60 protein-coding genes, 1 tRNA gene and 1 other annotated feature are annotated in these 57,230 nt (G+C 28.0%); of the genes, 25 read left to right on the top strand and 36 right to left on the bottom strand.

Features of this window, described 5'->3' with window-relative positions; translation table 11 throughout:
• Nucleotides 1–110 precede the first annotated feature (110 nt).
• Nucleotides 111–1,655, bottom strand: a complete 1,545-nt coding sequence (locus J2Z71_RS06710) for an AbgT family transporter (protein ID WP_210061330.1) — start codon at nt 1,653–1,655, stop codon at nt 111–113.
• 329 nt (nt 1,656–1,984) lie between these two features.
• Here J2Z71_RS06710 and sdaAB point away from each other — a divergent pair, with 329 nt between their 5' ends.
• Genes sdaAB through J2Z71_RS06690 form a run of 4 tightly spaced genes read left to right on the top strand, consistent with a single transcriptional unit; the run spans nt 1,985 to nt 5,199 of the window.
• Nucleotides 1,985–2,653, top strand: a complete 669-nt coding sequence (gene sdaAB, locus J2Z71_RS06705) for an L-serine ammonia-lyase, iron-sulfur-dependent subunit beta (RefSeq protein ID WP_210061327.1) — start codon at nt 1,985–1,987, stop codon at nt 2,651–2,653.
• Between the two features lie 2 nt (nt 2,654–2,655).
• Entirely contained in the window at nt 2,656–3,534 is an 879-nt protein-coding gene (gene sdaAA, locus J2Z71_RS06700; protein WP_210061319.1) for an L-serine ammonia-lyase, iron-sulfur-dependent, subunit alpha, read from the top strand.
• Between the two features lie 27 nt (nt 3,535–3,561).
• The gene (locus J2Z71_RS06695; RefSeq protein ID WP_210061317.1) at nt 3,562–4,779 is read left to right on the top strand and encodes a dicarboxylate/amino acid:cation symporter; all 1,218 of its coding nucleotides are present in this window, start codon (nt 3,562–3,564) and stop codon (nt 4,777–4,779) included.
• Nucleotides 4,780–4,788: 9 nt separating this feature from the next.
• Entirely contained in the window at nt 4,789–5,199 is a 411-nt protein-coding gene (locus J2Z71_RS06690; RefSeq protein WP_210061316.1) for a hypothetical protein, read from the top strand.
• 60 nt (nt 5,200–5,259) lie between these two features.
• Here J2Z71_RS06690 and J2Z71_RS06685 read toward each other — a convergent pair whose 3' ends face one another.
• The 3 genes from J2Z71_RS06685 to glsA form a co-directional block, all read right to left on the bottom strand.
• Nucleotides 5,260–6,771 carry an aldehyde dehydrogenase family protein gene (locus tag J2Z71_RS06685; protein ID WP_210061314.1) on the bottom strand — a complete coding sequence of 504 codons (1,512 nt, stop codon included), beginning with the start codon at nt 6,769–6,771 and terminating at the stop codon, nt 5,260–5,262.
• A gap of 301 nt (nt 6,772–7,072) precedes the next feature.
• Nucleotides 7,073–7,771 carry a hypothetical protein gene (locus J2Z71_RS06680; RefSeq protein WP_210061305.1) on the bottom strand — a complete coding sequence of 233 codons (699 nt, stop codon included), beginning with the start codon at nt 7,769–7,771 and terminating at the stop codon, nt 7,073–7,075.
• 50 nt (nt 7,772–7,821) lie between these two features.
• Nucleotides 7,822–8,745, bottom strand: a complete 924-nt coding sequence (gene glsA / locus J2Z71_RS06675; RefSeq protein ID WP_210061302.1) for a glutaminase A — start codon at nt 8,743–8,745, stop codon at nt 7,822–7,824.
• A gap of 163 nt (nt 8,746–8,908) precedes the next feature.
• Between glsA and J2Z71_RS06670 the strand changes: the two genes are divergently transcribed.
• From J2Z71_RS06670 to J2Z71_RS06660, 3 genes are all read left to right on the top strand, one after another.
• Entirely contained in the window at nt 8,909–9,115 is a 207-nt protein-coding gene (locus tag J2Z71_RS06670; RefSeq protein ID WP_210061291.1) for a heavy-metal-associated domain-containing protein, read from the top strand.
• Nucleotides 9,116–9,162: 47 nt separating this feature from the next.
• Nucleotides 9,163–10,692 carry a hypothetical protein gene (locus tag J2Z71_RS06665; protein ID WP_210061289.1) on the top strand — a complete coding sequence of 510 codons (1,530 nt, stop codon included), beginning with the start codon at nt 9,163–9,165 and terminating at the stop codon, nt 10,690–10,692.
• A 173-nt stretch (nt 10,693–10,865) separates the two neighbouring features.
• Nucleotides 10,866–11,789: a D-alanyl-D-alanine carboxypeptidase family protein gene (locus J2Z71_RS06660; RefSeq protein ID WP_210061287.1), complete on the top strand. Its 924-nt coding sequence runs from the start codon at nt 10,866–10,868 to the stop codon at nt 11,787–11,789.
• Nucleotides 11,790–11,810: 21 nt separating this feature from the next.
• Here J2Z71_RS06660 and J2Z71_RS06655 read toward each other — a convergent pair whose 3' ends face one another.
• On the bottom strand, nt 11,811–12,329 hold the full coding sequence (locus tag J2Z71_RS06655) for a hypothetical protein (RefSeq protein ID WP_210061285.1): 519 nt from the start codon (nt 12,327–12,329) through the stop codon (nt 11,811–11,813).
• A gap of 237 nt (nt 12,330–12,566) precedes the next feature.
• Here J2Z71_RS06655 and J2Z71_RS06650 point away from each other — a divergent pair, with 237 nt between their 5' ends.
• The 7 genes from J2Z71_RS06650 (at nt 12,567) to J2Z71_RS06620 (ending at nt 18,529) form a co-directional block, all read left to right on the top strand.
• Complete coding sequence (locus J2Z71_RS06650; RefSeq protein ID WP_210061283.1) at nt 12,567–13,769, top strand: ABC transporter ATP-binding protein; 1,203 nt, start codon at nt 12,567–12,569, stop codon at nt 13,767–13,769.
• A complete protein-coding gene (locus J2Z71_RS06645) occupies nt 13,762–14,406 on the top strand; it encodes an ABC transporter permease (protein ID WP_210061281.1) in 645 nt (214 codons plus the stop codon). The genes J2Z71_RS06650 and J2Z71_RS06645 overlap by 8 nt, the downstream gene beginning before the upstream one ends.
• Nucleotides 14,396–15,319, top strand: coding sequence for an osmoprotectant ABC transporter substrate-binding protein (locus J2Z71_RS06640; protein ID WP_210061279.1), 924 nt, complete (start codon nt 14,396–14,398; stop codon nt 15,317–15,319). The genes J2Z71_RS06645 and J2Z71_RS06640 overlap by 11 nt, the downstream gene beginning before the upstream one ends.
• Nucleotides 15,316–15,966 (top strand): ABC transporter permease, encoded by a 651-nt coding sequence (locus J2Z71_RS06635; protein WP_210061277.1) that lies wholly within the window; start codon nt 15,316–15,318, stop codon nt 15,964–15,966. The genes J2Z71_RS06640 and J2Z71_RS06635 overlap by 4 nt, the downstream gene beginning before the upstream one ends.
• A gap of 278 nt (nt 15,967–16,244) precedes the next feature.
• Nucleotides 16,245–17,060 carry a transporter substrate-binding domain-containing protein gene (locus J2Z71_RS06630; RefSeq protein WP_210061275.1) on the top strand — a complete coding sequence of 272 codons (816 nt, stop codon included), beginning with the start codon at nt 16,245–16,247 and terminating at the stop codon, nt 17,058–17,060.
• Nucleotides 17,061–17,132: 72 nt separating this feature from the next.
• A complete protein-coding gene (locus J2Z71_RS06625; RefSeq protein WP_210061273.1) occupies nt 17,133–17,810 on the top strand; it encodes an amino acid ABC transporter permease in 678 nt (225 codons plus the stop codon).
• A complete protein-coding gene (locus tag J2Z71_RS06620) occupies nt 17,807–18,529 on the top strand; it encodes an amino acid ABC transporter ATP-binding protein (RefSeq protein WP_210061271.1) in 723 nt (240 codons plus the stop codon). Before J2Z71_RS06625 ends, J2Z71_RS06620 begins: the two co-directional genes overlap by 4 nt.
• A gap of 85 nt (nt 18,530–18,614) precedes the next feature.
• Here J2Z71_RS06620 and J2Z71_RS06615 read toward each other — a convergent pair whose 3' ends face one another.
• The 7 genes from J2Z71_RS06615 to J2Z71_RS06585 all read right to left on the bottom strand — a co-directional run bounded on the left by J2Z71_RS06615 (nt 18,615) and on the right by J2Z71_RS06585 (nt 25,482).
• On the bottom strand, nt 18,615–19,265 hold the full coding sequence (locus J2Z71_RS06615) for a trimeric intracellular cation channel family protein (RefSeq protein ID WP_210061269.1): 651 nt from the start codon (nt 19,263–19,265) through the stop codon (nt 18,615–18,617).
• A gap of 89 nt (nt 19,266–19,354) precedes the next feature.
• Nucleotides 19,355–21,202 carry an AbiA family abortive infection protein gene (locus tag J2Z71_RS06610; protein WP_210061268.1) on the bottom strand — a complete coding sequence of 616 codons (1,848 nt, stop codon included), beginning with the start codon at nt 21,200–21,202 and terminating at the stop codon, nt 19,355–19,357.
• Nucleotides 21,203–21,233: 31 nt separating this feature from the next.
• Complete coding sequence (locus J2Z71_RS06605) at nt 21,234–21,884, bottom strand: HAD-IA family hydrolase (protein WP_210061266.1); 651 nt, start codon at nt 21,882–21,884, stop codon at nt 21,234–21,236.
• A gap of 7 nt (nt 21,885–21,891) precedes the next feature.
• Nucleotides 21,892–22,692: a hypothetical protein gene (locus J2Z71_RS06600; RefSeq protein ID WP_210061265.1), complete on the bottom strand. Its 801-nt coding sequence runs from the start codon at nt 22,690–22,692 to the stop codon at nt 21,892–21,894.
• A gap of 14 nt (nt 22,693–22,706) precedes the next feature.
• The gene (locus J2Z71_RS06595; protein ID WP_210061263.1) at nt 22,707–23,573 is read right to left on the bottom strand and encodes a radical SAM protein; all 867 of its coding nucleotides are present in this window, start codon (nt 23,571–23,573) and stop codon (nt 22,707–22,709) included.
• 8 nt (nt 23,574–23,581) lie between these two features.
• Complete coding sequence (locus tag J2Z71_RS06590; RefSeq protein ID WP_210061261.1) at nt 23,582–25,054, bottom strand: nicotinate phosphoribosyltransferase; 1,473 nt, start codon at nt 25,052–25,054, stop codon at nt 23,582–23,584.
• 113 nt (nt 25,055–25,167) lie between these two features.
• The gene (locus J2Z71_RS06585; RefSeq protein WP_210061258.1) at nt 25,168–25,482 is read right to left on the bottom strand and encodes a YbbN family protein; all 315 of its coding nucleotides are present in this window, start codon (nt 25,480–25,482) and stop codon (nt 25,168–25,170) included.
• A 192-nt stretch (nt 25,483–25,674) separates the two neighbouring features.
• On the opposite strand from J2Z71_RS06585, the gene J2Z71_RS06580 reads away from it, so the two are divergent.
• Entirely contained in the window at nt 25,675–27,003 is a 1,329-nt protein-coding gene (locus tag J2Z71_RS06580; RefSeq protein ID WP_210061256.1) for a sodium-dependent transporter, read from the top strand.
• Between the two features lie 74 nt (nt 27,004–27,077).
• On the opposite strand, the gene J2Z71_RS06575 is transcribed toward J2Z71_RS06580, so the two are convergent.
• From J2Z71_RS06575 to J2Z71_RS06535, 9 genes are all read right to left on the bottom strand, one after another.
• A complete protein-coding gene (locus tag J2Z71_RS06575) occupies nt 27,078–27,746 on the bottom strand; it encodes a helix-turn-helix transcriptional regulator (RefSeq protein WP_210061254.1) in 669 nt (222 codons plus the stop codon).
• Nucleotides 27,747–27,932: 186 nt separating this feature from the next.
• Nucleotides 27,933–28,445, bottom strand: a complete 513-nt coding sequence (locus J2Z71_RS06570; protein ID WP_210061252.1) for an S-layer homology domain-containing protein — start codon at nt 28,443–28,445, stop codon at nt 27,933–27,935.
• A gap of 39 nt (nt 28,446–28,484) precedes the next feature.
• The gene (locus J2Z71_RS06565) at nt 28,485–31,916 is read right to left on the bottom strand and encodes an InlB B-repeat-containing protein (RefSeq protein ID WP_210061251.1); all 3,432 of its coding nucleotides are present in this window, start codon (nt 31,914–31,916) and stop codon (nt 28,485–28,487) included.
• Nucleotides 31,917–31,972: 56 nt separating this feature from the next.
• Nucleotides 31,973–32,167: a hypothetical protein gene (locus tag J2Z71_RS06560; RefSeq protein ID WP_210061248.1), complete on the bottom strand. Its 195-nt coding sequence runs from the start codon at nt 32,165–32,167 to the stop codon at nt 31,973–31,975.
• 279 nt (nt 32,168–32,446) lie between these two features.
• Nucleotides 32,447–33,184: an amino acid ABC transporter ATP-binding protein gene (locus tag J2Z71_RS06555; RefSeq protein WP_245311199.1), complete on the bottom strand. Its 738-nt coding sequence runs from the start codon at nt 33,182–33,184 to the stop codon at nt 32,447–32,449.
• Nucleotides 33,185–33,195: 11 nt separating this feature from the next.
• Nucleotides 33,196–33,909 (bottom strand): amino acid ABC transporter permease, encoded by a 714-nt coding sequence (locus J2Z71_RS06550; RefSeq protein ID WP_210061246.1) that lies wholly within the window; start codon nt 33,907–33,909, stop codon nt 33,196–33,198.
• Between the two features lie 27 nt (nt 33,910–33,936).
• Nucleotides 33,937–34,764: a transporter substrate-binding domain-containing protein gene (locus tag J2Z71_RS06545; RefSeq protein WP_210061244.1), complete on the bottom strand. Its 828-nt coding sequence runs from the start codon at nt 34,762–34,764 to the stop codon at nt 33,937–33,939.
• A gap of 95 nt (nt 34,765–34,859) precedes the next feature.
• Nucleotides 34,860–35,103: a binding site (T-box leader), on the bottom strand.
• Nucleotides 35,104–35,268: 165 nt separating this feature from the next.
• Nucleotides 35,269–35,871, bottom strand: a complete 603-nt coding sequence (locus tag J2Z71_RS06540; RefSeq protein ID WP_210061242.1) for a nitroreductase family protein — start codon at nt 35,869–35,871, stop codon at nt 35,269–35,271.
• 24 nt (nt 35,872–35,895) lie between these two features.
• Entirely contained in the window at nt 35,896–36,501 is a 606-nt protein-coding gene (locus J2Z71_RS06535; protein ID WP_210061240.1) for a nitroreductase family protein, read from the bottom strand.
• 100 nt (nt 36,502–36,601) lie between these two features.
• On the opposite strand from J2Z71_RS06535, the gene ymfI reads away from it, so the two are divergent.
• Complete coding sequence (gene ymfI, locus J2Z71_RS06530) at nt 36,602–37,336, top strand: elongation factor P 5-aminopentanone reductase (protein ID WP_210061238.1); 735 nt, start codon at nt 36,602–36,604, stop codon at nt 37,334–37,336.
• Nucleotides 37,337–37,416: 80 nt separating this feature from the next.
• Here the strand turns inward: ymfI and J2Z71_RS06525 are convergent.
• Nucleotides 37,417–37,491, bottom strand: a tRNA-Glu gene (locus tag J2Z71_RS06525).
• Between the two features lie 76 nt (nt 37,492–37,567).
• On the opposite strand from J2Z71_RS06525, the gene J2Z71_RS06520 reads away from it, so the two are divergent.
• From J2Z71_RS06520 to J2Z71_RS06510, 3 genes are read left to right on the top strand one after another with little or no spacing between them, the layout of a single operon-like run.
• The gene (locus J2Z71_RS06520) at nt 37,568–38,722 is read left to right on the top strand and encodes an AI-2E family transporter (RefSeq protein WP_210061236.1); all 1,155 of its coding nucleotides are present in this window, start codon (nt 37,568–37,570) and stop codon (nt 38,720–38,722) included.
• Between the two features lie 51 nt (nt 38,723–38,773).
• A complete protein-coding gene (locus J2Z71_RS06515) occupies nt 38,774–39,589 on the top strand; it encodes an EFR1 family ferrodoxin (protein WP_210061234.1) in 816 nt (271 codons plus the stop codon).
• Nucleotides 39,590–39,621: 32 nt separating this feature from the next.
• Nucleotides 39,622–41,013, top strand: coding sequence for an MATE family efflux transporter (locus J2Z71_RS06510; protein WP_245311198.1), 1,392 nt, complete (start codon nt 39,622–39,624; stop codon nt 41,011–41,013).
• A gap of 13 nt (nt 41,014–41,026) precedes the next feature.
• On the opposite strand, the gene J2Z71_RS06505 is transcribed toward J2Z71_RS06510, so the two are convergent.
• From J2Z71_RS06505 to J2Z71_RS06455, 11 genes are all read right to left on the bottom strand, one after another.
• The gene (locus tag J2Z71_RS06505) at nt 41,027–41,722 is read right to left on the bottom strand and encodes a radical SAM protein (RefSeq protein WP_210061232.1); all 696 of its coding nucleotides are present in this window, start codon (nt 41,720–41,722) and stop codon (nt 41,027–41,029) included.
• Nucleotides 41,723–41,808: 86 nt separating this feature from the next.
• Nucleotides 41,809–42,342, bottom strand: coding sequence for a hypothetical protein (locus J2Z71_RS06500; protein WP_210061221.1), 534 nt, complete (start codon nt 42,340–42,342; stop codon nt 41,809–41,811).
• A 145-nt stretch (nt 42,343–42,487) separates the two neighbouring features.
• Nucleotides 42,488–42,673: a hotdog family protein gene (locus J2Z71_RS06495; protein ID WP_210061219.1), complete on the bottom strand. Its 186-nt coding sequence runs from the start codon at nt 42,671–42,673 to the stop codon at nt 42,488–42,490.
• A gap of 56 nt (nt 42,674–42,729) precedes the next feature.
• Nucleotides 42,730–42,867, bottom strand: a complete 138-nt coding sequence (locus tag J2Z71_RS06490; RefSeq protein WP_210061218.1) for a hypothetical protein — start codon at nt 42,865–42,867, stop codon at nt 42,730–42,732.
• Between the two features lie 68 nt (nt 42,868–42,935).
• Nucleotides 42,936–43,817, bottom strand: coding sequence for a histidine racemase CntK family protein (locus tag J2Z71_RS06485; RefSeq protein ID WP_210061216.1), 882 nt, complete (start codon nt 43,815–43,817; stop codon nt 42,936–42,938).
• Nucleotides 43,817–45,202, bottom strand: a complete 1,386-nt coding sequence (gene glmL / locus J2Z71_RS06480; RefSeq protein WP_210061213.1) for a methylaspartate mutase accessory protein GlmL — start codon at nt 45,200–45,202, stop codon at nt 43,817–43,819. Before glmL ends, J2Z71_RS06485 begins: the two co-directional genes overlap by 1 nt.
• Before the next feature lie 58 nt (nt 45,203–45,260).
• Nucleotides 45,261–45,887: a cyclodeaminase/cyclohydrolase family protein gene (locus tag J2Z71_RS06475; RefSeq protein WP_210061211.1), complete on the bottom strand. Its 627-nt coding sequence runs from the start codon at nt 45,885–45,887 to the stop codon at nt 45,261–45,263.
• 8 nt (nt 45,888–45,895) lie between these two features.
• The gene (locus J2Z71_RS06470; protein WP_210061209.1) at nt 45,896–47,575 is read right to left on the bottom strand and encodes a formate--tetrahydrofolate ligase; all 1,680 of its coding nucleotides are present in this window, start codon (nt 47,573–47,575) and stop codon (nt 45,896–45,898) included.
• 10 nt (nt 47,576–47,585) lie between these two features.
• A complete protein-coding gene (gene ftcD / locus J2Z71_RS06465; protein ID WP_210061207.1) occupies nt 47,586–48,479 on the bottom strand; it encodes a glutamate formimidoyltransferase in 894 nt (297 codons plus the stop codon).
• Between the two features lie 91 nt (nt 48,480–48,570).
• Nucleotides 48,571–49,401 (bottom strand): bifunctional 5,10-methylenetetrahydrofolate dehydrogenase/5,10-methenyltetrahydrofolate cyclohydrolase, encoded by an 831-nt coding sequence (locus tag J2Z71_RS06460; protein ID WP_210061198.1) that lies wholly within the window; start codon nt 49,399–49,401, stop codon nt 48,571–48,573.
• A gap of 148 nt (nt 49,402–49,549) precedes the next feature.
• Nucleotides 49,550–50,986, bottom strand: a complete 1,437-nt coding sequence (locus J2Z71_RS06455; RefSeq protein ID WP_210061196.1) for an alanine/glycine:cation symporter family protein — start codon at nt 50,984–50,986, stop codon at nt 49,550–49,552.
• Between the two features lie 225 nt (nt 50,987–51,211).
• On the opposite strand from J2Z71_RS06455, the gene J2Z71_RS06450 reads away from it, so the two are divergent.
• The 5 genes from J2Z71_RS06450 to J2Z71_RS06430 all read left to right on the top strand — a co-directional run bounded on the left by J2Z71_RS06450 (nt 51,212) and on the right by J2Z71_RS06430 (nt 54,630).
• Nucleotides 51,212–51,502 (top strand): hypothetical protein, encoded by a 291-nt coding sequence (locus J2Z71_RS06450; protein ID WP_210061194.1) that lies wholly within the window; start codon nt 51,212–51,214, stop codon nt 51,500–51,502.
• Between the two features lie 180 nt (nt 51,503–51,682).
• Complete coding sequence (locus J2Z71_RS06445) at nt 51,683–51,985, top strand: hypothetical protein (protein ID WP_210061192.1); 303 nt, start codon at nt 51,683–51,685, stop codon at nt 51,983–51,985.
• Between the two features lie 54 nt (nt 51,986–52,039).
• A complete protein-coding gene (locus J2Z71_RS06440; RefSeq protein WP_210061190.1) occupies nt 52,040–52,330 on the top strand; it encodes a hypothetical protein in 291 nt (96 codons plus the stop codon).
• A gap of 725 nt (nt 52,331–53,055) precedes the next feature.
• Nucleotides 53,056–53,604 (top strand): sigma-70 family RNA polymerase sigma factor, encoded by a 549-nt coding sequence (locus tag J2Z71_RS06435; protein WP_210061188.1) that lies wholly within the window; start codon nt 53,056–53,058, stop codon nt 53,602–53,604.
• Complete coding sequence (locus J2Z71_RS06430; RefSeq protein WP_210061186.1) at nt 53,605–54,630, top strand: DUF4179 domain-containing protein; 1,026 nt, start codon at nt 53,605–53,607, stop codon at nt 54,628–54,630.
• Nucleotides 54,631–54,670: 40 nt separating this feature from the next.
• Here the strand turns inward: J2Z71_RS06430 and J2Z71_RS06425 are convergent, their stop codons facing one another.
• Nucleotides 54,671–55,465 carry a hypothetical protein gene (locus J2Z71_RS06425; RefSeq protein ID WP_210061184.1) on the bottom strand — a complete coding sequence of 265 codons (795 nt, stop codon included), beginning with the start codon at nt 55,463–55,465 and terminating at the stop codon, nt 54,671–54,673.
• Nucleotides 55,466–55,608: 143 nt separating this feature from the next.
• On the opposite strand from J2Z71_RS06425, the gene J2Z71_RS06420 reads away from it, so the two are divergent.
• Nucleotides 55,609–55,833, top strand: a complete 225-nt coding sequence (locus tag J2Z71_RS06420) for a hypothetical protein (protein WP_210061182.1) — start codon at nt 55,609–55,611, stop codon at nt 55,831–55,833.
• A gap of 4 nt (nt 55,834–55,837) precedes the next feature.
• Here the strand turns inward: J2Z71_RS06420 and J2Z71_RS06415 are convergent, their stop codons facing one another.
• Both J2Z71_RS06415 and J2Z71_RS06410 read right to left on the bottom strand, forming a co-directional pair.
• Nucleotides 55,838–56,569 (bottom strand): zf-HC2 domain-containing protein, encoded by a 732-nt coding sequence (locus J2Z71_RS06415; protein WP_210061180.1) that lies wholly within the window; start codon nt 56,567–56,569, stop codon nt 55,838–55,840.
• Nucleotides 56,566–57,048 carry an RNA polymerase sigma factor gene (locus J2Z71_RS06410; RefSeq protein ID WP_210061178.1) on the bottom strand — a complete coding sequence of 161 codons (483 nt, stop codon included), beginning with the start codon at nt 57,046–57,048 and terminating at the stop codon, nt 56,566–56,568. Before J2Z71_RS06410 ends, J2Z71_RS06415 begins: the two co-directional genes overlap by 4 nt.
• Nucleotides 57,049–57,230 lie beyond the last annotated feature (182 nt).

Genomic DNA, 57,230 nt, shown 5'->3' with positions numbered 1-57,230 from the left:
ATGTTTTCCCATAAAAAAATAACACCTCCAAAGTTTTCTAAATTAAGTATATTATACTTTTTATTTAGTGTGTACTCTAGAGGTATTATAATCATAAGGGTGATCTTTTTTTACATAAATATTGGAACTCCAGGTCCTAATGGAAGTTTAAAGAACATCCAAAAGGCCATTAGAATAGTCCAAAATATTAAAAAGAATATAGAATATGGAAGCATCATTGAAATTAATGTTCCAAGACCTGATTCTTCATCATATTTTTTTAGAAAAACAACAATCATTGGAAAATAACTCATAAGTGGAGTTATTATATTTGTTGCTGAGTCTCCTATTCTATATGCAACTTGAGTAAGTGCAGGTGATAGTCCTAGATTTGACATCATCGGCACAAAAATCGGTGCCATTATAGCCCATTTTGCTGAAGCTGATCCCATAAATAAATTTAAAAATGCTGATAATAATATAAATAATATTATTAAAGGAAGACCTTTAAGTCCTATTGCATCTAAAAATTTCGCTCCATTATAAGAAACTAAAACACCTAGATTTGTCTTTCCAAAATAAGCTATAAATTGAGAAGCAAAGAATGAAAGAATCATATATCCTCCCATTGATTTCATAGCCTCAGTCATAGCTTCTACTAAGTCATGAGAAGACTTTATCTTTCCAGTTGTCTTTCCATAAATAAGTCCTGGTATTAAAAATAATAATAATATTGCTGGTATAAGTCCATTATCTAAAAATTCCTTTAAAGTATTTTTTCCAATATCTTCTTGGAATGATCTAAAGGCTGCATTTTTAGGAAACATTAAAAAGCTCATTATAATTACATAAACTATAAGTCCAATAAGAGCTTTTTTTAATCCTTTATTTTCAAGCTCTGATAATTCACTATCATCTGATTTATAATGTCCTGTATATTTTCCTAAATTAGGCTCTACAATTTTATCTGTAACTAAAGTTCCAACTATTGTTAGAAATATTGTTGATACAGCTAAAAAATACCAGTTACATGTTGGCGCAAGTTGCATATCAATACCTGATGCTAATAGCGCTTGATTCGTAATTCCTGTAAGAAGAGGATCAGTAGTTCCTATTACAAGATTTGCTGAAAATCCTCCAGATACACCAGCAAAGGCTGCTGCAATACCAGCTAATGGATGTCTTCCTGCCATAGCAAATATAATAGCTCCAATTGGAACTACTACAACATATCCAGCATCTGATGCAATATTTGAAATAATACCTGCAAATACTACAATAGGTGTTAAATATCTTGGATTGGCATTTATTAGTAGTTTCTTAAGACTTGCATTAAATAATCCAGTCCATTCTGCTACACCAACTCCAATCATAGCTACAAGCACAGTACCAAGTGGTGCAAAACCAGTGAAGTTTGTAGTTGCTGAGTTAAAAATGTAAAAAAGCCCATCTTTATTTAATAAAGATACTGCTGATTTTGTAACTTCTTCCTTTGCCTTTGCATCAAAATAGGTAACACTTGCTCCATTTTTAGCTACAAAATGTGATATTACAATAACTATTACTGATAATAACACGAATAACATTGCAGGATGGGGTAGTTTATTACCTATTTTCTCAATACTCTTTAAAAATCCGCCAATTTCTTGGTCTTTTTCTCTTTTCTTCCTTACCATATTGCCTCCTTTGTTTTTTATATTAAATTTATTATATTATATATTATACAATTTTGGCAATTATTATAATTTGAAATTTTAAAAAAACATTAATTTTTAGATTTATATTAATACATCAAGCGCTAAATAAACTTCAAGTCTAAATCTGTATTTTATCAGCTTTTACAGCTTTTATTTTTTATTTTTTTTGGCATAACTGATATAATATATATTGATTACGTTTTCCTTTTTGGAGTTCTGCACTTTTATTACTTTTAACTGTAATTTTATATAAATAGGTGATAGAATGTATTTATAAGGTATATTAGAGAAATTAAGGAGGTATATTTATGGCTGAATATAGTGCATTTGATGTTTTAGGACCTATTATGATAGGACCTTCAAGTTCACACACTGCAGGTGCTTGTAGAATTGCAAGAACTGCTTTAAAAATTTGCGGAAATGATTTCAAATCAGTAGACTTTTTACTACATGGTTCCTTTGCTTTAACTTACAAAGGACATGGAACTGATAAGGCTTTAATTGGAGGTATCTTAAACTTTGATACAGATGATGAAAGAATAAGAGACTCTTTTAATATTGCTAAAGAAAAAGGTATAGAATATTCTTTTAAAACAACTGATTTAGGTGAAAAATATCATCCTAATACTGTAAAGATAGTTTTTCACTATGAAAACAAACCTGATGAATATGTTATTGGCACATCTATTGGCGGAGGCGCTATAACAATTGTAAATATTGATGGAATGGAGATAGATTTTAGAGGAGAATTCCCTACTATACTTCTTCAATATGACGAACAAAAAGGTGCAGTAGCTTATGTTTCATCTTTATTAGCAGGTAATAATTACAATATTGAATCTATAAATACAAAAAAAGATAAACTTAAAAATATTGTTACACTAACTGTAGAAATCGACAGAGAGCTTTCAGATAATTTAAAAGATGCTATTTTAAAAGCTGACAGATTTAATATTACAAAATACATGGGGGTTTAATTATGTATAATACTGCAAATGAAATTATAGAAGTATGTAAAGAGAAAAATTGTCACATTTATGACTTGGTTTTAGTAGAAGAGATGAAAAATTCTAAAAAATCTGATGCTGAAATCTATGCTCAATTAATTGAAATAATAAATGTTATGGAAGCTTCTGCAATTGAAAATCTAGAAAAATCAAATACTACTAATTTTGGTATGACTGATGGTTTTTCAAAAATGTTTTTTGATTATCAAAAGGAAAAAGAACCTCTTGTTGGCAAGTTTTTAGTTAGAACTATGGCAAGAGCTTTTTCAACAGCAGAAGTAAATGATCAAATGGGTAAAATTGTAGCTGCTCCAACAGCAGGATCAGCTGGTATTATGCCAGCAACAATTGTCTCAGCTAAAGAAAAATACGGATTTGACGATGAAACTGTAGCAAAAGGACTTTTAACTTCTATTGCCATTGGTCAAATTATTGCAAAATATGCAACTTTTGCAGGAGCTGAGGGTGGATGTCAAGCCGAATGTGGTTCTGCATCTGCAATGGCAGCAAGTGCCCTAGTAACTATGGCAGGTGGTACACCTGAACAAGCTCTTCACGCAGCAAGTATAACATTAGTAAATGTTTTAGGTCTTGTATGCGATCCTATAGCAGGTTTAGTAAAATATCCATGCACTTTTAGAAATGCCTCTGGAGTTATGAATGCATTTATTTCAGCAGATATGGCGCTTGCTGGAATAACATCTATTGTTCCTTTTGATGAAGTTGCTCAAGCAATGGGAGAGGTTGGGCGTTCACTTCATGAATCATTAAGAGAAACAGGAATAGGTGGTCTTGCAGGAACTAAAACTGGTCAAAGGATTAGAGAAGAGTTTTTAGGAAAAAATAAATAATTTAAAAAATCAAAAGGAGAGTTAGACATGGCTAATGAAAAGAAAAAGATGGGCCTAATCCCTAAGCTCATTATTGCTATTATTCTTGGTATTATAGTTGGAACTCAATTACCAGCAATAGTTACTCAAATTGCAGTTACTATTTCCTCAAACTTTGGTAAATTCTTAAACTTCATAATTCCATTAATGATAATGGCATTTGTTACAAAGGGTATATCAGATTTATCTGAAGGTGCAGGAAAATTACTTCTAGCAACAGCTGGACTTTCATACCTATCTACATTAGTAGCAGGTTCTGCTTCATACTTTATGGCTAAATCAATCTTCCCAAGTTTTATCTCTAAAGAAATGGCAGCTGATATTACAGAAGCAACAGGAAGAAGTTTAGAAGCAGTATTTGAAATTCCACTAAACCCTATTATGGATGTTACATCAGCACTTGTACTTGCATTTATGATGGGACTTTGTATTTCAATACTTAGACAAAATGGTTCAGGACAAGGATTTTACAAATTAGTTAATGAATTTAGCGATATTATTAATATGGTTTTAGAAAAGGCAATTATTCCATTACTACCACTATTTATCTTTGGTAACTTCGCTAATATGGCTTACTCAGGATCAGTATTTGCAATACTACAAATATTCGTAAAAATATTCGTTTGTATAATTGCACTACACTTAATCTATTTAGTAGTTCTATTTCTTATTGCAGGAACTTACTCAAAGAAAAATCCATTTGCTTCATTTAAAAAAGCAATACCAGGATATTTAACAGCAGTTGGTACACAATCTTCTGCAGCTTCTATCCCAGTAAACGTTGAGTGTAATAAAAAAATTGGGGTAAGTAAACAAATAAGAGAATTCGTAATTCCTCTATGTGCTACATGCCATATGCCAGGATCTATAATTACTCTTACAGCATGTGTATTTACATTACTTCACATGTATCAAATGCCACATAGCTACGCTCTTATGATTAAATTCATAGGAATACTTGGTATTGCTATGGTTGCAGCACCAGGTGCTCCAGGAGGAGCTGTTATGAGTGCTTTACCATTTTTACCAGTTGTAGGTATTCCATCTGATGGACCACTTGCTTCAATCTTGATTTCCCTATATTTAACTCAAGATAGTTTTGGTACAGCAGCTAACGTAGCTGGAGATAATGCTATTTCAATGATAGTTGAACAAGTTTATTACAAACACATAGTTAAAAAGCCAATTCCTGTAGAGGAAGACTAGGAGGTTTTTATGAAAGATCTTGTAAACAAATTAGGTGAAAATATAACAACAAAAATTAAAGAAGAGAATTTAAGTCTTGATGAAAGTATTTCTCTTCTAGAAAAAGTTGAGACCTATGTACTTGACAAATTAGTTTGTGAACATGAATCTTGTAAACCTGGTGAGAGATATGTTTTAAAATTCGAAGGATATCTAGAAAATTATTCAAGTAAAAAAATTGCCTATTCTCTTGAAAGAGCAGCTTCTGCTCTTGGAGATAACTCCTATATAAACCAATCTGATATTTCACTAATCGTAAGAGATGTTGAAAGAAACTTTGGTGATAGAGTAGTTATAAAATCTTCAGAACTTAGAAAATGGGTTAAAAATTCACTTGATACTAATGGATATGGATTTTTAAAAGAAAAATATTCAGGCTAATAAAAAAGACTTAAGATTTTATCTTAAGTCTTTTTTATTTATACAATTAATCTTTAAATCTTAAATATTATAAAAGCCACTTGGCTTTTCAGAAGTATTAATTATAATATTTTTAACTTGTGAATAAGCATCAAGGATCATCTTGTGAGTTTCACGGCCAATTCCTGATTTTTTGTATCCTCCAAAAGGAGCTCCTGCTGGAATTGAGTTATAAGTATTTACCCAAACTCTTCCAGTTTCCATAGCTTTAGACACTCTTATTGCCTTATTAATATCTCTTGTCCAAACTGCTCCACCTAGACCATATTCTGAATCATTAGCCATCTTTATTACATCTTCTTCATATTTAAATTTAATAACAGATGCAACTGGTCCAAAAATTTCCTCTCTTGCAACAGTCATATCATTAGTTACATTAGTAATTAGTGTTGGCATCATAAAGAATCCATCACTTAATTTATCTTCTAATATTTGACATCCTCCAGCAGAGATTTCTGCACCCTCATCTTTTGCAATATCTATATATTTTAAAATCTTACTTACTTGTCCTTTGTTGATTTGTGCACCCATTTGTGTCTTTGGATCCCAAGGAAGTCCTACTTTTACTTTTTTAAATTCTTCTACTGCCCTTTTTACAAATTCATCATAAATATCTTCTTGAACAAAGATTCTTGAACCTGCACAACAAACTTGACCTTGATTAAATAATATTCCAAGTAATAGTCCATCTATTGCAAGATCCATATCACAGTCCTTAAAGAATATATTTGCACTTTTACCACCAAGTTCAAGAGTTGCTGGAATTAATTTATCAGCTGCAGCACGTGCTACATTATATCCAACTTCTGTTGATCCAGTAAAGGCAAACTTACTAAAGCCTTCATGATCTAGCATATATTGTCCCGATTTTGAACCTGAACCTGTAATTATATTTATAACTCCAGCAGGAACAATATCTTCAATTAATTTAATAAGTTCTAAGACTGATAATGAAGTTGTACTAGATGGTTTTAAAACAGTACAATCTCCTGCAGCTAAAACTGGAGCAAGTTTCCATGCTCCCATTAAAAACGGAAAATTCCAAGGAACAATTTGTCCTACCACACCCAGTGGTTCCCTTAATACAAGAGAAAGATTATCTTTATCAAGTACATTTAAGCTTCCTTCGTCTGCTTCTATGACTCCTGCAAAATATCTAAAGTGATTTGCAGCTTCTGGTATGTCTACACCTAATGTTTCACGAATAGGTTTACCATTATCAAGAGTTTCAACCATTGCAAGGTGTTCTGCATTTTCATCAATTACATCTGCAATTTTATTAAGTATTTTTGCTCTTTCTTGTTTTGTAGTTTTGCTCCATTTAGGAAATGCTTCCCATGCAGCTTTTACAGCTTTATCTACATCTTCTGCAGTAGCCTGAGCTATATCTGCAAGATGAGATCCATCTGCTGGACAATATGCTTTCATTGTTGCTCCATCAGAAGCTTTTACCCATTGTCCTCCAATAAATAAGGAATACTCTTTTTCAAATTTTACATCTGGTCTTTTCAAAATTAATGCACCTCTTTCCATATCTATAATTAAGTAGATGAATTATAGATATAATCTATTAAATATATTTACAACGTCCTATATTGTTCTACTTAATTTTAATTTACCCGATTAAATTAATGAATATGCAATGTTTTTAAAAGTTAAATTTTTAACACAATAATTTAGTCTATCTTATCTAAAAATTTATTGGAGATTTTCCATTGATACTCAGGCTTATGGGATTTTATTATTTTTTTAATTATTTTATTATTTTTTTAATTATTTTATTATTTTTTAATTTTATTTAAAAAAACCATAGAGATATCCCTATGGTTTAAACTTAATTAAATTCAATTGTATTTAAAAAATCTTTAAATTCATTATAATCTATTGCAAATCTTTCATCTAAAGTAGTAAATATTAACATATATAACTTATCTTTATATATAAAAGAGACCCTGCTTGATTTTAATAAAAGAGGATATTCTTTTTTATACTCAGATCTACAAGATATTAAAGGTGCATCATATTCTCTTAATCTGTACTTTCTAACTTCTACCTCTTTAGTTCTTTCATCAAAAGTTTTTTCAAGTTCTGATTCAATAAAATCTTGAACTTCATTTTCATTATTTTTTAAATTTTTGTATTTTGGATTTTGACTTACATATACTCTAATATTCATAGGATAGTATTCACCCTTTATCTTTACTAAAAGAGCCTCTGAGTTTTCTTCATAATCCCTTGGAAATACATCATTACAATCAAGGCCTAGATTATTTAAATCTTCCTTAATTATATCTTCACTATCTTCTTTATTTTCAGAAAAAAGTATAGTTAAATCTTTTGGGTATGTAAAAGAAACATCAGCAATATTAAATTTGTTTTCCTCTTCATCTATTGAAAATTCACTTACAACTTCTGATTTATATGCTTCTTCTTTTATTTGTTTACTATCCACCTCTTTGCTATTACAAGATGTTAGCGTAGATATAACAATAAGTAATAATGATAAAATTATGCCTTTTTTTAAATTTTTCATAAAATCCTTCCTTATTAATTATACCTTAAACTTTATTAAAGTAAAAAATTCTATATAAATATGTTTAAATCTAGAGATTTTGACATTTCAGAAAGAATTTTCTTTCCTCTTACACTATTTCCAGAACTATCAAGCCTTGGTGAATATGTGCATATCCCACACTTTCCAGGGATTATTCCTATAATAGCTCCACCTACACCGCTTTTTGATGGAAAACCAACATCTATAAGATACTTTCCACTTTCTTCATACATTCCACAAGCTGCCATTAAAGCAAGAGTTGTCTTTACTACTTCTTTATCTATTAAAACGTCTTTACCATCTAGAGATTTACCTCCATTTGCAAGAACAGCAGCAATATGAGCAAGCTCTTTAATATTTAAACCTATTGCACAATTTCTAATATAAAGATCTAAAATTCCCTCAGCATCATCTTCAATTATTCCAATACTTTTTAAATAATAAGCAATTGATCTATTTATATCAGTAGTTTTCATTTCTGAGTGATATATTTCTTCTAAGAAAACTACATCATCACTATCTGATAATTTCTTTAACTTATCTATAACCCTATTAAATTTTTCATCTACATTACTTCCCTTTATTAAAGAACAAGTTGTAATAGCACCTGCATTTATTAATGGATTTGCCGCTTTTTCCTTAATCGGTCTAATAGAATTAAACTTGTATTCCGTAGGCTCAGTTCCAACCTTAGAAAATACCTTCTCCTCTCCAACATCTTCAAGAGCCATTATTAAATCTATTACCTTTGAAATACTTTGTATTGAAAATTTAATCTCACTATCTCCACTTGTTACAATATCTCCATTAGTCTTTACAAGACATACTCCATAATTATCCGCCCTTACCTTTGCAAGTTCTGGAATATATGTTGCAAGACTACCTTCATTCTTTAAATATTCACTATTTGAAACTGCCTCTTCCATTAAAACTTTAATCTTTTTTAAATCCATTATTGCACCTCCAAAGTCAAAAATATCTGCTAATTATATTATAGTAGATAATCAATATCTTTTTAAACTTTTTTTATTTATTATGTATAATAGTCAATTATTATAGATATATATTGAAAAATGTAATTTATTTGGGTATATAATTAATACTAGGAGGGATATTTTGAAAAAATCAATTTATATAGATAATATGACATGCGAACACTGTTCAGCTAAAGTTCAAAAAGCTTTAGAAGAAATTAATAGTGTAGATGAAGTTAAAGTTTCTTTGTTCAGAAAGAAGGCAACCGTATCTGGTGAAGACTTAAATGATGAAATATTAAAAAAGGCAGTTACAGATGCAGGTTACAAGGTAACATCTATCGAATAATAAGGAGCTAAGCTCCTTATTTTTTTATATAAAAAGGAGGATTTGAAATGCTACTTAAATTTATAAAAAAATACTTAATACTCATTATTACAATTTCAACATTAATTGTCATTTCAGCAGGATATGCCTTTAGTAAATCTCTTAAAAAAGAACCTAAAATTGTCCTAAAAAAAGCAATTGAAAATATTGAAAAAGAATTTATAAATACAAACGATGACTTCATACCTATAATAGACAACGAAAAATTTTATAAAGCACTTTTAAAAGATGGAAATTTCACAAATGAATTTTCTATGATTTCAAAATGCAATAAATCAAATAATATATATAAAATAAATAGTTTATTCAAAAGAGAATTAACTGCCAAAAAAGCTCTTTCAGACATATATGTATCAAAAAATGATGCACCTCCAATAATTATAAATAATAGATTCCTAGATAATAAAGCCTATCTTCATAGCGAAAACATAGACTCTAACACCTATGAAATCAACCTTTCAAATTATGGAGAAGAACTTTTAAACTCAGACCTATTATCTAAAGAATATAAAGATAATATGGACAAAAAAGACATTGAAAATATAAAAAATATTAAACTTGACCTTTTTGTATATCCAAATACATTAGGAGCTTTAAAAGATTATTATTTATCTTTTGTTGATTTCAACTTACAAGAAATGTTAAACGAAAACAGATTTAAAATAAATGATGCACCTGAAGAAATTAAAGAAAAATACAATAGTTCTTCCCTAGAAGAATATAATCTTGAAATTTCTTACTTTGATTTTAAATACCTATTACTTAGCACCTTAAACTTTTACGAAAATCTAATTTCTACATATAGTATAAGTTATAATATAGATCTTGATGAAAATACACTTCATGCTTCTCTAAGAGAAAAATCCGAAGAAATACTAGACAAATATCAAGACAAGGGAATTATTAATGCAAAATTTTATATAAATGAATCTGAAGAACTACTACTTGTAGATATTACTAAAACAGTAGTTTTAAATGCTCATCACGATAAATACGAAACAAATAATGTCTTAAAACTTTCATTTAATGGAGAAAAAAACTTAACAGATAATATTGAACTTGAAATATTTGATTTAAGTGGAGAAGATTTTAAATATAATAGAACTTTAGAAAATAATAAAAACTCAAATAAATTATTAAGTAATATACTAATAGACAACGAAGAAATACTAAATTCTAAAAGTACTTTTAATGAAAAATCAAAGGAATTCAACTACAATCTAAATCTAAAAGAAATAGACTATAGATTTAATAAAAATATCGCAATAGATATTAATGGAGTATTTAGCGATATTACAGACAATGCCTTCGCTTTTAATATTAATTCTCTAAATTATATTAATCCAAAAAGCGATAAACACTTTACTATGAATGGAAAGACTTATCTTCTAGCAGAAAAACCTACTATAGTCCCTTCAGAAAAAAGTGTAGATATCTTTTCTCTAAATAATGATGAATTTAATTCTCTACGAGAAAAAACATTAGAAAAACTTAAACAATATATTTATATAAATCCTTTAAAGATTTTTAAAATTTAAAACTAGAATTTAAGCCTATGGACATAATAGTTCATAGGCTTATTTTATTATTAAGATATTCTTAATAGAATTGTAATTTCTTTAATTTATAATAATCAATGAAAAGTATATATTAAGTATGTTTTTATTAAAAATAAAACTACTTATTAATAATATATAGAAAGGATGATTTTTTGAAAAAATTTTTAAGGGCATTTATATTTATATTTGTATTGATGTTTTTTATAAAGTTTGCCTTTTTTGATAATAATGTAAGGCTTAAAAGATTTATAAGTGCTCATAAAGAAAATACTTTTACTACTAATTTTAATTATAGTGATGAGCAAAAACAAATATTTGATAATAATATCTCTAGTAAAAGTGCAATTGTAATTAATCTAAATACTAAGGAGATTATTTATTCTAAAAACCCAGATGAAAAAATATACCCTGCTTCTCTAACTAAAATAATGACTACTATTATAGGTATTGAAGAATATGATAATATCAATGAATTAGTAACTATTCCAAATAATATTTTTGATAATCTAGCATATACTCATGCCTCTATTGCAGGATTTAAAGCCTTAGATAATGTATTATATAAAGACTTATTATATGGAGCGATGCTTCCTTCTGGAGCTGATGCAACTTCTAGTATAGAATATTTTATTTCAAAAGATGAGGCAAATTTTGTTAAGCTAATGAATAAAAAAGCTAAAAAATTAAAAATGAAAAACTCTCATTTTAGTAATTCTTCTGGACTTCATAATAATAAAAACTACTCTACTGTAGAAGATTTAGCTAAACTTCTTTCCTATTCTCTTAATGATGGAGATTTTAAGGCAATATTTACTAAAAATAAACACACTACTTATAATGGTCTAGTTTTAAAAAGTAGTTTTTTTAATTCTGTTGAAAATAATTCCATAAGTAATAATTATATTTTAGGTGCAAAAACAGGTTTTACTCCTGAGGCTGGTCTTTGCCTTGCAACCTATGGAATAAAAAACAATAATGAATATATTACTATTACAGCTAATGCTTTAGGAAATAACCATTTAGAAAACACTCATATTTTAGACAATATCTATCTATATAATGAGGTAATAAAATAAGCCACCAAAGGTGGCTTTATTTTAGTTATTTAATTCTAATAATCCCTTTTCAAAAATACCTTTCCAATATGTATTATAATAATTTGTTTCAAATTCTATAATGTTTTTATTTTCTGTATTTTCTTTTAAATAATTATTATATGTTTTTCTAAGTTCATCTCTTTTTTCGTCAAATTCACCATCTTCAAACATATTTTCTTCTGATCCTGAATATTTGTTAAAGGGTGCTATTAAGTCAAATTTTGCAATTATTCTAATTTTTCTATATAAAAAATCTTCTATATTAATCTTCTTTTTTATATCATCATCAAAAATTTCTAAATATTTAATCATAAAATTATCATATTCTTCTTTGCTTAAATTTTTTTCTGCATCTTTTCTACTTACTGTTCCCATTAAAATATCTTTATTGCTAATTTCTGCAGATTTAACTTTTCCATTTATTAAATCCATTTGATTATTTGTAAATTTTTTAAGCATTAAATATTTTCCAATCTTTCTTCCTATAAAGATAGTAAGTATTGCTATAACTAATCTCATAAATGCCTCCTATTTTAAATAAATTTTTTCATTATTTTTGTAAACTAATTTTTATGTGCCATTTTTAGCCATTCTGGGTATTAAATTAATATCTATTCTAGAGATTTTAACATTTTTTCACCTATTTTGCAAACCTTTACAAGGATTCTAAATTTGCGAAGTAGGACACTTTACTATAAACTATATAGTAGGTGAGCTCAAAAGTTAGACTATTTATACAGAAAGGAATTATGAAATATGATTGAATTTAGAAATGTTTCAAAAATTTATCCTGGCAATCAAGTAGCTGCAGAAAATATAAATATCAAAATTGAAGATGGACAATTTGTCTGCTTCATAGGTACTTCAGGCTCAGGTAAAACTACATGTATGAGAATGATAAACAGAATGAATGAACCCACTTCTGGAGAAATTCTAATTGATGGAAAAAATATAATGGAATATGATCCAGTAGCATTAAGGCGTGAAATTGGTTATGTTATTCAGCAAATTGGTCTTATGCCACATATGACTATTTATGAAAATATAGTTATGGTTCCAAGACTTTTAAAATGGAACGAGGACAAACTTCGTCCACTTGCTGAAAATTTAATTGAAAAAGTTGATTTACCTATTAGTTATCTAGATAAGTATCCTTCAGAATTATCAGGAGGACAACAGCAAAGAATTGGAGTAATTAGAGCTCTTGCTGCTGATCAAAATATTATACTTATGGATGAACCCTTTGGAGCACTTGATCCAATAACAAGAGATTCACTTCAACAACTTGTTAAAAAACTTCAAAGAGAACTAGGTAAAACTTTTATATTTGTTACTCATGATATGAATGAGGCTCTAACTCTTGCAGATAAGATAGTTATTATGGATAAGGGAAATATTATTCAACAAGATACTCCTGAAAATATACTAAAATATCCTGCAACAGATTATGTTAAGGAACTTCTTGGTGAAGAAAAACTAAATGAAGCTAAAACTTCTTATAATACTGTAGAGACAATTATGATAAAAAATCCTATCTCTATATCAGAAGATAAGACAGCTTATGAGGCTATTTCTCTAATGAGAGAAAAACGTGTTGATACACTTTTTATTACAGATGATGACAATTATCTAAAAGGTGTAGTTGGAATATTTGATCTTGGAAAAGTCGGTAGAAGAAATCCTACTATGAAAGAAATTATGACTAAGTCCTTTGCTATTTCAAATGACACTAAAATTATTGAGGCAATACATCAATTTTATGTATTGAAATTTAAAAACCTTCCAGTTGTAAATGAAAAAAATCAACTTGTTGGCCTTGTAACTCGTGCTTCAATAGTTGATACAATTTATACTAACTTATGGAGTGAGGACGACGAAAGCGATGATGAACCTTTAGTTGATGAAGATGATAATTTCCAAGAATTAATTCATGAGGCTCAAGGTGATAATAATGATTGATTTTCTTACAAATAATTATATAGAAATCTTATTTAAAGCTGTAGAACATTTATATATTTCTGCATTTTCACTTTTTTTAGGTGTAATTGTTGCAGTTCCCATTGGAATATTAATTACAAAATCACAACTAGGAGCAAAAATTGTAATGGCTGTAGCATCAGTACTACAAACTATTCCATCCTTTGCCCTTCTTGCAATAATGACTATTATAGGTGTTGGTAAAAAACCTGCTATAATAGCACTTTTTATATATTCCCTACTTCCAATTTTAAGAAATACTTATCTTGGAATAGTAAATGTAGATCCAAATCTAATAGATGCTGCTAAGGGAATGGGAATGACTGAAAAACAAATTTTATTTAAAATAAAAATCCCAATGGCAATGCCTGTTATTATGAGTGGAATTAGACTTTCTGCTGTATATGTACTTGCTTGGGCAACTCTTGCTTCCTATATAGGTGCTGGAGGACTTGGTAATTATATATTTACAGGGCTTCAAAACTATATTCCTGCAATGATTATTTGGGGAACAATTCCTGTAACTATTATGGCATTACTTGCAGATTTTTTACTTGGAAAAATAGAAGAGAAACTTTCTCCTATTAAAAGTTCAGGAGGTGCAGTAAGTGAAGCTTAAAAAAATATTTTCAATATTTCTATGTGCTTTAATCTTAACATCTTGTTCCCTTCCAGGTCTTGGTGAAAATGCAAAAAAAGATATAGTAATAGCATCTGGAAATAATACTGAAAAACAAGTTTTAGCAGAAATCCTAAAACAAATGATTGAACATTATTCTGATGATTTAAAAGTAGATATAATAAATAATCTCGGTTCTACTACTTTAATTCACACAACTATGTTAAATGGAGATGTGAATATTTCTAGTGGAATGTATACTGGTACTTCCCTAACAGGAGAACTTGCAATGGATCCTATTACAGATCCAGAACTTGCAATGGACACTGTGCAAAAGGGATATAAAGAAAGATTTAACAGAGTTTGGTTTCCATCTTATGGTTTTGCAAATACTTATGCCTTTATGGTTCGTGAAGATTATGCAAAAGAACATAATTTAGAAAAAATATCAGACCTTGTAGATTTAAAAGATGATATGAAAGTTGGAGTAGACACAGCTTGGATGGACAGAAAAGGTGATGGCTATGAAGACTTCAAGAAAAAATACAGCTTTGAATTTAAAAATATTTATCCAATGGAACTTGGATTATTATATTCAGCTGTAAAAAACGAAGAAATGGATGCAGTCCTTGGATATTCAACAGATGGTAGAATAAATTCTTACAAGCTAATATTGCTTGAAGATGATTTACAACTATTTCCAGCTTATGACTGCTCACCTGTAGCATCTCAAGAAGTCCTTGATGAGCATCCAGAACTTGAAAATATAATTATGAAATTAATCGGAAAAATAGATACAGTTACTATGCAATCTATGAACAAAAAAGGTGCAGAAGACCAAATAGAACCAAAATATGTTGCAAAAGAATTTTTAGAAGAAAACAATTATTTTGAAAATGAGGTGACTAAATGATTGCGAAATTAATTACCTACTATTATGTAAATGGAGCATATGTTTTTGAACAATTTTTAAGACACTTTTTAATTTCAATATATGGTGTACTCTTTGCAAGTCTTGTTGGAATACCTTTGGGGTTTTTCATATCTAAAAGATTTAAACTTTCAAAAGTTATTATAGGATTTGCAAATGTATTACAAACAGTACCATCTCTTGCTATGCTTGCAATACTAATGCTTGCTATGGGAATTGGTTCAAATACTGTAGTTATGGCAGTATTTTTATATAGTTTACTTCCAATATTAACTAATACTACAACTGGAATAAACTCAATACAACCAGAAATCCTAGATGCCGCTAAGGGAATGGGAATGACAAGACTTCAACGTATTATAAAAGTTGAACTTCCTCTTTCTATTTCTGTTATTATGGGTGGTGTTAGAAATGCCCTTGTAGTTGCAATAGGTGTTACTGCAGTAGGTACATTTATTGGAGCAGGTGGACTTGGAGATATAATCTCAAGAGGAATTGATGTTGCAAATGGAGAGGCAATTATCCTTGCAGGAGCAATACCTACAGCTATTATGGCAATTTTGTCTGATGTAATACTTGGTAAACTTGAAAAGAAACTTATGCCAAAAACTGCAACTAGAATTAGTTAATAATCAAACTAATTGTAATAATTTGTTCATAATTTCTTAGGTTTATATTACCCACTTCATAGTATTAAATCCTTGTATTTATCTAAAATATCAAGTATAATTTATAGAAAATCACATCAAAGGAGGCCTTAATCTTGAGTATCTTAAATACAGTCAAGAGCAACTGGAATAACATTTGCACTTACATTCAAAAAATGTCAAATATTTCCAAATCTATGAGATCTTTCCCTATTTGTTAGAAAATGTTTTGTAATATCTAAGGGAGGATTAATTAAAAAATGAAGAAGAAATATTATTTATTGACGATCGCCGTACTACTAGTTGGAATTTTATCTGGTTGTGGAAATAATTCAGGTAAAGACACATCACAAGACACATCTTTAGCAGATATAAAAGAAAAAGGTGAAATAGTCCTTGGTACATCTGCTGACTATCCACCATTTGAATGGCATATTATAGATGGAAGTAGTGATGAAATTGTTGGTGTTGATATTGAAATTGCTAAAAAATTAGCAGATGATTTAGGTGTCAAACTAACTATCAAAGACATGTCTTTTGACAGTTTATTTCCAGCACTAAATTCTAATGATATAGACATGATAATCGCTGGCATGGTTGTCGATGAAGATAGACTTAAAGCCGCAGACTTTTCAGACCCATACATTGAACAAGGTCAAACTATCCTTGTTAGAAAAGAAGACGCTAATAAATATAAGTCTGTAGAGGATTTAAGAGACAAGAAAATTGGCTCTCAACTAGGCTCTACACAACAAAAATATGCAGAAGAAAACTTCGGTGCAGAAATTGTTGGAATTCCAAATAATAATAATCTAATTATGGATCTTAAAAATGGAACTTTAGATGCCGTTTTTATGACATTATTACCAGCTCAACAATTTGAAAACTTAAATGAAAATTTACAAATTATTGACCTTGGTATTCCAAATGAAAATGGAAGCTGTGTAGCTATTAGAAAAGGTAGCACTTCACTTTTAGATGAAATCAACAAAAGCATAAAGAATTTAAATTCAACAGATCAAGTTGATAACTGGTTCTTAGAATATCAAGAACTTTCAGAAAAGAGTGCTAAATAGGAAATTATTCCCTCTTTCACTAGAGGGATTTTTTATTTTTAATAGAATACAACTTAACATTTAGGAGGAAAAATGAACTTTATACAAAGTCAAATTGAATTTATTAGAAGATTTGGAACATCTTATTTATCAGGAGCTATTGTAACCTTAGAACTTTCACTAATTGGTGTAATTCTAGGACTATTAATTGGATTATTGATTTGCTTTATGAGACTTAGCAAAAGTAAAATCTTAGAAAGAATAGCTACAATTTATGTAGATATAATTAGAGGAACACCAATGCTTGTTCAACTTTTTATTTTCTATTATGGACTAAAATCAATTATTCCACAAAATACATTATTTTTTAGAAACTCTATGTTTCTTTGCTCCGTAGCAATTTGTATTAACTCTTCAGCTTATATATCAGAAGTTTTAAGAGGAGGAATACTTAGTGTTAATAAAGGTCAAATGGAAGCTGCAAGATCTCTTGGCCTAAGTCAAAAACAAGCAATGCAAAATGTAATATTACCACAAGCATTAAAAAACATATTGCCATCTCTTGTAAATGAATTTATCTCATTAATAAAAGAAACTGCAATAGTTTTAAATGTTGGTATAGCTGATTTAACATATAGCGCAAATGTTATAAGAGGTACAACTTTTGAATCAATAAGACCTTTTATATATTCTGCAATAATATATTTTGTAATGACTTATAGTCTTTCAAAAGCTATGAAAGCACTAGAAAGGAGACTTAGCGCACAATGATTAAGGTTGAAAATTTAAAAAAATCCTTTGGTAATTTAGAAGTACTAAAGGATATAAATGCTGAAATAAAAGACGGAGAAGTAGTAGTTATACTAGGACCTAGCGGAAGTGGTAAATCTACATTTCTAAGATGTTTAAACTTACTAGAAACTCCAACATCTGGACATATTTATCTTGATAATGAAGAAATAACAAAAAAAGATATTAATATAGATAATGTTCGTAAAAAAATGGGAATGGTTTTTCAACAATTTAACCTATTTCCAAATAAAACAATACTTCAAAATATAACTCTAGCTCCAATTCTGACAAATACAATGACAGAAGAAGAAGCAAATAAAAAAGCAATCGAACTTTTAGAAAGAGTTGGACTTGTTGATAAAAAAGACTCTTATCCTAAGCAATTATCAGGTGGACAAAAACAAAGAATTGCAATAGTTCGTGCACTTTGTATGGAGCCTGAAATAATGCTTTTTGATGAGCCAACATCAGCTCTTGATCCAGAAATGGTAGGAGAGGTTTTAGAAGTTATGAAGTCTCTTGCAAGAGATGGAATGACAATGGTTGTTGTTACTCATGAAATAGGATTTGCAAGAGAAGTTGGAGATAGAATAATCTTTATGGATAAAGGATATATTGTAGAAGAAAATATTCCAGAAGAAATTTTAGATAATCCAAAAGAAGAAAGAACTAAAGACTTTTTAAGTAAAGTATTATAAATAAAAACCACTAGATAATCTAGTGGTTTTTTTATTAATCAAATTTCACTTATATGAAATTATAAAAATACCCAAAATACTTTTACTAATCAAAATGTATTTTTGGCAGTTGTAAATCAAATTTTACAGCAATCATTCTACTTGCAAAAACTATTATTGCTGTAAAAATCATAAGTAAATCAGCAGGAATAATATATCTAAAATAAATATAAAAGACCGCTCCAATAAAAGATGACATTGCATAAATTTGCTCCTTAAATACAAAGGGAACAGAATTCGAAAAAATATCTCTTATTATCCCACCACCTATTGCTGTTACCATTCCAACAAAAATAAGTAAAAATTTATCATCAGTATATCCAAGCGCCATAGCTGTATTAATTCCAGTTACAGTAAAAGCTCCAAGACCTATTGCATCAAGAATTATCATAAATTCCTCATATATCTTTAGTGCATTTGACTTTAAAAGATCTACATTAAAATAAAATATCACAAATAATATTACTGATGACATAACAGCAAGAATTGCATAAAAACTATCTACAAACATACTTGGTGGTTCAATTCCAAGAACTATATCACGAGTACATCCTCCACCAAGAGCCGTGACTACTCCAAGGACAATTACACCAAAAATATCCATCTTTTTTCTAATTCCAATCATTGCTCCAGAAGATGCAAAAGAAATAGTTCCTATTATTTCTAAAATCACATCTATATTCTTATAATTAAACATATAATTCTCCTAATTGTATTTTAATTAATTATACTATAATTTCTGAAACTTTGTACAAAAAAAGAAGGCTAAGCCTTAATTAGTACATTTTAAAAATTTTTATTTATTTTTTCTTTTAATAAATAATTCAAATCAGCAATAGTTTTAGTCACTTCAATTTTTCTAGCATCTAAATCTAAATCTAATAAATTTCCACTAGCATGATTCAAAGGATTTTGATTTCTTAACTTATCAGCATCATCTATTATCTCCTCATATCCATCTATATCTTTATATACTTTTTTTAACTCAATTTTTTTATAATATTTATTTATATTAGGCACAGTTTTTTTCCAGTTTTTATCAATTTCTAATAAAAATGCAATCCAAGCAGTAAATCTATCAAAAAACGATTTATAGTTTGCAAAAGAATCCAATATATTTCCTGATTTAAGTTCAAGTATATACATCATATAAAGATATATGATTTTATGATCTGTAAATATTTTATCTATTTTCATTAAACTATTATTTAAATAAATCCATTTAGAATCTTTACAATAATTTTTATAATATCTAAATAAATTTTCATCTTCTTTTTCTAATATTTCTAATAACTCTGGATGATTAAATCCTCGCATTGTTAAATATTGAATTAGCGAACACATCTCATTATCTGTCCATAATCCATTTCTTGAAATTTCAAATAATCTGTTTAGCATATTTCTTATAAGTTGACCATCGTAGGTATTTAAAATAATTCTTGTCATTCTTTTTGGATCAATTCTTAATATATTATTATTTTTTAAAATTATTTTATTTAATAAATTTATAATTGAATCTTTATCTTTTGTTATTTTCTTAATAGATAATATTGTTAGTATTTCTTGTGGTTGAAATATTAAATTTTCAAATTTAAAAATTTCATCTACTATCTTTATATACAACTCTAAGTTTATTTCATTACAATTTTCATCAATTTTTTGCAAGTACTTTAATAGAGCTTTTCCATATTCTTCTTCTAAGTTATATTTAATTTCATTAACCTCTTCATCATAAAAAGCTTGTTTTAAATATGAACTTAGATGTTCAATCTCATCCGAAAAACATTTCCTACTATTTAACGTCAAATTTTTTTCTCTTAATATTGAATTGTATTTAGGAAAAAATTCATTAAAAATAGCATTTTCGTTCTTGTCTTTATTTATATTAAATAAAATATATGTATCATCAACATATCTAACAATATGAAAATTTGTAATTTCATTGTTTTGCCTAATATAATTAATGAATTCATCTTCCAAATCATCAAGATAAACAATCGATGCTAAATATGATAATCCAGTTGAAAACTCAACAGTAGGAAATTTTCTTTCTCCTATTGTAAGTAATAATTTTTTTATTAATTCAATTTCATCCTTTTTTTCTTTTAATTCTTCTATATTTAAAATACTATTAAATAATTTATCTATATTTATACTATTATAAAAATCTTTAATATCAAATTTTATAAAGTATTTAAAATCAATCTTCCTAAAATTTATATACTTTACAAATTTGTCATAACTTTCAGCATAATAAATTTTGCCTTCCTCTATATTTCCTTGATAAAATATCATTTTATCAAAATTCTCTTTATTTTTATAATAATCACTAACTTTCAAAGAAAAACAATGAATTATAATATAAATTATAGGTGATACAATAAAAACATTTCTAAAAGATCCATCATCTTTCATGTAATAATGACTACATTTATCATAATTAGGATATATAGTTGCCCATTTACCATTATTTATATATTCATCAAAATAATCTTTTGATTTAATATATTCTATTTCTTTGTAAGATAATTTAGAAAAAGGATATAATTGAATATACATCCTTAATCTTGATTTTTTTATTGAAAATATAGCATCACATGATCTCTTCCATATACTGTAGTTAAATAAATTCATAATATATTCTCCGTAATTATAAAAAAGAAGGCTAAGCCCTCTTTTCTATATCATCTATTAAACTTTCAAGTTCTTCTACACTTTTTACTATATAATCAGCCTTACAGTCTTCTAATTCTTCTTTAGAGCCAAAACCCCATAACACTCCTATTGAGTTTATTCCTGCTCTATGAGCACCATTTATATCTGTAAATCTATCTCCAATCATATAGACCTTTGATCTGTCCTTTACTTCAAGTTTATTTAAAACATATTCTATTATTTCGTATTTTTTACTCCTTGAAGAGCCCTCTGTTGCACCAACAATTAAATCAAAATAATCTAAATCAAAGTGTTTTACAATTTCAATAGCTTGATCTTCAACTTTTGATGTAGCAACGGCCAAAGTATTATTTTTAGAAATCTTTTCAAGTAATTCTTTCATTCTTTTATAGGGAATATTTTCATACTTTCCATATTCTCTATAATACTCTCTAAAATAAACTATTGCCCTATTATTATCCTCATCATATAAGTTAAATTTTCTTTTAAAAGTTTCATTTAGAGGTGGTCCAATGTAATTTTTTAAAATTTCATCATCAACTTTTTCTAAATTCATTTTTTCAAGTGTATATTTAAATGCCTTTAGAATCCCCTCTTCAGAATCTGTAAGTGTTCCATCTAAATCAAATAAAAATATCATTTTTCCTCTACTTTATCATATCAAAGAACTTGCTCCATAAATCCTCTTGAAGTTCTAAAAAATTCTCCATAGTTTTTCTTTGTAAATCCATATAAAAATCAACTTGTTTTTCCATTATATCTACATAGAAATCCTTAGTTTGCTCTATTTCTTTACTTTGAACTTTTACAGGAAGATTTTTCATATCTTCATTAGAATCTACTTTTATAACAATTTCTCCAGAATTATTACTATTTTCCTTGTTAATTCTTGAGAATATTACACTATTATTTGCAATTTCACTACTTTTTTTAACATAGGGAATTATATTAGAAGTTGTTTCTTCTACTTCTAGAAGTTCTCCTCTTCCCTTTACAAATTCCATTTCACAAGTTTTTTCTTCTCTTTTTTTAAGAATATTTAAAATCTTCATAGTTATTTTATATATAATATCATCAAAAACTCTTGCAAATTTAATATCATCAAAAATATCCTTTATTACCTTTGGAGTATTTTTAGAAATATATATCTCGCAGGGAAGCTCTAATATTGCGTTATTTTGATTTAAAGAAACTTTGCCTTTAATCCTTGCAAGTACATAATTGTCTTCATATTTTATCCAAATTAAATCAGAATCTTCTATTCTATTTATAGAATTTACAAGGGCTGTAATATTTAAAATATCTCTTTGATTTCTAGCTGTAAGAGATTCTCTATCTGAAGAAATATCTATATAATTACTATATGGTCTATAATTTATAGTAATTTTTTCTTCTTCAACTACTTCTTTAAAGCTATCTAAACTTGTTAAACTAAGTCTGTAAAGCATAATTTTTCCCCTCTTTAAAATCCTCTTAACATTCCAGGTCTAAAGTTCTTTTCTTTAAGAGTTTGATCTATTGTTGCAATTAAATCATCTCTATCTTCATTTAAAACTCCACCTAAAAGAACATAATTAGACGCATGATTTGATCTAAATATAGTTCCTTCTGAATCTACATTTTCTAAGAATAATCTTATTTCAAATAAGATCTCTTCAGCTGTAAGTGGTTCAAATTTTCCTGAAATATAATCTTCATACATTGGTGTATTTTCATAAACTCTCATTGTCAAATAAGATACATATGTTGGTTTGGTATCTGTTATTAACTTTGCAGTTTCAATAGCATTTTCTCTCCAACGAGCTCTTCCACCAAGACCTGCTATTACTGTAATAGAAGTTTCAAATCCAACCTCATTACATTTTTCCATAGCATCTACATAATCTTTATAAGTTAGACCTTTTTTAACATCTTTTAGTATTTGGTCATCGCCACTTTCAAATCCAATATATAATATAGTAAGACCTTTATCATATAGAGTTTGAAGTTCTTTTACTGATTTTCTATTTATATCACCAGCAGTTGCATAAGCTGCTATTCTATTTACATGTGGCATATTTTCATTAATATAATCTATTAACTTAACTAAATCTTCAGTCTTTAAAACTAAAGCATCACCATCTGCTATAAAAACTCTCTCATAATAGGAGAAATACTCTCTTACATCTTCAAGATCTGCAATTACATCATCAATATCTCTTATTTTAAATTGGTCGTCTTTGTACATATAACAAAATGTACAATTATTATTTGAACAACCTACAGTTGCTTGAATAATAAGTGATCTAGCTTCACTTGGCGGTCTAAAAACATTTCCATAATATCTCATAATTTACCTCATCTTCTACTATAAGTTTTACCATGGTCATCAAGTAAATCTTCCTTGATTTTCCATAGATCATAAGATAGATCCACTATATATTCATGTGGATTATCTAGCCTTTTTGTTTCTTCCCATAGAGAATCTAGTTCAACTTGAACCTTATCTCTTATTTCATTTAAAGTTGGTAGTTTATATACTAACTTTCCTTCTTTATATATCTGAACAAGAAGTGGCTTTGCTGTAAAATTAGTAAATGTCTTTCTCTTCCATGTATATATTGGGTGAAATATTTCATATTCCTTAGTATCATCTATTTTCTCATTATGAAGAGTAACAACATCTGCCATAGCCTTTCCTGTTTCATTATCATAAAGTCTATATAAATTTTTAAATCCAGGATTTGTAATCTTAGCTACATTCTCTGAAATCTTAATAGTTGGAGTCAAACTTCCATCATCTTCTTCTACTGTTGTAAGTTTATATACTCCTCCAAAAACTGGCCAGCTCTTGGAAGTAATAAGTCTTTCTCCAACTCCAAAGGAGTCAAGCTTTGCACCTTGTAATAATAGGTTTTGAATAGTAAACTCATCAAGTGAGTTAGAAGCCATAATCTTTGCATCAGGGTATCCTGCATCATCTAACATTTTTCGAGCCTCTTTTGATAAATATGCAATATCACCAGAATCTATTCTAATTCCCTTTGGTCTAAATCCTCTTGGAACTACTTCTTCATCAAATACCTTTATTGCATTTGGAATACCCTTTTTAAGAGTGTCATAAGTATCTACCAAAAGAAGACAATTATCAGGATATACCTTTGCATAAGTTTTAAAAGCTTCATATTCCGTTTTGAAAAGTTGAACCCATGAATGAGCCATAGTTCCCATAGCAGGAACACCATATATCTTTTCTGCAAGTGTATTTGCAGTTCCAGCACAACCTCCAATATAAGAAGCTCTAGCACCAAGATTTGCTCCACTATATCCTTGAGCTCTTCTAGATCCAAACTCCACTACTGGTCTTCCCTGTGCAGCTGAAACTATTCTATTTGCTTTAGTTGCAATCATAGATTGATGGTTAATAGTAAGAAGAACCATAGTCTCTAATAATTGAGCTTGAATGATAGGACCTCTTACAATTACTAAAGGCTCTTGAGGAAAAGCAACAGTTCCCTCAGGCAGCGCCCAAACATCACACTTAAACTCAAAATTCCTTAAATACTCTAGATATCCTTCACTAAAAATTCCTTTACTTCTTAAAAATTCAATATCACAATCATCAAATTTTAAATTTTCAAAATATTCAATTAATTGTTCAAGACCTGCAATTATAGCATAACTTGCACCATCAGGTACTGAACGGAAAAACATATCATAATACACTATTTTGTCTTTTAAATCTGATTCAAAAAAACCATTGCACATTGCAAACTCATAAAAATCACAAAGCAGTGTATAATTGTTCTTTTCCTTAATATCCAGCTTCATATTCTCCCCCTTTTTATTTCCTTTTAATTATATAATTAAAAATGATTTCTTTCAAGATTATAAGATTTTATGCCAGTTTGTAATAGAAGCATAGATATTAAAAACTCTTAATTTTAATCAAGTTTTTTAACACCAATTAAATCAAGAGCCCTTTCTACATTTGAAAAATTCACAAATCCACTTTCCTTTACAATAACTGCATTATCTTTCATTACTAATAAAGTAGGCCCTGTAAATATTAAAAACTCTCCTCTTAACTTTGGATTATCCTCTACTTGAATTAAATACATACTTATATCATAATCTTTTAATATAATTTTCGCCTTTTCTAAAGTGCCAGTACAAACTCCACAATCATGAGTTTTGAAAAAATATATTTTATTTACATCATCTACTTTCATTCCTTCTTTATATTCTATAATTTTCATATTAATCACCTATACTAAATATACCCAAATAATAAAAATAAATGAATTTTACTTACTATAATATAGAAAAACCAATTACTTATACCTTAATAAAATTATATTATGAAAAATATACATATATAAAGCTTATTTACAACATTCTAATTATTTGATATTGTAAATATAAATACTTAGAAATAAGAGGTGGTATTATTGAGTTTTGAAAAACAAATTAAAAGCAGAGAAAATTTTAGCACCAAACTTGGTTTTATATTAGCCTGTATTGGTTCAGCAGTAGGAATGGGCAATATTTGGCTATTTCCATATAGAGTAGGCGAATTTGGAGGAGCTGCATTTCTCATCCCATACATAATATTTACAACACTACTTGGATTTACAGGAGTTGTTGGAGAAATGGCCTTTGGTAGAGCTATGAAAACTGGTCCATTAGGAGCTTTCAAAAAAGCCTTTGAAAAAAGAGGCAAAAAATATGGAGCAATCATTGGACTTATTCCAGTAATAGGCTCTCTTGGAATAGCAATAGGATATTCTGTAGTTTGTGCATGGATATTTAGATTCTTAGTAGGATCAATTACAGGTTCTCTTACAAATGCACCAAATTCAATTGCTTACTTTGAATCTATTGCAGGAAACTTTGGAAGCATACCTTGGCATTTAGCTTGCCTTGTAATAATACTTATAATCTTATCCCTTGGCGTTTCAGAAGGTATAGAGAAAATAAATAAAATACTTATGCCATCATTTTTTATTTTATTTGCTATTTTAGCAATAAGAACATTTTTCCTAGAAGGATCAATAGAAGGATACAAATATCTATTCCTTCCAAAATGGGAATATTTAAAAAATATAAAAACTTGGGTATTTGCATTAGGTCAAGCATTTTTTTCACTATCTATTGCAGGATCAGGTACAGTTGTCTATGGTTCATACTTAAAAGAAAGCGAAGACATAATAGACTCTGCTAAATATGTAGTAATCTTTGATACAATAGCAGCTCTTCTATCAGCAATGGTTATAATACCATCAGTATTTGCTTATAATATGGACCCCACAGCAGGACCACCACTTATGTTTATTACACTACCAAGCGTATTCAAACAAATTCCCTTAGGACGAATATTTTCCATAGTATTCTTTATAGCAGTATTTTTTGCAGCAATTACATCACTTATGAACCTTTTAGAAACACCCATAGAAACACTTCAACACAAATTCAATCTATCTAGAAAATCTTCCGTTTATATTATAGTTGGAATCGTAGCAATATCTGGAACATTTATACAAAATGCTAATATGGTAGGAATTTGGATGGACGTATTATCTATCTATATAATTCCACTTGGAGCACTACTTGCAGGAATAGCATTTTACTGGATTTGTGGCAAAAACTTCGCAAGAGAAAAAATTCAAATGGGAAGAGATAAAAAAATAGGCAAATGGTTTGAACCAATGACAAATTTATTTATTACTCTAACATTTATAGTATATATATTGGGAATCGCCTTTGGCGGAATTGGTTAAAAAACTAAAGAGACCTTAAAAGGTCTCTTTTTTATTAAAAATTAAGTTAAAGTTAAAATTTAAAAATAAATTTATCAAATACTGTCCTCTTGAATTGTTTGTAAATATCTATAAATCGTAGCCTTAGAAACTCCTAGCTTTTCAGATATTTTAGGAACTGCTTCCTTATAAAGAAAAACTTCCTTTTCCTTTAACTTCCTAACTATCTCCATCTTTTCATCTTGAGACAAATCTTCTAAAGAACTATTCTTATCCATAAGAGCATCATTAAAAACACCAACAATAATATGTTCTACAAGATCTGAAACTAAATTATTTTTAAAATCAAAAGTTTCAAGTTTCTCATTTCCAATCAAAGCATTAGACATATTTGTAAGTTTTAAAATTTCCTTAGCAATATTTACCAGTTTACTTATATCAAAATTTATACATAAAACCCCTTCAAGATTTCCATGCTTATCTCTATACAAAAAAGAAGAATGCTTCATAACTTTATTGTTTTCTACCCTTCCTCTTGTATTAATTACAAAATTCTTATCAGAACAATCCCCGAGCAATTCTAACAAAGTTTCTTTAGTATAATCCTCTTCTCTTCTTCCAGATATTTGACCATTAGCTAAATATTCAACCATATATCCATCATTTTCCAAATTATGATACACTATTTCATATTCCATTCCCAAAGCCTCATGCAAAAATACAGCCATATTCTTTAATAATTCTTTATTATCAAGTTCACCCATAGAAAACACCCCTAACCATTATATTCTCTGCAATTTGTCTCTTTATTATATCATAATACAATACATTGCCATATAAATATGTTCAACAGTAATAATAAATTCTCATTTATTCATATGTATCTTCACTAATAAATATCTTAATAAAATAAAAAAGCACCTAAATTAATAGATGCTTTTTAAAATTATTTATTTAATTATCTCAGTCCACTTCTCTGAACCATCTTCTAATCTTTCTTTTTCATAGTTATGAGTATTTGCTGCTTCTACTATATCTTCATAGTACCAAGCATTTTTTTCTAGATCATTAAAGTATTTTATATTTTCTAGAATATTTTCTGCTTTTACTTTTCTATTTTGCATTCTATTTACAAGGGTTACAAATTCTGCTCTTGTAATGAAATTATCTGCTTTTATGCTTCCATCTCCATATCCCTTGATCCAACCTTTTTCTATTGCTGTTATTAATTCTTCTTTTGCCCAGTGGTCTTTTATTTCTTCTAGAATATTTTTATTATTTGATGTTGCATTTTCTAGTCTTACTAAGATTGTTGCAGCTTCTGCTCTTGTTATTTTATTTACTGGTTTAAATTCTCCATCTGGATATCCTTTTATTCCACCTTTATTTGAAAGGTTTTCTATATTATTATAAGACCATCTGTCATTTTCTACATCTGGATAGTTAAATAATCTTTTTGTCATAGGTTTATCTTCTGTTACTCTATCTAGTATTGCTGATGCTTATTCTCTTGTAATACTTCCTTCTGGTCTTACTGTATTATCTGGATAGCCATTTATATATTCTTTGTGAAGTAGTGAACTTTGTATTTGTAGTCTTATTATTTCTTCTGGTTTTTCGTTTGGTTTGTTTGGTCTATGAGGTTTATGATTTCCTCCACCATTTTCACCACCATCTGGTTCTTCTACTTTTTCCCATTTTGCATAAAGTGTTTTATCACTTGTAATTTCAGTATTAAAATCAAATTCACTACCTGTTAAATCTTCATTTTCATACCAACCTACAAATTCATATCCATCTTTCGTTGGATTTTTTGGTTTTTTAGCTTTTTCTTTATCTTTTACTTTTTGACTTTCTATACTATTTCCACCATTTGTTTCAAAGTTTACAGTGTGTTCGTCTTCTATATTTTTTTCATCAAATACTACAAAGGTATTATCATTTATTATATTTTGATCTTTTCCTTCATAACTAATAACAGATTTAAACTCTTTAACATTTTCTGGGTGTCTTCCACTTTCTCTAAGTGGTTCCGCTTGATAAATTTCCCCTACATAATCTTTATTATCTTTTGTATAATGTGCATCTTCCTTATAAATTTCAGCGCTGTTATTTGTTGTATAGGCATAACTCTTTGGATAAGTTTTTGATTCTTCCCATTCTTCTTCTAGTTGAATTTCTTTTATTTGATTACCATTTACATCTTTAATTAATATTTTAAATGGAATTGTATTTGGAACTTCCTTTACAAAAGTATGACTTATCATAGTCTTATCAGAAGTATCTACAAGTTTTGCAGTTATTGCATCTCTAGCTAATACACCATTATCAAGTCCTCTTGAAGTTGCAACAATATCAGCATTATTTAATACTTTTAAATTTCCTTCTATATCTATGGTTCTGTGAAGATCATCATAACCGTAACTAGATGAACTTCCTCCTCCACCAATACCTGAACCCATTACAGACTTAGCTAGAACTTTTCCACCACTTATAATTGTATTTGCTCCACTTGATAAATATTCTTTTGTAATTTGACCATCTTTCTCAGTTATGGCAAGTTTTCCTCCACCTATTCCTGCTCCCCACATAGATTTTATACCTAAGTTTGAATTCTTTATATTTATACTTGCTAAATTTTCTAAAATTGATCCATAGCCTGTTCCTATTCCTGCTCCATTTAAAGATTCAATCTTTCCTTTAGTTTCATCTATTTTCAAGCTAAAGTTTAGAGGTATAAATTTGTCATATCCTGAAAATTGACCTGTTCCTATTCCTGCTCCACCTTGAGATTTTATATCTAGGTCTGAGTTAGTAATATTAAATTCACTATTTATATCAGCTTGGTTTCCTAGACCTATTGCTGCTGCCTTATCAACTTCACCCTTTATTTCACTATTTATAATATCTACTTTAAATTCTCTAATTTCTTTTAAAGTTATTAGCTTTCCACCTAAAATATTTGGATCTTTTACATAGGCATCTTCTCCTGTATCATAGTCTCTATTTGTTACATATCCTCCAGTACCAACTATAGCTCCTTCGCTGTTTTTTCTATCACCAATATCTACACTGCTATTAGGAAGTCTTTCTATCTTGGAATTATTAATATTTATCTTCATATTAGATAAGTCACTATATCCAATACCTACTACTGGTCCTCTTTCAGCTACTCCTTGAATTACAGCATTATCTATATTTACATCAATAATACCCATCTGAGAAATAGAGTCTGGCGTAGCACCATGATTAATATAGGTCGATCCACTATAAGTTCCAACTATAGCACCTAAGTCAGTATGACCATTTATTATAATGTTCTTATTCTTTCCCTTTATATTAATCTTAGCTACACCTTCTCCATTTATTGCAGCTCCAGGATTATAGCCTACGATATCTTCAAATATCATTTTAAGATTCATATTCCAAGTTTCATTAGTATTATTGATAATATTTAAATCTCCATTGTATATTGCAATACCATGGGTCATAAAATCTATATCAAAATTATCTTTGTCTACTCCATCTATTAGTATATTTCCATTTTTGGCACTTATTCCAATTATGGCCTTTATTTTTATTTTAGGTTGACCTGTAATCCTTACAAGATAATCATCTGTATCAGGATCATTAAAAGATTGAGATGCTCCTCCAATACCATTGTGGACATTATCAAGGTTTATCTCTACATTGTCCTTAATTAAAATATGACCTTGTTTGTTGTTAGAAGATTGACCAATGGCTGCTGCATTATCAGGCTTTCTATTTATATATATTTTAGCCCTATCTTTTATTACTATATCTCCAGAAGATCCCTTAGTATTTTGTCCATAACTAGATCCTCCACCAATACTAGCTCCATTAGGATTATCTTTATTTTTATAATCTAAAACATTTACTTTTGCATCTTCTCCAATTGTAATATTTCCATTATCTATTTCATTTTGATCCTGTCCTCCACCAATTCCTGCTGAGCGGTGAGCACTAATTACATTAATTTCTACATTATCTAGTATATTTATTTCTCCAGATCCATGGTTATATTCTCCACCTATTGCCGCTCCAGTGTAATAGGCACCCATACCTGTATCGTAAGTTCCAATACTTACATCTATCTTTCCATTTCCTATAATAGTAAGTTTAGAATTAATGTCTTTATTTTTACTTACAGATATTGCTGCTGATTTTCCTTCTGAACTTATTTTATTTTCTCCCCTTAAAATTAGTTTATTATCAGTAGTATCTTCTACATATATAGGAGAAAAAGCAAGATCTCTATTATTTATATTAAGATCTCTGTTATTAATAATCATATTTTCTAATTCTAAGCTTCCATTTTTTTTAAGTCTTATTTGTAGGTTTTTAAATTCTTTACTACCACCTATTATTTTTACAGTTTTATTGTCAATTGTAAGAACTGTTTTATTTGCATCTTCTGGCAAATTACTTACGTCAATTTCAGTTTCACCACTGTCTATTAAAGTTTGAACATCTGCCCAAGAATTAACTACTGCTTTTGCTTCAGCTAATGCATTAAATCTTTTCATTAATCCATTATATTTTTCTGTCCACTCTTCTTTTTCATCATCATCTTCTAAAATATTGATTTTTTCATTTAATAAATTCAGATCCTCTTGTATTTCTATTTTTTCAAAATCTATACTTTTTTCATCAAAATTAGCAGATCTTTTTTCAGCTTTTATCTTCTTCTCAAGCTTTGTTATTTTAAGTTCTAAATTTTCATATAATTTTGCAATTTCTGATTTTAATTCTTTGTCGCTATCTTCTTCTAGTTCTTGATTTTTTTTAATTAATTCTTTTAATTCTTCTACATATTCTTCTTTTTCTAAAATATATTCTTCTTTTTCTTTTTTTAAGTTTTTATCTTCTAATAAGTTTAACTTACTTTTAAATTCACTTATTAAATTTTCCAAATCTTCTAATTTAAAACTTAAATTTTCATTATTTTTTTCTTTTAATATTTCAGCCTTTAATATAGAACTTCTATTAACTCGCGTAATTTAGATAATTCTCCTATAGTATCATCTATTGAAGTTTTTTCTTCTTCAATTAGTTCCAAACTACTTTCCTTTGCTAAAACGACACTTCCAAGACCTATACTTATTTCTGTAGAAATAATTAAAATGCTTAAAAAATATAGGAATACTTTTTTTAATTTTTTCATATTCCATCTCCTTTATTAAAGTACAACATTAATCTTATGAAATGACTTTACCGCCATATAATTCATTATTAAATAATTACCCCGCAGTTTTTTATTTATGCATATTTAATACTAGATTTTAATTAAATAACATACTTATTTTAATATTATTAATATAGATATTTCCCTTTAATAAATAGAATTAATATTTTGTATATTTATACAATAAAACACCTAAATTAATAGCTGATTTTCTAATTTTTGTATTAAAAAAGGCCACCTCCATGGCAGCCTTTTATTCTAAATTTTTCTAAATCTTTGTAAGAATTCTTTTGTTCTTTCTTCTTGTGGACTTTCAAATATTTGCTCTGGTGAGCCCATTTCTGCAATTACACCTTTATCTACAAATACTACTTTTGAAGATACATTTTTAGCAAAGTCCATTTCATGTGTTACTACTATCATTGTAAGTCCTGATTTTGCAAGATCTATCATAATCTTTAGAACTTCTCCTACCATTTCTGGATCTAGTGCTGATGTTGGCTCATCAAAGAGCATTACATCTGGATCCATACAAAGGGATCTTGCTATTGCAACTCTTTGTTTTTGTCCTCCTGATAGTTGTGCTGGCATTGCGTCTATATATTCTGCCATTCCAACTTCTTCTAATACTTCTATTGCTCTTTTTTCTGATTCTTCTTTTGATTTTTTTAATATTTTAGTTGGACCTATTGTACAATTTTTTAAAACATTTAAATTATTATATAGGTTAAAGGATTGAAATACCATTCCCATTTTAGTTCTTATTGCTCTAATGTCAGCGTCTGGATCAAGCATATTTTTGCCTTCAAAAATTATTTTTCCACTTGTTGGTTCTTCTAGCTGATTTATACATCTTAAAAGTGTTGATTTACCAGATCCTGAAGATCCTATTATAGAAACTACTTCACCTTTTTTTATTTCTAAATCTATTCCCTTTAGTACTTCGTGCTCACCAAAGGTCTTTTTTAAGTTTTCAATTTTTAATATTTCTTCCATATTTATACCTCTTATGCTTTGTCACTTTTAAGTTCGTAATTACTTGAACCTTCTAGTTTTCTTTCAAATAGTTGAAGAATTTGAGTTATTACAGTTGTAAGTACTAAATAAATTATAGCTGTTACAAGGAATGTATTAAACATATCAAAGCTTTGTCCTGCTATTGATTTTGATGCAAAGAAAAGTTCTGATACTGCTATTACATTTAGCACTGATGTGTCTTTTATATTTATTACAAATTCATTTCCTGTTGCTGGTAAAATATTTTTTATTGTTTGAGGAATTATTACATAAAGCATTGTTTGTGCATGTGTCATTCCACTTGCATAGGCTGCTTCAAATTGTCCTTTGTCTATTGAGCTTATTCCTCCTCTTACTACTTCTGCCATATAAGCACCTGTGTTTACTGATACTATAAAGTATGCAGCGCTCATATTGTCTATTTGTACTCCATAATAAAGTGCTGATCCATAATATACTAGTATTGCCTGAACCATCATTGGAGTTCCTCTAAATACTTGTATATATATTACAAGTATTGCATTTACTATTTTTTGTATAACTCTTTTAAATCCCTTTTGTTCTGGTATTGTTCTAATTGATCCAACAAATAGTCCTATTATAAGTCCTATTATTGTTGCAATTATTGAAATTTTTAGTGTTACTATTGTACCATTTACAAACATACTGGAATTTTTCATAAATATTTGATATATCTTATCCATATTTCTATCCTCTTATTTTATGCAATATTAGTCTATTGCTGGTTGATTTTTTATTGCTTCATCCATTAAGTTTTGTCTATCTTCTTCTGTTATTTTTTCAAGAATTTGATTAACTTTTTCTGTTAAGTCTGATCCTTTTTTTACTCCTGCTGCTATTACATTTTCATTATCTTCTATTATAAATCCTTTACCTTCTTCAAAGCTAACTACTGCAAAGTCTGGCATTGATGCTTCAACAGATTTTCCTTCTGGTACTTCTGCTACATATCCATCAATTATTCCTGATTGTAGTGCTATTCTCATTTGAGGGAAGTCTTGCATTGCCTCTTGTTTGTCTACGCCTTCTATTTGATCTACTTTGTCATAGTGAACTGTATTTAATTGTCCTGTTATTTTTGCACCTTTAAAGTCTTCTAGAGATTTTGCATTTGCATATTCTCCATCTTTTCTCACAATCATTATATATTCACTAGCCCAATAAGGTTCTGTAAAGTCAATTTGTTCTCTTCTTTGAGCTGTTGGGCTCATTCCTGCCATTACTAAGTCTATTTTTCCTGATTGAACTGCTGGTGGAAGTCCTTCCCATTCTGTTTTTACTACTACAAGTTCTTTTCCAAGTTCTTCTGCTACTTTTCTTGCAATCATAACATCATATCCGCCTGCGTATTCTTTTGATCCATCTATTGCAACTGCTCCATTTGAATCATCTTGTTGTGTCCAGTTATATGGAGGATATCCTGCTTCCATTCCCACTTTTAAAATATTTTCGTCTTCTTTTTTTGCTCCACATGCTACTAATGGAATCATTAGTGCCATTGACAGTATTGCCACTGATATTTTTTTTAAATTTTTCATTTCCTTCTCCTTTTTAAATAATATCTAACTTCTTTACCAAGCATAGGTAATATGAGACCTGAAAATAAAAAAAACTTCCGAACCAAAGAGAAACTCTTTGGGACGAAAGTTATATAATCCGTGTTACCACCCATATTTATATATGCTTTACAGCATATACCTTGCAAGGTACCATCATACCTCTGCCCTATAACGTAGGTCACTCACGTCTTTGAATCATATATAATCCTCAAAGATGCTCAGAGCCTTTTTTCATCTTAATGTTATTTATGTCATCTCACCAACCGACACTCTCTTTAAAATACTTTTTAAGACTAATCGTCTCCTCATAGCTTTTGTATCATTATACATATCTAAATTTTAAACTGCAAGGCTTTTTTTAACTTTTCTTTTATTTTTCATTTTCTCTTTTTCTTCTTATACCCTTCTAAAGCTATATATCTCAATATTTATAGCATTTTTAACTTTTTCTTAAAATATTCACATTTTTTTAAAATTTTCTTATTATTTTACTAAAACTCTTTTATTTATGTCTATTTTTTTCATAGGAGCTGGTTCTTCTAATATATTTCCAAAGACCATTTGTGCTTTTAAAGACCAATTTTTAGGAATATTCCATTTTTCTTTTACTTCATCATCAATTAATGGATTATAATGTTGCAGATTTGCACCAAGTCCCATTTCACGAAGTCCTATCCAAAGTCCTTGAGTTACAATTCCTGATGAGTGCTCTGACCACTCTATAAAAGTGTCATGATATGTTGGGAATTTTTCTTGTAATTCTCCTATTACATCCATATCTTCAAAAATTAATATAGTTCCATAGGCATTTTTAAATCCATTTATTTTACTTTCTGTTCTCTTAAAAGCCTCATCATCATCTACTTGTTTTCTAAGTGTTTCCATTACAATATTTCCCCAAAGATAGTCATGTTCTTTTTCTAATAAGACAACTGCTCTTTGATTTTGTGCATTATATGGACTAGGGGAATAATAAAATATATCTTTTACAAAATTTATTATATCCTCATTTTTAACATTTATATTTTTATCCAAATTATAATAAGATCTTCTATTCTTAAAAATTTCTACTGTCTTTAACTCCATACTAGTCCCCCTTTAATTTTTTAATTATTTAACAACTTTAACTCTTTTCTTTATATCTATTTTTTCTTTAGCTTTTGCCTCTTCTACTATTTCTCCAAATATAAGTTGTCCTCTTAATACCCAATTTTTTGGAATATCCCATCTTTTTTGAATTTTTTCATCAATTAATGGATTATAATGTTGCAGATTTGCACCAAGTCCCATTTCAGCAAAGGCATTCCACATTTCAATAGTCGCCATTCCTGAGCCTTGCTCTGACCAAATCGGAAAATTATCTTTAAATATTGGAAATTGTTCTTGAAGAGATTTTACTATATCTTCATCTTCAAATATCAAAATTGTTCCATAGGCATTTTTAAAGGAGTTCATCTTTTCTGTAACTTCCTTAATTTTTTCTTCTTTTTTGACTATTTCAAGTAATGTATTTAATGTTAAATCTTCCCATAAATAATCATGTTCATCACCTAGTACAATTATTGCCTTATGGGATTGAGAGTTAAAAGCTGATGGAGAGTATAAAAAAACATCTTCCACCATTTTTATAATATCTTCGTCACTCACTTTAATGTCTTTATTTAAATTATAATTACTTTTTCTTTTTTTCAGATTTTCTATTGTATTTAATTTCATATAATCACTCCTAAAGAAGATTTACCCATTAAAAGTAATTTTTAAATATAATTGTATTTTATTTATATAATAATTCATATATAATATCTTTGGTGATTAAATGAAAAATGTACTTATAACAGGGGCAGGTAGAGGTATTGGTAGAGCTATAGCAAAAAGACTTGCCTATGAAAAAGAATATAGAATATTTATAAATTATAATAAAAGTAGAGATCTTGCTTTAGCACTTCAAAATGAAATTAGAGATATGGGAGTAGATGCTCTTGCTATACAAGCAGATATTTCAAAAAGAGAAGAAGTTGAGCAAATGTTTAATGAAATTGAAAATAAATTTAAAGGTATTGATATTTTAATAAATAATGCAGGAATTGCAAAGACATCACTTTTTCAAGATATAAGCTATAATGATTGGCAAGATATTTTTAATGTAAATGTAAATGGTGTTTTTAATACTATACATTGTGCTCTTCCCTATATGCTTTCTAAACACAGTGGTAAGATTTTAAATATTTCTTCTATTTGGGGAGCAAATGGTGCTTCTTGTGAAAGTTCTTATTCTGCTACAAAAGGAGCTATTGATGCGCTTACTAAATCTCTTGCTCTTGAACTTGCTCCATCTGGTATTATGATAAATGCCATTGCACCTGGAGCTGTTAATACTGATATGATGAGCACTTATTCTAAGGAAGATTTAGAATGTGTTTGTAATGAAATTCCTATTTGTAGAATTGCAGAACCTGAAGAAATAGCAGAGTCTATTGCTTTTTTAATTTCTGATAAAAACTCCTATATGACCGGTCAAATTATTGGAGTTAATGGTGGTTTTTGCGTATAATATCCTATTTTAGGGTAATTTTATATTGATAAAAGAAAAAAAGAGATTCTTATAAGAATCTCTTTTTTATAATATATTTATGGTAGTCCATAGGGGAATTGAACCCCTGATTCCGCCTTGAGAGGGCGACGTCTTAACCGCTTGACCAATGGACCAAATCTATAAAATATATTACTCCTAAATTTTAAATTTGTAAAGATTTTTATTAATATTTTTTAAAAGAGGTGAATTATGAATAATCTTTCTAGAATCAAAATAGATGATAATAATTCTAAAAACTTATTAAAAGTCTTATTATTATCTATAGCTTTTTATTTTATTTTATATAATTTTACAGCTGTTTGGAAGTTTTTAGGATTTTTTGTTGGTATTTTGTCTCCCTTTATCTTAGGTGGAGCTCTTGCCTTTATAATTAAAATTCCAATGAATTTTATAGAAAATAAAGTCTTAAAGAATATGAAAAGCCAAAATAAAAAACGTGGCCTTTCAATATTTTTATCTATTTTAACTATTATTTTATTACTTGTACTTTTAGTTGTCATAGTTGTTCCACAGTTTATAAAATCAATTCAAAATTTAGAAGATAAACTTCCAATATTTACAAATAAGGCCTTTGAATTTTTAAATTCAATACCTGGTATTGGAAAATATTCTGCTGATTTTCAAAAGACTTATAGTAATTTTAGTTGGGACAAGGCATTTTTAAATATTAAGGACTTTTTATTTAATGAAAATTCTAGAGTATTTTCAAAAGCAATGTCCACTGCTTCAAATATTTTCGGTGCTTTTGTAAATTTCTTTGTAGGATTTATATTTTCAATTTATATACTTTTTGACAAGGAAAAGTTATCTATTCAATCAAAAAGACTTATATTTTCAATGTTTAAGGAAAATACTGCAAATTATATAAATAAGGTCTTTAAACTTGCCCATCACTTCTTTTATTCCTTTATTAAAGGGCAGTTTACTGATGCAGTTGTTCTTGGTGTAATTGTATTTATAGGAATGAGCATTTTAAGACTTCCATATGCTCCTATGATTGCAATTCTTACATCTTTCTTAGCACTTGTTCCAATAGTTGGAGCTTTATTATCTGCTCTAATTGGTTTTATTATACTTTTAATAGAATCTCCAACACAAGCTATTGTCTTTATTGTATTTATGATAATAGCTCAACAAGTTGAGGGAAATATTATATATCCTAAGATAGTTGGATCATCTTTATCTTTGCCATCTATGTGGACATTATTTGCTGTTACAGTTGGAGGATTTTTATTAGGTATTCTTGGAATGTGGCTTTTTGTACCGATATTTGCAATAATATATACACTTCTTGGTGAATATGTAGAAAATCAATTAAAGGAAAAAAATATTAAAATAGAATAATAAATTTTACCCTCCTATATGCTATAATTTAAAGCATTAGGGGGGATTTTTATGATTAATAGAATATGTACTTTTTACTTTACAGGAACTGATACTACCAAAAGGGTAGTTCAAAGCATTGCAAATGAAGTAGCAGAAAGACTAAATGTTAAAGAAATTTTTGATTACAATTTCACAACTCCAGCATCTCGTGAAGAAACGCCTGAATTTAAAGAGGGAGATCTTGTAATAGCAGGTGTTCCTACAATTGCAGGAAGAGTTCCAAACTTACTTCTTCCATACTTAAAAAAAATAAATGGTAATGGAGCACTAGGTGTAGCTATTGGACTTTATGGAAATAGAAATATTGATGATTGCCTAGTTGAACTTCGTGATTTAATGTCTTCTGGAGGAATAAATGTAATTGCAGGAGGAGCTTTTGTTGGAGAGCACTCTTTCTCACAAATTCTTGCAAAAAACAGACCTGATAATAAAGATATGGAAATAGTAAGTGAATTTAGCAAAAAAATTGCAGAAAAAATTGAAAGGGAAGATTTTTCTAATCCTGAAATGGTAGGAGAAGTTCCTTATAGACCTTATTATACTCCAAGAGATAGACATGGTAAGGGAATTGATATTAGAAAAGTTAAACCTAAAACAGACATGGAAAAATGTATAGATTGTAAACTTTGTGCAGAACTATGTCCAATGGGTGCTATTGATTTTGACGATGTTTCAAAAGTTCCAGGAATATGTATGAAATGTTGTGCTTGTATTAAAAAATGTCCAACAGATGCAAAATTCTTTGATGATGAAGGATATTTATATCATGCACATGAGCTTGAAGACTTATACGAAAGACGTGCAGAACCTGTTTATTTTGTATAATTAATTAAATTTTAAAATAGTGAAGTGATTTAATGTTTTTTAGTAAATCTGTCTCAGAAAGAAGAGAAATGATACTTAATGGAGATATTTTCAAAACTCTTTTAATGCTGTCAATTCCAACAATGCTTATGGCCTTAGTTCAGTCACTGATTCCTCTTTCTGACGGATATTTTTTAAATAATTACGGTGGAGTTCTTGTAGCAGGTGCTGTTACATTTTCTCAACCTGTAATTAATATTTTAATTGGACTTTCTCAAGGACTTGGAGCTGCATCAATGGCTATTATTGGCCAGTATAATGGCAGAAATGACACAAAAAGAGTAAAACATTTTTCTTTGCAGATACTTATGTTTTCTCTAGTAATTGGAGTTATTATTGCTCCTATTTGTGTATTAATTGCATTTTTTCTAGCAAAAAGCGTAAATCCAGAAGTAGCTCCATATATTTTTAAATACTTATCTTTATACTCTCTTGTAATGCCTCTTCTTTTTTTAGCTGCAATATTTAATGCAATTAAAAATGCTATGGGACAGCCTGAGGCGACATTTATTAGAATGATTATTCTACTTATTTTAAAGATAATATTTAGTGTAGTATTTTTAAAATTTTATAAACTTGGAATAGTTGGTGCAGTTCTTGCATCTTTTTGTTCTTATTTTATAATTGCAATTTGGATGGTTTATGATTTATTCATAAAAAAATCTGAAATGAAACTTTCTCTTAAAAACTTTAAATTTGATTTTATAGCAATAAGAGAAGTAGTGCATCTTGCAATACCATCTATGCTTTCCTATATGTTTGTATCTCTTGGATTCTTTTTAATTAATATGGAAGTTCAAGGATATGGACCAAAAACTTTAAATGCAGCAGGAATTGCATCAAATATAAACTCATTATCATTTACAATACCAAGTTCTATTTCAACAACTGTAACTACTATGGTTTCTATGAATGTTGGAACTTCTAATGGAAAAAAAGCAAAAAAAGTTATGTATAAAGGACTTTTATTAGCATTTATTTTAAGTGTTATCATTGTTACATTTTTCTATCCAGGTGCTCCAAAACTTGTTAATTTGTTTCAAAAAAACACAAATGATCCTGAGATTATTAAAATTGCAACAAGCGCATTAAATGTATATACATTTTCTGTTTTTGGATTTGCTCCATATATGATAGTACAAGGTGCATTTATTGGTCTAGGTAGAACAAAAGCTCCTCTTATAATGGGAGTTTTAAGAGTTTGGCTATTTAGATTTATATTTATACTTGTCTTTAAGGCAAGACTTGGAGTTAAGGCAGTTTTCTGGGGGAATTTATTCTCAAATTATATGGCAGCTATAGTATTTTTAATAGCTATTCAATTTATCCCTTGGAAATCTGTAATCTTAGATGAAGAAATTACTAAAAAGAAAAAGAAGGCTTAGCCTTCTTTTTTTCTTAACCTACTCCAAAATCAGTTATTTCAAATAATACTTCGATTCTTGGATCTTCTTTTAAATAATAATATTTATTGACAAACCACTTAACTAGCTCATCATCTCTTTTAATACTTGTGTTATTTTCTTCAAAAATATTTACAGTTGCTCTTTCAAAATGATTTTGAATAATTTCCATATCCCTATCTATCATTTCTTTACTTTGTCCCTTTATTCCAACCATTATACAAGGAGAGTCAAAATATTTTTCAACTTCTCTATAGTCTTCAAAATAAGCACCCTTTTTTAAGACATTATTTCTAAAATCATTATCAAAAGTTTCAATACCTATTTTAAAAGTTATTGGAACATTAAAATATTCTCTTATTTCATCAAGTCTATCTTTATAAATATAATGTGCTTCAAAGAAAAGATGTTTTATATTTTTTTCTTCTACAACTTTTTTGATACTTTTTTTAGTGTGTTCTGTAAGTTCAAAAACAGATGCAGAATCAATTACTTCTAAAACTCCAAATTCTCCCGTTACATTTTTTAAAATCTCATCATTTAATTCATCAATAGACTTTTCATCTGAAGAATTATCTAAAATATAGTCACAAAAGGCACATTTTCCCCAAAAACAAGGCTTTGCCTTTAAAAGAACAATTTCTCTTTCGCATTTTTCTGTAATTTTTGAGTATCTAACTAAATCTTCCATTTAATCATCTCTTTACTTAATTTTCTAGTGAATTATAACATAGAGTATTTTTAAAGTCTAGAAATAAAAAAAGATGCCTTAGCATCTTAATTAAATTCATCAATTAAAATAGAAACTTTATTTCTTTCTATTGAATATCCTTCACTTGTATTTATTACTACAAGTTTATTTACCCCTTCATACTTTATATTAAAGTTTAAAATTTTTGCAATATCATTTAATTTATAATAATTATATCCCTTAATATGATAGGAATTTAAATCTAATACTTCTTTATCTAATAAAATACTTCCTGTAAAAGCATTTGCTAGGGCAATATCATCATAAATTACAAAATCATCCTTTGATGAGTAATTTTCGCCACTTATAAGATATATTTCATTATTCTTTACATTATAATTAACATTAAATTTTTTGTTTGTATTTCTAAGCGCAAAGGCAATATCTCTTATTCTATAATAATTTTCTCCACTAATATTATATGTTACAATATTTGATGTTAAGCCATTTACCTTTACTTGTTGATATCCAATTTTTGCTTCATTAGACTTTGCAATAGCAGTTGTATTAATGAATATACAAATTAAAAATACAAATATATATGTAAATTTCTTATTCATTTCATATCCTCTTCTCATCTTTTCCTTAATTATAACACATAGTCATCACATTTTAAAATATTTATCAAACGTTTTCTTGTTAAGATAATCTTACATTTTTATTAATAAATATTAAAATTTCATTAATGTAGCTAATTATCACACTTTAGAGCAAAATCCCCTTTAAAATACCTCTTAAAACTAATTTTTTATCTTCATTATAAAGATGAGATTCTATGATTACATGGTTTTTGCCATTTTTTTCAAATATATCTAAAACTTTACTTTCACAAGTAATTTCCTCATCAGTATATACTTTTTCTATAAAATCAAATTCCATATTATATCCCAATACATTATATTCTCCACCTATTTTATTTGTAAGTGTAGCTGTTAATATTCCCTGATTTAAAAGTTGTCCCCTTTCATTTTCTTTTTCATGATGTATTCCAAAAATCCAATTATATTTCCAATTTCTTTTACTTCTTCTTTTGTAAATTTCTTTTTATATATAATAACTTGATTTTTCTTTAGTTTTTTATTCATTATTATCACCTTGGTTTTATATACCCAATAAAAAAGAGTGGCATTATACCACTCTTAAAAATTTAGATTTATTTATTTTCTTTTTCTTTTTTGTAGTTTTCTGCAACTTCATCTTTTGCTTTTTTAACAAAGGCAAAAGCTTCATCTTCTACATCAAATATAATTTGTTCTTTTTCAGAGATTTTCACATCTCCACCAATATATATTGTATAGTCTGTTGAGTCTTTTACTGCTTTTATTTCAATAGTTCCCTTTGGTTGTTTTAAACTCATTTCAAATACATCATCATCTATATTACGAGTTAGATATGTTGCTACTGCAGCAGATCCTGATCCACAAGAGTTTACTTTTTTGAAATTATCTCCATCTTCTATATATATATATGGTATCATTGAAGAATTTTCTCTATCTAAAAATAGTGCTCCAAGTGATGGTAGATCATAAATTGTCTTTAATTCACGAATTAGCTCTTTTGCTTTTTCTTCACTTGCCTTTTCATTTTCAACAATTACATGAGCAGTTCCTTCATAAACTACTGCTGTATAGTCTTTTCCATTCATTTCAACTACTGCAATTTTTTCAGCTCTTGGCATTTCAACTATTGCAGTTTCTTTATCCATATCAACTTCTACAAATGTAGGGCCTTTACTTCCACTTACATATACTTCAACTTTTTGCTTTCCTGTAAGTCCATCACATAATGCTGAATAATATCCATATGCTCTAGTTGCATTTGCACAAAATTCTTTTCCCATCATATCTAGTCTAAGTGGTTTATCTTCATAACTTGGTGCAATAAATCCAACTTGTTCTATATTATAATCATCTATTACTTGCATTATTTTATTGCCATAAGGTATTCTAAGTCTTGGATCTACTGGATATACAACAAATGCTGTCATATTTCCAGATGCCTCTGCAATAATTAAATCTAAATTCACTTTCTTCATTAATCACAACTCCATTTTAAATATTTTTTCATTATTTTTATAGATTCATTTGGTTTTAGCATTCCTAAAAGTCCCATTGCTGATAATATATAATAATCATCTGAAAAATACTTTGCTGTCTTTGGAGTTAGTATAAGAGAGTCTTTATTATTTTCTACTGCACTTAAAATTTCTTTAGGATTTTTAGAGTTTATTATAACTCCACCTGTGCCTATAATTGTCAAAACATCTCTTAAATTTTTTCCCTTTTGATAATATATATATCTTCCATTAGAATATTCTTTTCTAAGCTTTCCACTATGTCTTTTTATTGCAAGTTCCACAGCAGATTTTGCCATTGCTTCATCAAATAAATATTCTTCTTTACTTTTAGGTACCATTTCTATATTTTCACTTCTAATTTTACAAGAAGTATAAATCTCAGAATTAATCTTCAAGTAAGACTTTAATTTTTCTTCCCCAACTGTTTCATATAAGCTAATAGCAGAATAACGCATACCAAGATCACCTTCTACAGTTCTCTTTGCAAAAGGTTCTTCTAGTCCTTCAAATCTAGTTTCAATATCCTTTAGTTTATTTTTAGATACTGAATGTATATCTGTTGTTGCTCCACCTATATCTACTACTATTAAATCTCCTATTCCACTTTCATCTTTAGTTCCCTTTGACAAAAGTTCTGCAGCCTTTAGCACTGCAGCTGGTGTAGGAAGAAAAATACCATCAATATAATCTCTAAAAGTATCTATACCCTTCGCCTGTACTATTCTATTCATAAATATTTCTCTAATTATATTTCTTACAGGATCAGCATTTAAAATATTAACTTTCGGCATTACATTTTCAGTTATATAGTATTCTATTTTTTCTTTTTCAAAAATTTCTTCTATTTCTTCTCTGACATTTTCATTTCCTGCTACAACTATTGGAATTTTTAAATTTCTACTTGAAAGCTTTTTTGCATTAAAAAGTATATTCTTATAATTGCCACCATTGGTCCCACCAGAAAGTAATATAATATCACAATTTAGACTTTCTATTTCATCTAAATCTCTTTCACTTAATTCGTAGCTATAAGTCTTTAATATTCTAGCTCCTGCTCCAAGGGCTGCCCTTTTTCCTGCTTCAACTGTAAGATCTCTACTTAGACCTATTGAAATCATTTTAAGGCCACCTGCTGCTGATGAGCAAGCTAGTACTTTTTCAAATACAATATCTTTTTTAAATTGTTCTTTTAGTTTTTTTAAAGCACTTTTATATCCTACCATAATTCCTTCATTTATTGTTGTTATATTTTTAGTTTGTGCTAATATCTCACATTTATCTATATCTACAAGAGTTAATTTTGTATATGTACTTCCAAAATCTACTAGTAAGTAATTTGTCATTTTATCACCTATTTAAAAGATAATAAAAAGGACCTGTCTTTGCAAGTCCCTTTTAAATTTAAGCTATTTTATTTTCTACTTCTCTTAGTATTTCATCTGCTTTTGTTTCAATATCATCTAAGATTTCGTCCATTTTTATTTTTAAATCTTCTACAAATTCCTTGTCTTTTATTGACAAAAGATTTATCTCTACATTATAAAAAGCTCCACTTATTGCAAGTTTTGTATTTAATACTCCTACTGCAACATCTGTAATTGCATTAGTATTGCCCTTTTTCACAAGAACTTGTGCAATATCAAAAAGCTCTAGGGCTTTTTTGCCAACTTCAAAGGGAACTATTGCAGCTTTTTTATATCCTTCTTGAATTTTTTCACTTCTTTTAATTTTGTCTTCTTCGCTTTCCTTTGGCATTTTAAAAGCTTCCATAACTAAATTAAAAGAATTTGCATCTTCATCAACACTTTTTAAAAATTCATCTTCATAAACTTTACATTTTTTTGCAATTTCTTTCATTTCAATATGATAGTCTTCATATTTTTTACTATTAATAGTTAGATTTGCAACCATTTCAAGAAGTGCAGCTCCCTGTGCTGCTGCAAGTGCTGATACTGCTCCTCCACCAGGTGCTGGTGAAGATGATGCTGTTTCGTATACAAAATCTTTTACACTTAAATCAATTAACATAATTCCTCCTAGAAAAGTCCACTCATTTTTCCAAATTTATCTACATCCATATTTAGTGCAGCTGGTACTTTTGGAAGTCCTGGCATTACCATAATATTTGAAGTTTCACAAACTATAAATCCTGCTCCTGCAGATACTCTAACTTCTTGAACAGTTATATCAAAGTCTTTTGGTGCTGATAGTTTTGTTGGATCATCTGAAAATGAAAATTGTGTCTTTGCCATACAAACAGGCATTTTATCAAGACCTAGTTCTTCAAGTTTTTTGATTTTTTTCATAGCTGATGATGTAAATACTGCTTTTCTACCACCATATATTTCTCTTACAATTGTATTTACCTTTTCTTCAATTGATAATTTTTCATCATATATTGGTTTGAAATTGCTTTTTTCTTTATCAAGTACTTCTACTACTTTATTTGCAAGATCTATAGTTCCATCTCCACCATGTGCCCAGCACTGACAAAGTGATACTTCTGCACCTATTTCTTCACACATATTTATTAAAGTTTTAATTTCTTCATCACTATCTTGAACAAATTTATTTACAGCTACTATTACTGGTACTCCAAATTTTCTCATATTATTTATATGTCTTTCTAAATTTGAAAATCCAGCTTTAAGCGCCTCTACATTTTCTTCTTTTAAATTATTTTTATTAACTCCACCATGCATCTTAAGTGCTTTTATAGTTGCTACAACTACTACTGCATTAGGATTTAGATTTGCAAGTCTGCATTTTATATTAAAGAATTTTTCAGCTCCAAGATCTGCTCCAAATCCTGCTTCTGTAACTAGATAATCACTCATTTTTAGTCCTAGTTTAGTTGCTATAATTGAGTTACATCCATGAGCTATATTTGCAAAAGGTCCTCCATGAATTAGTGCTGGAGTATTTTCTAAAGTTTGAACTAAATTTGGCTTTATTGCATCTTTTAGAAGCATAGCCATTGCACCTTGTGCATTTAAATCTCCTGCTGTTACTTGATTTCCATCTAAATCATAGGCAACTAGCATTCTAGAAAGTCTTAATTTTAAATCTTCTAGATCTTCTGCAAGACAAAGTGTAGCCATTATCTCAGATGCAACTGTAATCATAAATTGATCTTCTCTTGGAAATCCACAAACTTTTCCACCAAGACCTACTACTACATTTCTAAGAGCTCTATCATTCATATCTAAAACTCTCTTCCACAAAATTTGTCTTTCATCAATTCTAAGTTCATTTCCTTGATGGATATGATTGTCTATTAAAGCTGATAGAAGATTATTTGCAGATGTCATAGCGTGAAGATCTCCTGTAAAGTGAAGGTTTATATCTTCCATAGGAACAACTTGTGAATATCCACCACCTGCAGCTCCTCCCTTAATTCCAAAAACAGGTCCAAGTGATGGTTCTCTTAAAGCAACTAGAGAATTTTTTCCAATTTTATTTAGTCCTTGAGTAAGCCCTATTGAAACTGTTGATTTTCCCTCACCTGCTGGTGTTGGTGTAATTGCTGTAACAAGTATTAATTTACCATCTTTTTTATCTTCTAGTCTGTGAATGGCATCAAAGGAAATTTTCGCTTTGTACTTTCCATATTGCTCTATTTCATCTTCTTTTAAGCCACATTTTTTTGCAATATCTACGATAGGTTCTAGTTTACTTTCTGATGCTATTTCAATATCTGTTTTTATCTCAGCCATTATAATCTCCTTATTCTTCAATTAAAAGTGTTTCAATAACTTGATCTTTACTAAGTCCATCTATTTGCATATAATAACTTGCAGAATCTATTAGTGCCTCTAATGGTATCATACCTATAAGTTCAGTATTTACAACACTTAGACCATATCTTTTAGCTTCTGATTTTACCATTTCAAGAGCTTGATATACTGCTGTTTTTTCGTAATTTACAAGATTCATAGAAACTTGAACTTGTTTTTTCTCCTCAAGAGGAAGTCCAATAGCCTTTACATATCTAAGTCCACCACCTATATGACGAACTTTCTTTGCAATTTTATCTGCAATTTCTTCATCTTCTGTATTTAAATTTACATTAAATGCAATTAGATGAAATCTTGCAGCTACTGCAGTTGCACCTGATTTTTCATTCATCTCTTTGGGACCATAATCTGGAGTCCATTCATCTTCTTTAATCTTTTCAAAAAATCCCTCATATTGTCCCTTACGAACTTTCGCAAGATTTTTTCTTTCAGGATTTGTTGCTGCCTCTTCATATAAATATACTGGTATTCCCATATCACCTATGGCACTAGCTACTGTATTTGCATACTCAATACAGTCTTTAGTATCTACTTCGCTAATTGGAATAAATGGCACTACATCAACAGCGCCCATTCTTGGATGTGCTCCTTTGTGAGTTCTCATATCTATTAACTCTATCGCAACCTCAACTGATTTTAATAGAGCTTTGATTACACTTTCAGGCTCTCCAATAACCTCTACAACAAGTCTATTGTGATCTTTGTCTGGTTGATAATCTACAAGCTTTACATTAGATACATTTCTAAAACAATCAACTATCTTATTGATTTTTTCTTCATCTCTACCCTCTGAGTAGTTTGGAATGCACATTACTCTTTTCATTACATAGCCTCCTAAAATCTAAATCCTAATTTTGAAAATACATAATAATTTATAAAAAGAAAAAGAAAATAGATTAATCTATTTTCTCAAACTAACAACTATACATAAGTAAGCTCTCAAGAAGTAAAAGATTTGTTAGTTTACCAATTCCACCAGGAACAGGACTATATGCCCCTACAAAATCATCAATACTTAAAGTATCTAAATCTCCTCGCATTTTCCCATCTTTATTTCTTGATACACCTATATCTATTATTATTGAGTCCTTTGTAAAATAACTTCTATCAAAATATTCAGCACGTCCTATTGCTGTAAAAACAATATCGGCGTTTTTTGTCTTTTCCTTTAAGTCCCTAGTTCTACTATGACAAATTGTAACAGTAGCCTCATTTTCTAATAAAATCATAGAAAGTGGTTTTCCAACCACAGAGGAATCATTTACAATAACACAATCTTTTCCTTCTAAATCTATTCCATACTCCTCTAAAAGCATAATTCCTGCCTTTGGAGACAAAGGTATAAATCCAGTTATATCTCCTGAATATACCTTTGATTTATTTATTGGATTTAAACAATCTAAGTCCTTCTTAGGAGAAAGAGATAGATTGATTTTTTCTTCATCTAAATGCTCCGGTAGAGGTCTAAAAATTATTATTCCATCTACTGAAGTATCATTATTTAAATCATCAATTAAATTTAATAAATCATCTTCTAAAATATCTCTACTTAAAATATTAGTATCTACACTTATATTAAGTGAATTTGCACTTTTTAAGATACCTCTTTCATAAGCAACATCTCCTGGATTATTTCCAAGTCTTATAGTTGCAAGTTTTGGAGACAAATTATTATTATTAATTTTATCTTTTATCTTTGTCTTAATTTTTTCAGCTAAATCATCAGATCTTAAAATATCTGTCATAATACCCCCTATATAAACTTACAATATATAGTATTATATATTAATCTTCTTTTACTACATATTGTATTATATCAGATATCTTTTAAAATTTAATCACTTCCTTAAATTAAAGTTATAAAGATTTTTCAATCTGAAATCTATTATTTATTTAGCTATTTTTCCATAAATCAGATACATTATTTAAATTTAGCTCTTCTGGATTAAACTCTGGATTTATTCCAAGTTTTTCTTGATTTTCATAATCCTTAAAAATTCTAACAGCTTGATTTCCTATTAAAATCAATGTAATAATATTTATCCAAGCCATAAGCCCATGTGCAAGATCTCCCATAGTCCATACCATATCAACAGAAGAAGTGCTTCCTAAATAAACAGATATTATAAAGGCAATTTTAAGTAATAATACAGGTTTTTTTCTCTCTCCAACTAAATATATTAAATCACTCTCTGCATATAGATAATACGCAAGAAGAGCAACAGAAGAAAAACAAAGCACTGATATTGCAATAAAACCATCTCCTATTCCTGGAAGAACTGTATTAATTGCATTAATAACATAGGCATTTCCATATTCCACATTATTCAAATTATTTACAATTAATTCTTGATTCACACCAACTACATTATAAGAATTTGTAATAAGAATCATAATTGCCGTAGTAGTACATATAAAAAATGTGCCCATAAATACTGAAAGTGCTCCAATAAAACCTTGAGTCACAGGATGCTCCACCTCAGCCGATGCCGATGTAATAGCAGAAGAACCTATCCCAACTTCATTTGCAAAAACACCTCTTTTAATACCCCAAATAATAGACTGTCCCATTATTGCACCAAAAATCGCATCACGACCAAAAGCAGATTTTACAATCAAAACTATCACCCTTGGAAACTCTGATATATTAAATGCAATTACAATAAGAGACATAATAAAATATATAATTGCCATAAAAGGAGAAATTCTTTGAGCTGTATTTCCTATTCTTTTAAGTCCTCCAATTATTATAATTCCAAGTATAGCTGAAAAGACAACTCCTGCAATCTTCATATTAAAACCAAAAGCTAAATTAAGCCCCTTTACAATATTATAAGTTTGAACTCTTGGCATTAAAAAAGTAACTGCAAATACTCCAACTACTGCATAAAATAGTGCAAAAATTCTTCCAACTTTTTTATTTTTAAAACCCTTGTCCATATAATAAGCAGGACCACCTCTATACTCGCCATTGATTTCAACCTTATAAATTTGAGACATTATCCCCTCAATCATAGCTATAGGAGAGCCAAATATAGCAAGTATCCAAAGCCAAAAAATAGATCCAGGCCCTCCAAAATAAATACCTGCTGCCATTCCTGCAATATTTCCAACACCTACGGTCCTAGCAGCTGTAAATATAAAAGACTGTAATTGATTAAGTCCCTTCTCTGAATTTTTTGATTTTGAAGATACATCTATCATAGACTTAAATCTTCTAAACTGGGGAAACTTCATCTTAAAAGAATAATAAAGACCTGTAATTAAAACTAATAAAATAAGCCCCATTCCCCAAACTTTATCATTTATTAAATTTATAATATTATCCATATGAAAAACCTCTTATCTCTAGATTATTTAAAACAATTTTAGTCTTAATATTAAAAATTACTTTATCTAATATATTACCCATACTAATCATAATAACTTCTTTTAATAATATAATGTGCTAAAGGATAAATCAACACAATAATTATCCATTCTTTTTAATTATCATATTTACCTTTTAGTAAATTTAGACTAATATAATAGATATATTACATAAAGGAGATTGTTATGATTAAAGTAGAAAAAGATTTTGAACTTTCTAATGCACTAGACAATAGAGAAAAAGACATAGTAGTTATTGGTGGACTTGCCGAAGAATTATACGACAAATTATCATCAGAAGATCCTAGAATCTATGGAGCATTATCAAGAACAGTATTTATTCCTGATTTAATGATAAATCAATATTTTGGAAGCATAGACTTATTTAATATGTTTGTACATATAGTAGATAATTATAATATTGGATACAATATGGACGAATCTAAAGTTTATCTGTCAATAATTGAAAATAAGTAAAATTTTGAATTTTCATTTATTATATGGTATGCTCTATTAAATTACTAAACTGATTTAATAGTTTGTAATCATATTGTTTCCTTGAATAAAAATAAAAAGACAAAAAAGTCTTTTTATTTTTATTACCTAATTATTATGGGTATATTACTAATAGTAGATATTTAGTAAGGAGGAGATAAAATGTTAGTTACAAACAAATTTGATCTTGAAAAGGCATTAAAAAATAAAGATAGTGAGATAATAATTGAAGGACCTTTCTCAATTAGGCTTTTTGATAAATTTAAATTAAGCGAAAACTACATAAAGAAAAGTTATTATAACACTTCTTATTTATCTCCTCTTAAAATGTATATCCTTTTTGGTGGAACAACATCTTTTAAGATCATAAGAGAACTTCGAGAAAAATATTATTTAAAAGATAATAATATTAAAATAAATCAATTGATTTTTTCAAAAATTAATGAAGAACGTTTACAGAACTAAGACTGTAAACTATAAATTAATCTATACCATATAGGTGTATAAGGAGGACTTTCTATGGTTATTATTACAACAGAAGCTGGTCTAAAAAAAGCAGTGAATAATAAAGAAGAAGAAATTCTAATTGAAGGAGATCTTGCAAATACTCTTTCTGAATCTCTAAATAGCGAAGATTATGATATTGACAAAATTCTATCCTCTAAATTATTTAAAATAACACCAAAAGTACTGAGTTTTTACAAATGTAGTGCTGAAGTAAATGCCCTTGTAAGTATTTTAAGTAATTATGATATTGTAGAAAATAATCAAAATAAAAATCTATTTAAAATTAAACTTAAAAAAAATTAAGTAAATATAATAAATCTATATTGTGCAAATGTTTTCTTTGTGTTATCATATTAATATAGATAATAGAAAATCTTTTATTTATCTATTAACAAATATAACTAAAATATTTGCTATACTACTTATAATTAACAAGGAACTTTACCCAAACTAAAGTTTCCTATCTTAATGGTAATTTTACTTCTAAAATTATCTCCTTTTTATTATTGTTGCTTTAAAAAAGAGGCTTTTAAGCCTCTTTTTTATTTTTAACATTAAATATTCTTAATAAATTCTTAAAACTTTAGCAATAGATTTTTAAAATTTTTATTGTATTATTAAATAGTAGATTGAATTTATATGAAAATATTAATATCTAATAATAAAATATCATTAAGTATTTTTCATAAATTATATAAAACAAATACATATAGATTCAAACTTCAACCCTTTGAAAATTATTAGATACAATAATAATTTATATAAAAGTTATTTTACTCTTACTATTTCACTTGTTATAGAGAATTTTTTTACTTAATTATAAATAAAATTATTGGCGTTTTATATAGTATGAAAAAAATATTAATACTTAAATCTTATACTTAAATTTCTAACAATACACTTAAGACCTATCCTTTAAAGAATAGGTCTTATTTTAATTATAAAAATATTTTTAAAAAAAGTGATAGATTTTCAAATTTCTTACGAAGTATATAGTACAAGCAAATAAATAAAAAGAAGGTGATTTATTGAAAATTACAGAAGATAATTTTATAGAAGAACTAAAAAATAAAAATGAAGATGCTCTTTATTATGTAATTGACAATTATTCATGGATTATTAAAACTATTGTCTCTAAGCATCTATTTAAAATACAAGACTATGAAGAAGAGTGTATAAATGACTGTCTCCTAGGCATTTGGAATAATATAGATTTATATAATGAGGATAAATCTAGTTTTAAAAACTGGGTTGGTGGCATTACAAAGTACAAGTCCATAGACTATATAAGAAAATACTTAAAAGATAGTGAAAATGAAAATATAGATGACTTATTTATTTCTAATAGAAAAGATAATCTTGATATCCTTCTTGAGCTTGAAGGTGAAGAAGAAATTAAGAAATCTCTAAATATGCTTTCTAAAAGAGATAAAAAAATATTTGAAGATCTATATATCAAAGGACTTTCTATTGAAGAAGTTTCTAAAAATATGCAAATAGAAAAATCCAATCTTTATAATATTCTTTCTCGCGGAAAGAAAAAACTAAAAAATAATTTAAATAGGGAGGAATTATAAATGAATAGAGATTTATACGACAAAATCAATGATGAAGATTTTGACTTCAGTAAATATGAAATTAAAAATACAAATGATTTGGAGAAGATGAAAATGAAAAAAACTTTTAAAAAAAATATTAAAAAGAAAAATAATAAAAAATATGGCACTATTGCTGCAGCTTTAATAATTGGTGTTGGAATATTCAGTACAGATTTAGGATCAGTTGTCTATGCAAAAGCTGAAGAGACACTAAATAATATTAGCTACTCTATATCTAAGGCAATTGGAGCTGATAAGGATATAGAGAAATATACAACAGTAGTAAATAGCGAAGTAACTGATAATGGCCTTAGCGTTAAATTAAATGATGTTGCAATCAATAGAGATAAATTAATGGTTTCAACTACTCTTAGACTCCCACAAGAAGTAGATGGATACCATATGGACTATGATGTTTATATTAATGGTAAAAAAGCAAAAGTTATTTCAGGAACAGGATTCTCAGAGCAAATTGATAAATATACATTTAATGAAATGATGGAAAGTAAAATTGAAAATATAAATAATGATGAAAATCTTGATATAAAAATAAAAATTAAAAAAGTTTATATCTATCAAGGTGAAAAAGAAGATAAAATTAAAGGTAACTGGAACTTTGAATTTAATACATCAGGATCAGAACTTACAAAAGATACAGTTGAATTAGATATTAATCAAAATGTTAAAATTAATGATTTAGAACTTAAATTTACTAGTTATTCAGAAAATGAATTTAGTAATCTTATTTATGCAGACTTTATAAATCCAACAAAAGATAGTTATGATTTTACACTTGTTGGAGAAGATAATCTAGGCAATAAAGTAGAATTCTTTATGCACGAACTTTTTAATGGAAAAATTACTTTTAGAAACCAATCAAAAATAAATAAAGACGCAAGTGAACTACACTTAAATATTAAATATTTAAAAATGCCTGAAGAATCTGGAAGAATAGATCATACAAAGGCAATTGATGGTGGAAATATTACTATAAAAATTAAATAAATAAAATAAAAGCCTAAAATTACTTAGGCTTTTTTTATTTTTAGAAATAAACATTATCTACCATTATACCTGGAATTGTATTATTAGCTCCAAATATTGTTTTATATGTTATATTCCCTACACTCATTCCTTCAATAGTAATATAGTCATCTTCTAATAAATTTGCAGGCAATTTATTTTTATTTATTTCTATTAAAATAATTTGATCATAATTATCATTTACTGCCATTCTATATTGATTTGATTTATCTCCTTCCATAACTTGAACTATCTTACCACTAAAAGTTACATAGGATCCCATTAATCCATTTTTATCTCTAGCTAAATCATACCATCCTATTCCAGAATTATATTTTTCTTGTTCTTTTCTTGCTTCTTCCTCTGCTACATATATATTCCATTCTTCTTCTTGTTTATCTAATCTTTCTAAATGTGGATTTATATACTCTTTATCTTCATCCTTTAATAACTCAATATTATCTCTTATTTCATCGAGTCTATCTTTTTCAAAATCTGTAAAATCAGCATAATTTTTTATAATAAAACTTTTATCTTCTTCTAATATTTTAAAATATTCTTCTTTCTTTTTTTCTTTCTCTTCTTCTTTAATGATATTATTATTAACTTTTTTAGAAATATTATTATCTTCAGGAGTTTTTACAAATATTCCAGTTAATATGAAAAAAGCCATCATTGATAAACCATAATATTTAAATACATTTTTCCTATTTATATTTTTTCCATCCCCCCATTTAATTACTGCACTTGGTTTTATTAATCCTACTATTAAACATAGTGCTGATAAAAAAAATAAACCTATAAATATATTTTCCATAATTTCACATCCTTATAATTTAATATGTATATTGCTTATTACTTTACTATAACATAGTGAGTTTCTTTTTCATAATTTTAATTATCTTTTATTTAAATATTTTATTAATTCTAGGGTATAGAATAGTCTCAAAGAGGTGTTTTATGAAAAATAAAATTTTTAATGAATCTATTAAATACTATATTCAGACTTTTATTGTAAATATATTAATTATGATACTTATTGATTTTTTATCTATTAAATATAATTTAATTTACTTTCCAATGAAATCCTTTAAAAATATCATTATAATTCAAATTTTTACAATATATATCTTTACACTAGTTCAATGTGCTGAATTTTCACAAGTATTAAAAGAAGAAGCCTAGAAAACTAGACTTCTTTTTGCCATATTAATATTGAATTTTTAAGAATATTATTTAAATTTTTCTCTCTATCATCACCAAAACCAATATCTGTATTAATATCCTTATTTAAATAATAAACTCTGTCTATCCCCTTATTTCTAGCTATTGTATCAGAATTTATATCATCTCTATTTATCTCTATATAATCCTTATTATCTATTTCTCCAAGTAAAAATAATCTATCTTCTTCACTTAAATTTTTCTTTGTTAAATTTCTCTTAGGAGATTCTGCAAAACTTTCATAATAACTAATTATAACAATATTTTCCATCTTATTATCTATATTTACATCTTCAATAGTGTGTACATTTATACCATAATAATTCTTAGCTTTAAATTTTGAATAGATATTATTATTTATATTTACTATATCAATTAAATTTTTATCATATTTAATCAAAGTATTCCTATGAAAAATCAGCTCAATAGAAGAAATAATTATAATTGAAGTTAAAATAATAGTAAGTACAATATTTTTAATCTTCTTACTCTTTAAAGTTTTTTTAATACTTTTTAAACTATTATCTCTATTCTCCCTTGGAATCACTAAATCCTCTTTCATAAGATCATATTCTTTTTTGCAATCACTACAATCTTTTAAATGGCTCTCTACAAAGTCTTTACTATCAACACTTAAAACATCATCTACATAAAGAGGCAACAAATCTCTTATTATATTGCAAATTTTATCCCTCATTCTATCTCCTCCAAATATTCCCTAATCTTTCCCTTTGCCCTATAAAAAGTAACTCTTGCCCAGCTTTCACTTTTACCAAAAATCTCTGAAATGCTTTTAAAATTTAATTCTCCAAAAACTCTCAAATAAAATACTTCCTTATAAGGCTCTTTCATCTTATGGATAAATTGGTGGATTAAAAAGGCATCTTCTTCATTTATTAACTTATCTATAAACTTTATATCAATACTTTTCTTTTCTAAAAAACTTTCATATACTAAGTTTTTATTTTTCTTATAGTGGGAAAAATATGTATTTTTTGCAATAGTAAAAAGCCAAGCTCTAATATCCTTTGAACCATCAAAGGATTCAATATTTTTTAAAGCCTTGAAGAAAGTTTCCTGTGTAATTTCTTCTGCTATATTTTCATCTTTAGACAAAGACTTAATATATAGATAAATCTCTTTAAAATACAAATTATATATTTCTTCAAATTCCATGCCTTCTCACCCCCTTATATATATAACTTTCTAAATGCAAAAACGTTACAAAATATTATAAATTTTTAAAAAAATAAATTTATAATAAAAAAAATCTACTATTTCTAGTAGATTAACTATGGTGGACACAATAGGGCTCGAACCTATGACCCCCTGCTTGTAAGGCAGATGCTCTCCCAACT

The organism is Peptoniphilus stercorisuis, from assembly GCF_017874395.1.
GTDB classification, from domain to species: Bacteria; Bacillota; Clostridia; order Tissierellales; family Peptoniphilaceae; genus Anaerosphaera; species Anaerosphaera stercorisuis.
This window is presented reverse-complemented; position numbering and strand designations above follow the sequence as displayed.

Excerpts from the sequence above, each read along its gene's own strand:
- J2Z71_RS06505 (WP_210061232.1), bottom strand. The coding sequence starts at position 41,722 with ATGGAAGATTTAGTTAGATACTCAAAAATTACAGAAAAATGCGAAAGA.
- J2Z71_RS06575 (WP_210061254.1), bottom strand. The coding sequence starts at position 27,746 with ATGGGTGAACTTGATAATAAAGAATTATTAAAGAATATGGCTGTATTT.
- sdaAB (WP_210061327.1), top strand. The coding sequence starts at position 1,985 with ATGGCTGAATATAGTGCATTTGATGTTTTAGGACCTATTATGATAGGA.
- J2Z71_RS06420 (WP_210061182.1), top strand. The coding sequence starts at position 55,609 with ATGAAAAATAAAATTTTTAATGAATCTATTAAATACTATATTCAGACT.
- J2Z71_RS06535 (WP_210061240.1), bottom strand. The coding sequence starts at position 36,501 with ATGAAATTAAATACAATAGAAAATCTGAAAAAAAGAAAAAGTAATTAT.
- ftcD (WP_210061207.1), bottom strand. The coding sequence starts at position 48,479 with ATGAAAAGAGTAATGTGCATTCCAAACTACTCAGAGGGTAGAGATGAA.
- J2Z71_RS06430 (WP_210061186.1), top strand. The coding sequence starts at position 53,605 with ATGAATAGAGATTTATACGACAAAATCAATGATGAAGATTTTGACTTC.
- J2Z71_RS06540 (WP_210061242.1), bottom strand. The coding sequence starts at position 35,871 with ATGGAGTTAAAGACAGTAGAAATTTTTAAGAATAGAAGATCTTATTAT.
- J2Z71_RS06460 (WP_210061198.1), bottom strand. The coding sequence starts at position 49,401 with ATGACAGATATTTTAAGATCTGATGATTTAGCTGAAAAAATTAAGACA.
- J2Z71_RS06600 (WP_210061265.1), bottom strand. The coding sequence starts at position 22,692 with ATGCTTTACAGACTTAGTTTAACAAGTTTAGATAGCTTTAAAGAAGTA.
- J2Z71_RS06690 (WP_210061316.1), top strand. The coding sequence starts at position 4,789 with ATGAAAGATCTTGTAAACAAATTAGGTGAAAATATAACAACAAAAATT.
- J2Z71_RS06410 (WP_210061178.1), bottom strand. The coding sequence starts at position 57,048 with ATGGAATTTGAAGAAATATATAATTTGTATTTTAAAGAGATTTATCTA.
- J2Z71_RS06665 (WP_210061289.1), top strand. The coding sequence starts at position 9,163 with ATGCTACTTAAATTTATAAAAAAATACTTAATACTCATTATTACAATT.
- J2Z71_RS06550 (WP_210061246.1), bottom strand. The coding sequence starts at position 33,909 with ATGGATAAGATATATCAAATATTTATGAAAAATTCCAGTATGTTTGTA.
- J2Z71_RS06555 (WP_245311199.1), bottom strand. The coding sequence starts at position 33,184 with ATGGAAGAAATATTAAAAATTGAAAACTTAAAAAAGACCTTTGGTGAG.
- J2Z71_RS06510 (WP_245311198.1), top strand. The coding sequence starts at position 39,622 with ATGTTTTTTAGTAAATCTGTCTCAGAAAGAAGAGAAATGATACTTAAT.
- J2Z71_RS06595 (WP_210061263.1), bottom strand. The coding sequence starts at position 23,573 with ATGAGATATTATGGAAATGTTTTTAGACCGCCAAGTGAAGCTAGATCA.
- J2Z71_RS06685 (WP_210061314.1), bottom strand. The coding sequence starts at position 6,771 with ATGGAAAGAGGTGCATTAATTTTGAAAAGACCAGATGTAAAATTTGAA.
- J2Z71_RS06630 (WP_210061275.1), top strand. The coding sequence starts at position 16,245 with ATGAAGAAGAAATATTATTTATTGACGATCGCCGTACTACTAGTTGGA.
- J2Z71_RS06455 (WP_210061196.1), bottom strand. The coding sequence starts at position 50,986 with ATGGATAATATTATAAATTTAATAAATGATAAAGTTTGGGGAATGGGG.
- J2Z71_RS06590 (WP_210061261.1), bottom strand. The coding sequence starts at position 25,054 with ATGAAGCTGGATATTAAGGAAAAGAACAATTATACACTGCTTTGTGAT.
- J2Z71_RS06440 (WP_210061190.1), top strand. The coding sequence starts at position 52,040 with ATGGTTATTATTACAACAGAAGCTGGTCTAAAAAAAGCAGTGAATAAT.
- J2Z71_RS06615 (WP_210061269.1), bottom strand. The coding sequence starts at position 19,265 with ATGTTTAATTATAAGAATATAGATGTGATTTTAGAAATAATAGGAACT.
- glmL (WP_210061213.1), bottom strand. The coding sequence starts at position 45,202 with ATGACAAATTACTTACTAGTAGATTTTGGAAGTACATATACAAAATTA.
- J2Z71_RS06585 (WP_210061258.1), bottom strand. The coding sequence starts at position 25,482 with ATGAAAATTATAGAATATAAAGAAGGAATGAAAGTAGATGATGTAAAT.
- J2Z71_RS06490 (WP_210061218.1), bottom strand. The coding sequence starts at position 42,867 with ATGAATAAAAAACTAAAGAAAAATCAAGTTATTATATATAAAAAGAAA.
- J2Z71_RS06560 (WP_210061248.1), bottom strand. The coding sequence starts at position 32,167 with ATGAAAAAATTAAAAAAAGTATTCCTATATTTTTTAAGCATTTTAATT.
- J2Z71_RS06695 (WP_210061317.1), top strand. The coding sequence starts at position 3,562 with ATGGCTAATGAAAAGAAAAAGATGGGCCTAATCCCTAAGCTCATTATT.
- J2Z71_RS06470 (WP_210061209.1), bottom strand. The coding sequence starts at position 47,575 with ATGGCTGAGATAAAAACAGATATTGAAATAGCATCAGAAAGTAAACTA.
- J2Z71_RS06625 (WP_210061273.1), top strand. The coding sequence starts at position 17,133 with ATGAACTTTATACAAAGTCAAATTGAATTTATTAGAAGATTTGGAACA.
- ymfI (WP_210061238.1), top strand. The coding sequence starts at position 36,602 with ATGAAAAATGTACTTATAACAGGGGCAGGTAGAGGTATTGGTAGAGCT.
- J2Z71_RS06655 (WP_210061285.1), bottom strand. The coding sequence starts at position 12,329 with ATGAGATTAGTTATAGCAATACTTACTATCTTTATAGGAAGAAAGATT.
- glsA (WP_210061302.1), bottom strand. The coding sequence starts at position 8,745 with ATGGATTTAAAAAAGATTAAAGTTTTAATGGAAGAGGCAGTTTCAAAT.
- J2Z71_RS06635 (WP_210061277.1), top strand. The coding sequence starts at position 15,316 with ATGATTGCGAAATTAATTACCTACTATTATGTAAATGGAGCATATGTT.
- J2Z71_RS06425 (WP_210061184.1), bottom strand. The coding sequence starts at position 55,465 with ATGGAAAATATATTTATAGGTTTATTTTTTTTATCAGCACTATGTTTA.
- J2Z71_RS06710 (WP_210061330.1), bottom strand. The coding sequence starts at position 1,655 with ATGGTAAGGAAGAAAAGAGAAAAAGACCAAGAAATTGGCGGATTTTTA.
- J2Z71_RS06485 (WP_210061216.1), bottom strand. The coding sequence starts at position 43,817 with ATGAAGAAAGTGAATTTAGATTTAATTATTGCAGAGGCATCTGGAAAT.
- J2Z71_RS06520 (WP_210061236.1), top strand. The coding sequence starts at position 37,568 with ATGAATAATCTTTCTAGAATCAAAATAGATGATAATAATTCTAAAAAC.
- J2Z71_RS06475 (WP_210061211.1), bottom strand. The coding sequence starts at position 45,887 with ATGTTAATTGATTTAAGTGTAAAAGATTTTGTATACGAAACAGCATCA.
- J2Z71_RS06415 (WP_210061180.1), bottom strand. The coding sequence starts at position 56,569 with ATGAGGGATAAAATTTGCAATATAATAAGAGATTTGTTGCCTCTTTAT.
- J2Z71_RS06570 (WP_210061252.1), bottom strand. The coding sequence starts at position 28,445 with ATGACAAAAAGATTATTTAACTATCCAGATGTAGAAAATGACAGATGG.
- sdaAA (WP_210061319.1), top strand. The coding sequence starts at position 2,656 with ATGTATAATACTGCAAATGAAATTATAGAAGTATGTAAAGAGAAAAAT.
- J2Z71_RS06645 (WP_210061281.1), top strand. The coding sequence starts at position 13,762 with ATGATTGATTTTCTTACAAATAATTATATAGAAATCTTATTTAAAGCT.
- J2Z71_RS06515 (WP_210061234.1), top strand. The coding sequence starts at position 38,774 with ATGATTAATAGAATATGTACTTTTTACTTTACAGGAACTGATACTACC.
- J2Z71_RS06445 (WP_210061192.1), top strand. The coding sequence starts at position 51,683 with ATGTTAGTTACAAACAAATTTGATCTTGAAAAGGCATTAAAAAATAAA.
- J2Z71_RS06500 (WP_210061221.1), bottom strand. The coding sequence starts at position 42,342 with ATGAATAAGAAATTTACATATATATTTGTATTTTTAATTTGTATATTC.
- J2Z71_RS06650 (WP_210061283.1), top strand. The coding sequence starts at position 12,567 with ATGATTGAATTTAGAAATGTTTCAAAAATTTATCCTGGCAATCAAGTA.
- J2Z71_RS06450 (WP_210061194.1), top strand. The coding sequence starts at position 51,212 with ATGATTAAAGTAGAAAAAGATTTTGAACTTTCTAATGCACTAGACAAT.
- J2Z71_RS06605 (WP_210061266.1), bottom strand. The coding sequence starts at position 21,884 with ATGATATTTTTATTTGATTTAGATGGAACACTTACAGATTCTGAAGAG.
- J2Z71_RS06680 (WP_210061305.1), bottom strand. The coding sequence starts at position 7,771 with ATGAAAAATTTAAAAAAAGGCATAATTTTATCATTATTACTTATTGTT.
- J2Z71_RS06545 (WP_210061244.1), bottom strand. The coding sequence starts at position 34,764 with ATGAAAAATTTAAAAAAAATATCAGTGGCAATACTGTCAATGGCACTA.
- J2Z71_RS06620 (WP_210061271.1), top strand. The coding sequence starts at position 17,807 with ATGATTAAGGTTGAAAATTTAAAAAAATCCTTTGGTAATTTAGAAGTA.
- J2Z71_RS06610 (WP_210061268.1), bottom strand. The coding sequence starts at position 21,202 with ATGAATTTATTTAACTACAGTATATGGAAGAGATCATGTGATGCTATA.